37 protein-coding genes (1 of these 37 running past the window's edge) are annotated in these 47,828 nt (G+C 71.7%); 12 read left to right on the forward strand and 25 right to left on the reverse strand.

What is annotated here, in order from left to right; translation table 11 throughout:
- Positions 1-23, forward strand: partial view of an FAD-dependent oxidoreductase gene (locus NE235_RS31140; protein WP_252809268.1) — the 3' end only. The gene continues 1,666 nt to the left of window position 1, outside the view; the window shows 23 of its 1,689 coding nt (coding positions 1,667-1,689); its start codon lies off the left edge, out of view; its stop codon occupies positions 21-23.
- Between the two features lie 104 nt (positions 24-127).
- Here the strand turns inward: NE235_RS31140 and NE235_RS31145 are convergent, their stop codons facing one another.
- Complete coding sequence (locus NE235_RS31145; RefSeq protein WP_252809269.1) at positions 128-3,685, reverse strand: choice-of-anchor D domain-containing protein; 3,558 nt, start codon at positions 3,683-3,685, stop codon at positions 128-130.
- A gap of 377 nt (positions 3,686-4,062) precedes the next feature.
- Between NE235_RS31145 and NE235_RS31150 the strand changes: the two genes are divergently transcribed.
- Positions 4,063-5,073 (forward strand): LacI family DNA-binding transcriptional regulator, encoded by a 1,011-nt coding sequence (locus NE235_RS31150; protein ID WP_252809270.1) that lies wholly within the window; start codon positions 4,063-4,065, stop codon positions 5,071-5,073.
- Between the two features lie 10 nt (positions 5,074-5,083).
- Here the strand turns inward: NE235_RS31150 and NE235_RS31155 are convergent, their stop codons facing one another.
- Positions 5,084-6,448 (reverse strand): beta-1,3-glucanase family protein, encoded by a 1,365-nt coding sequence (locus tag NE235_RS31155; RefSeq protein ID WP_252809272.1) that lies wholly within the window; start codon positions 6,446-6,448, stop codon positions 5,084-5,086.
- Positions 6,449-6,836: 388 nt separating this feature from the next.
- Here NE235_RS31155 and opcA point away from each other — a divergent pair, with 388 nt between their 5' ends.
- Positions 6,837-7,757, forward strand: coding sequence for a glucose-6-phosphate dehydrogenase assembly protein OpcA (opcA, locus tag NE235_RS31160; protein WP_252809274.1), 921 nt, complete (start codon positions 6,837-6,839; stop codon positions 7,755-7,757).
- A gap of 93 nt (positions 7,758-7,850) precedes the next feature.
- Here the strand turns inward: opcA and NE235_RS31165 are convergent, their stop codons facing one another.
- Both NE235_RS31165 and NE235_RS31170 read right to left on the reverse strand, forming a co-directional pair.
- Positions 7,851-9,686, reverse strand: coding sequence for an arabinofuranosidase catalytic domain-containing protein (locus tag NE235_RS31165; protein WP_252809276.1), 1,836 nt, complete (start codon positions 9,684-9,686; stop codon positions 7,851-7,853).
- Positions 9,687-10,001: 315 nt separating this feature from the next.
- A complete protein-coding gene (locus NE235_RS31170; protein WP_252809278.1) occupies positions 10,002-10,781 on the reverse strand; it encodes a type 1 glutamine amidotransferase in 780 nt (259 codons plus the stop codon).
- Between the two features lie 106 nt (positions 10,782-10,887).
- Between NE235_RS31170 and NE235_RS31175 the strand changes: the two genes are divergently transcribed.
- Both NE235_RS31175 and NE235_RS31180 read left to right on the forward strand, forming a co-directional pair.
- Positions 10,888-11,688 (forward strand): methyltransferase domain-containing protein, encoded by an 801-nt coding sequence (locus NE235_RS31175; protein ID WP_252809280.1) that lies wholly within the window; start codon positions 10,888-10,890, stop codon positions 11,686-11,688.
- 48 nt (positions 11,689-11,736) lie between these two features.
- A complete protein-coding gene (locus tag NE235_RS31180; protein ID WP_252809282.1) occupies positions 11,737-12,039 on the forward strand; it encodes a DUF1905 domain-containing protein in 303 nt (100 codons plus the stop codon).
- A 222-nt stretch (positions 12,040-12,261) separates the two neighbouring features.
- Here NE235_RS31180 and NE235_RS31185 read toward each other — a convergent pair whose 3' ends face one another.
- The 10 genes from NE235_RS31185 to NE235_RS31230 form a co-directional block, all read right to left on the reverse strand.
- Positions 12,262-13,242 (reverse strand): NAD(P)-dependent alcohol dehydrogenase, encoded by a 981-nt coding sequence (locus tag NE235_RS31185; RefSeq protein WP_252809284.1) that lies wholly within the window; start codon positions 13,240-13,242, stop codon positions 12,262-12,264.
- Positions 13,243-13,416: 174 nt separating this feature from the next.
- Positions 13,417-14,133, reverse strand: a complete 717-nt coding sequence (locus tag NE235_RS31190; protein ID WP_252809286.1) for a TetR/AcrR family transcriptional regulator C-terminal domain-containing protein — start codon at positions 14,131-14,133, stop codon at positions 13,417-13,419.
- A gap of 276 nt (positions 14,134-14,409) precedes the next feature.
- Positions 14,410-15,396 (reverse strand): alpha/beta fold hydrolase, encoded by a 987-nt coding sequence (locus tag NE235_RS31195; protein ID WP_252809288.1) that lies wholly within the window; start codon positions 15,394-15,396, stop codon positions 14,410-14,412.
- A 143-nt stretch (positions 15,397-15,539) separates the two neighbouring features.
- Positions 15,540-16,577: a 2-hydroxyacid dehydrogenase gene (locus NE235_RS31200; RefSeq protein ID WP_252809290.1), complete on the reverse strand. Its 1,038-nt coding sequence runs from the start codon at positions 16,575-16,577 to the stop codon at positions 15,540-15,542.
- Between the two features lie 35 nt (positions 16,578-16,612).
- The gene (locus tag NE235_RS31205) at positions 16,613-17,245 is read right to left on the reverse strand and encodes a histidine phosphatase family protein (RefSeq protein WP_252809292.1); all 633 of its coding nucleotides are present in this window, start codon (positions 17,243-17,245) and stop codon (positions 16,613-16,615) included.
- Entirely contained in the window at positions 17,242-18,744 is a 1,503-nt protein-coding gene (locus NE235_RS31210; protein ID WP_252809294.1) for an FGGY-family carbohydrate kinase, read from the reverse strand. Before NE235_RS31210 ends, NE235_RS31205 begins: the two co-directional genes overlap by 4 nt.
- A complete protein-coding gene (locus NE235_RS31215) occupies positions 18,741-20,231 on the reverse strand; it encodes an FGGY-family carbohydrate kinase (RefSeq protein ID WP_252809296.1) in 1,491 nt (496 codons plus the stop codon). Before NE235_RS31215 ends, NE235_RS31210 begins: the two co-directional genes overlap by 4 nt.
- Positions 20,232-20,261: 30 nt before the next feature.
- Complete coding sequence (locus NE235_RS31220) at positions 20,262-21,497, reverse strand: sugar ABC transporter permease (protein WP_252809298.1); 1,236 nt, start codon at positions 21,495-21,497, stop codon at positions 20,262-20,264.
- Positions 21,490-22,311, reverse strand: a complete 822-nt coding sequence (locus NE235_RS31225) for an ATP-binding cassette domain-containing protein (protein ID WP_252809300.1) — start codon at positions 22,309-22,311, stop codon at positions 21,490-21,492. The genes NE235_RS31220 and NE235_RS31225 overlap by 8 nt, the downstream gene beginning before the upstream one ends.
- The gene (locus NE235_RS31230) at positions 22,199-23,455 is read right to left on the reverse strand and encodes an ABC transporter substrate-binding protein (RefSeq protein ID WP_252809302.1); all 1,257 of its coding nucleotides are present in this window, start codon (positions 23,453-23,455) and stop codon (positions 22,199-22,201) included. Before NE235_RS31230 ends, NE235_RS31225 begins: the two co-directional genes overlap by 113 nt.
- A 278-nt stretch (positions 23,456-23,733) precedes the next feature.
- Between NE235_RS31230 and NE235_RS31235 the strand changes: the two genes are divergently transcribed.
- A complete protein-coding gene (locus tag NE235_RS31235; protein ID WP_252809304.1) occupies positions 23,734-24,552 on the forward strand; it encodes a DeoR/GlpR family DNA-binding transcription regulator in 819 nt (272 codons plus the stop codon).
- A gap of 120 nt (positions 24,553-24,672) precedes the next feature.
- Entirely contained in the window at positions 24,673-24,918 is a 246-nt protein-coding gene (locus NE235_RS31240) for a hypothetical protein (protein ID WP_252809306.1), read from the forward strand.
- Between the two features lie 17 nt (positions 24,919-24,935).
- On the opposite strand, the gene NE235_RS31245 is transcribed toward NE235_RS31240, so the two are convergent.
- The gene (locus tag NE235_RS31245; protein ID WP_252809308.1) at positions 24,936-25,529 is read right to left on the reverse strand and encodes a hypothetical protein; all 594 of its coding nucleotides are present in this window, start codon (positions 25,527-25,529) and stop codon (positions 24,936-24,938) included.
- 124 nt (positions 25,530-25,653) lie between these two features.
- Here NE235_RS31245 and NE235_RS31250 point away from each other — a divergent pair, with 124 nt between their 5' ends.
- Positions 25,654-26,001 carry a DUF3054 domain-containing protein gene (locus NE235_RS31250; protein WP_252809310.1) on the forward strand — a complete coding sequence of 116 codons (348 nt, stop codon included), beginning with the start codon at positions 25,654-25,656 and terminating at the stop codon, positions 25,999-26,001.
- Positions 26,002-26,085: 84 nt separating this feature from the next.
- Here the strand turns inward: NE235_RS31250 and NE235_RS31255 are convergent, their stop codons facing one another.
- A complete protein-coding gene (locus NE235_RS31255) occupies positions 26,086-26,706 on the reverse strand; it encodes an L-threonylcarbamoyladenylate synthase (protein ID WP_252809312.1) in 621 nt (206 codons plus the stop codon).
- A gap of 82 nt (positions 26,707-26,788) precedes the next feature.
- Here NE235_RS31255 and NE235_RS31260 point away from each other — a divergent pair, with 82 nt between their 5' ends.
- On the forward strand, positions 26,789-28,075 hold the full coding sequence (locus tag NE235_RS31260; RefSeq protein WP_252809314.1) for a hydroxyacid-oxoacid transhydrogenase: 1,287 nt from the start codon (positions 26,789-26,791) through the stop codon (positions 28,073-28,075).
- A gap of 141 nt (positions 28,076-28,216) precedes the next feature.
- Here the strand turns inward: NE235_RS31260 and NE235_RS31265 are convergent, their stop codons facing one another.
- From NE235_RS31265 to NE235_RS31290, 6 genes are all read right to left on the reverse strand, one after another.
- Entirely contained in the window at positions 28,217-30,445 is a 2,229-nt protein-coding gene (locus tag NE235_RS31265; RefSeq protein WP_252809316.1) for an ArnT family glycosyltransferase, read from the reverse strand.
- A 92-nt stretch (positions 30,446-30,537) separates the two neighbouring features.
- The gene (locus tag NE235_RS31270) at positions 30,538-31,539 is read right to left on the reverse strand and encodes an asparaginase domain-containing protein (RefSeq protein ID WP_252809318.1); all 1,002 of its coding nucleotides are present in this window, start codon (positions 31,537-31,539) and stop codon (positions 30,538-30,540) included.
- Entirely contained in the window at positions 31,536-32,450 is a 915-nt protein-coding gene (locus tag NE235_RS31275; RefSeq protein WP_252809320.1) for a TauD/TfdA family dioxygenase, read from the reverse strand. Before NE235_RS31275 ends, NE235_RS31270 begins: the two co-directional genes overlap by 4 nt.
- A gap of 12 nt (positions 32,451-32,462) precedes the next feature.
- Positions 32,463-33,404: a TauD/TfdA family dioxygenase gene (locus NE235_RS31280; RefSeq protein ID WP_252809322.1), complete on the reverse strand. Its 942-nt coding sequence runs from the start codon at positions 33,402-33,404 to the stop codon at positions 32,463-32,465.
- Between the two features lie 77 nt (positions 33,405-33,481).
- Positions 33,482-35,902, reverse strand: a complete 2,421-nt coding sequence (locus NE235_RS31285; protein ID WP_252809324.1) for an FtsX-like permease family protein — start codon at positions 35,900-35,902, stop codon at positions 33,482-33,484.
- Entirely contained in the window at positions 35,896-36,627 is a 732-nt protein-coding gene (locus NE235_RS31290; RefSeq protein WP_252809327.1) for an ABC transporter ATP-binding protein, read from the reverse strand. Before NE235_RS31290 ends, NE235_RS31285 begins: the two co-directional genes overlap by 7 nt.
- Positions 36,628-36,764: 137 nt before the next feature.
- Between NE235_RS31290 and NE235_RS31295 the strand changes: the two genes are divergently transcribed.
- The 3 genes from NE235_RS31295 (at position 36,765) to NE235_RS31305 (ending at position 40,721) form a co-directional block, all read left to right on the forward strand.
- A complete protein-coding gene (locus tag NE235_RS31295) occupies positions 36,765-38,045 on the forward strand; it encodes a sensor histidine kinase (protein WP_252809329.1) in 1,281 nt (426 codons plus the stop codon).
- Complete coding sequence (locus NE235_RS31300; RefSeq protein WP_252809331.1) at positions 38,018-38,674, forward strand: response regulator transcription factor; 657 nt, start codon at positions 38,018-38,020, stop codon at positions 38,672-38,674. Before NE235_RS31295 ends, NE235_RS31300 begins: the two co-directional genes overlap by 28 nt.
- Before the next feature lie 235 nt (positions 38,675-38,909).
- Positions 38,910-40,721, forward strand: coding sequence for an AfsR/SARP family transcriptional regulator (locus NE235_RS31305; RefSeq protein ID WP_252809333.1), 1,812 nt, complete (start codon positions 38,910-38,912; stop codon positions 40,719-40,721).
- Between the two features lie 28 nt (positions 40,722-40,749).
- Here the strand turns inward: NE235_RS31305 and NE235_RS31310 are convergent, their stop codons facing one another.
- Genes NE235_RS31310 through NE235_RS31320 form a run of 3 tightly spaced genes read right to left on the reverse strand, consistent with a single transcriptional unit; the run spans position 40,750 to position 47,796 of the window.
- A complete protein-coding gene (locus tag NE235_RS31310) occupies positions 40,750-42,000 on the reverse strand; it encodes an MFS transporter (RefSeq protein WP_252809335.1) in 1,251 nt (416 codons plus the stop codon).
- On the reverse strand, positions 41,997-42,917 hold the full coding sequence (locus tag NE235_RS31315) for an ornithine carbamoyltransferase (protein WP_252809337.1): 921 nt from the start codon (positions 42,915-42,917) through the stop codon (positions 41,997-41,999). Before NE235_RS31315 ends, NE235_RS31310 begins: the two co-directional genes overlap by 4 nt.
- 10 nt (positions 42,918-42,927) lie before the next feature.
- Positions 42,928-47,796 (reverse strand): non-ribosomal peptide synthetase, encoded by a 4,869-nt coding sequence (locus tag NE235_RS31320; protein WP_252809339.1) that lies wholly within the window; start codon positions 47,794-47,796, stop codon positions 42,928-42,930.
- Positions 47,797-47,828: the final 32 nt, after the last annotated feature.

Consider the following 47,828-nt stretch of genomic DNA (forward strand, 5'->3'; position numbering starts at 1 on the left):
TGATCGAACCGGTCCGTCCCTGAGAGGAACGGGCGGTACGGTCAACGACACCTCTCTGCGCCAAGCCGCTGCTCGCGGAGAGGTGCCGTCGACCGGGTCCGAGCACTCGATGGACCGGCTCGTCGGGTCAGCCGTTCCAGACCTGGAGACCGGAGATCTGCCCGGCCGGCCAGCCGGTGTTCGCGGTGATGGTGACCCGGAAGTACCGCTGGGTGGTCGCGGTGATCGGGATGGTCACCGTGTTGCCGCTCGCGGGATCGAAGGTGTAGGCGGCGGACGACTTCAGGATGGTGAAGTCGCTCCCGTTCGTACTGCCGAGGACGGACAGCGTCTGGGTGCGCGCGCCCCAGGACGCCGGGAGCTGCAGGACGATCCGGCTCGCGCTCTGCGCGGAGCCGAGGTCGACCTGGACCCACTGCGGGAAGGCGTTGTTCGCGCTCTCCCAGTAGGTGTTCCGGTCGTTGTCGGTGACGTTGGCCGACGGGTAGACGTCGGTGTGGCTGGACTCGCCGGTCGGTTTGCCGGCGGCCAGGTCGACGGGCGTGCCGCCCGTGCCCGTGCCGGTCAGCGCGACGGTGGCCGGGCCGCCCGCCGCGTCGCTGTTGACGGTCAGCGTTCCGGTACGGGTGCCGGACGCCGTCGGCCGGAAGCTCACGGCCGCGGTGCAGGACGCGCCGGCCTGCAGCGAGCTGCCGCAGGTGTTCGTCATCGAGTAGTCGCCGGTGGCCACGATGGACGACAGGGTGGCCGCCGCGGAGCCGGTGTTGCTGATCGTCACGGTCTTCGCCGCGCTGGTCGTGCCGATCGCCTGGCCGCCGAAGCTCAGCGACGCCGGACTGGCGCTGAGGGCCGCGGAGCCCCCGCCGGACGAACCCCCGCTCGGGTAGACCTCGAACTCGGAGGCCTGCGCGGCGTTCCAGCCGGAGTTGGCGGTGACGTCGACGCGGACGTACCGCGCACCGGTGGCCGGCACCGGGATGTTCACCACGTTCGCCGGTGAGGTGAACGTGTACGTCGCCGAGCCGACGGCGGTGCCGAAGGTCGAGCCGTTCGTGCTGGTCCGCACCGACAGGGTCTGCGTGCGGGTGCCCCAGGCGGAGGATGGCGGCAGCCGCAGCGTCACCTTCCCGATGCTGTACACGGCGCCGAGGTCGACCTGCAGCCACTGCGGCCACGAGCCGTTCGCGCTCTCCCAGTAGGTGTTCGCGTCGCCGTCCGTCGCGGTGGAGGCGGTCTGCGTGCCGTTCACCTCACTGCTCGCCGTTGCGGTCCGGCCGCGGGCGAGGTTGGTGTCGGTGCCGATGCCACCGCCGGTCAGGGCGATCGTCGTCGGGCTGTTGTTGGCGTTGCTGGTGATCGTGACGCTGCCCGTGCGGGTGCCGGACGCGGACGGAGTGAACTTCACCGTCACGGTGCAGGACGCGCCGACCGCCAGGGTCGCGCAGGTGTTGGTCTGGCCGAAGTCGCCGCTCGCGCTGACGCCGGACACGGTGGCCGGCGTCGTGCCCGTGTTGGTGACCGTGACCGTCTGCGCCGCCGACGGCTGACCGACGAGCGTGCCGGGGAAGCTCAGGCTCGCCGGGTTCGGGCTGAGGATCGGTCCGGGCGCGACGCCCGTGCCGGACAGCGGGACGGTGTCGGTGATCCCGGACGCCGTGACGCTCAGGTTCCCGGTGCGCGAGCCGGTCGCGGTCGGGCTGAACCTCACGCTGACCGTGCACGACGCGCCGGCGGCGATCGAACCGCCGCAGGTGTTGGTCTGGGCGAAGTCGCCGCTCGCGGTGATCGAGCCGACCGGGGCGGCGGCGGTGCCGCTGTTGGAGACGGTCACGGTCTGCGCGGCACTCGTCGAGCCGGTCGCCACACTGCCGAAGCCGAGGGCGGTCGGGCTGACCGAGATCAGCGAGCCGTTGTCCGGCAGGTACGGCGGGAAGGTGGGATTCGTGATGTTCTGGCAGGCCGTCGAGCCGAAGACGCCGGAGTTGCCGCCGCCATCGGTCAGCGTGAACCCGACGCCGCAGGTGTAGACGGGGGCGGGTGCCTGCGTTCCGGTGGCGGTGCTGTTGGTGATCTTCGCCGAGCCGCCGACCTGTTCCTGCACGACCCAGGTGCCGGTGTTCTGGATCCGCGCGTTGTCGATGGAGACGTTGGTGATGCTGGACCCCGAGACGAACTGGATCGCCTCGAACGGGCTCTGCTGGATCAGGATGTCGTCGACGTTGACCTGGCCGCTCATCGCCGCGTCCCGCGCGTCGAACCAGAGCGCGCCGACGCCGAAGTTCCAGTTCGGGTCGAGGCTGCCCGAGCGGATGATCGTGCTGCGCAGCACGTCGGTACGGCCCAGCGGCGTCGAGTTGAAGCGCTGCGCGACGTGGATTCCGCCGCCCTGGGTGAGACCGGCGTCGACGACCCGGTTGTCGGCGACGGTGTTGTCGTGGCCGCCGTAGATGGCGATGCCGTTTGCGAGGATCGGGTACTGCACGGTGTCGTGGTCGAAGGAGTCGTTCGCGTCGGCGTTGGTCTCCGACCAGGTCGCCAGGCCGTCGTCCCCGAGGTTGCGCAGGTCGCTGTTCGTGACCTTCGAGGCGGTGACGCCGTTGTGGAAGTTGATGCCGTCCGCCGTCGTGTTCCGGATCCGCATGCCGCTGAAGACGAGACCCGTCATGGGCCCGTCCATCCAGGCGCCGACCTTCTCGTGCTCGATCCAGATACGGTCGACGGTGGAGTTGCTGAGCGCGCCGCCGATGCCGTTGACCTGGGCTCCGTCATTGCGCTCCTGGACGTCGCCGAAGATGGCGAAGTCCGCGAGGTGGACGTTCGAGCCGCCGTTCGGCGCCCAGCCGCCGTAGAAGCCGGGGGCCGCGCCCACGATCGTGGAGCGCCACATCCCGGCGCCCTTGATCGTGACGTTGTTCAGGACCAGGTGACCCGGGATCTTGAAGGTGCCCTCGGGGATCCAGACGGTGCCGCCGGCGCCGGCCGCGGAGATCGCCGCGTTGAACGCCGCGGTGGAGTCCGCGTTGCCGCTCGGGTCGGCGCCCTTGCCGGTCACCGATACCGAGCCGGACGGCTGCGTCAGGGCGCCCGCGACGTTCTCGAAGTCGGCGAAGTCGATCGTGTAGGAGGAGGCGGTGTCCCCCGCGTCGACCTGCAGCCGGAACTTCGTGCCCGCCGGGTAGGTCGCCGAGAGGAGACGGTGGGCCTCGTCGTAGAAGTGGTGCGGGTTGCTCCCCGGAGTGTTCGTGAACGGGTAGCCGCCGTAGTACCAGCTGTACGCGTTGGTCAGCGTGAAGTCGCTCTGCTTGGAACCGTTGACGTAGAAGGACAGCGGGGCCGTGTAGACCGAGCCGTTCGAGCTGTCCGGGATGCTGTAGCGGAACACGATCGAGTTCGTGGCGACCGGGGTGGTGAACTCGACGTACCTGCCGCTGCCCTGCAGGGTCACGGCCTTGCGGTAGGAGGCCTCGGCGGGCAGCGTGTTGTAGGCGGCGCTGGGGCCGATGACCGTGCCGTTGGTCGTGGCGTTCTCCGCCTGGACCTCGACGTACGGCAGTGTCGCGCCGACACCGCCGCTCGTGGCCGCGCCGGCGGGCCCGGCCGGCAGCAGGACGAGACCGGCGGCGACGAGCAGGCAGCTGAGGAGAGCGCCGAGGCGGGTTCGGCGTCTCGCGTGCTGATCGGACATGTACTGCTCACTCTCGGTGAGGCCCCGGGAGGTCACGATCCCCGAGATCGCCGCGTACGCACGCGGGTGCGGGAGCCGGTGCGAAGGCCGCCCCGGGTACGTCGGCGGGCGGGGCGAGCCGGATCGAGGACCGTGACGGGGGGCGGGGCGGGGCGGGGGTTGAGCGCGTTGAGGGGACGGTAACTCTCACGACCGGCAGACGCAATATCTCAACAGATCTTCGCATCTTTCCATCAGAAGAGTGAAAAATCTGGAGATGCTCGCGCGGATGGACCGTGGGTTGACGGCCGTCACCGGGGGTCACGACGATGACCACGTCGCGTGTGCCGGCGCCGGCGGCCGGCCGCACGCCGCGTCCGCAGAGAGGGGATCTCCGTATGGGGCGGCCAGGGGGCGAGCGGCCGACGCTCGAGAGCGTCGCGGCCCGGGCGGGTGTGTCACGGGCGACGGTGTCCCGCGTGGTCAACGGCCTGTCCGTCACGCGGGCGAGCGAGGAGTCGGTGCGACGGGCCATCGAGGAGCTGGGCTACGTTCCCAACCACGCGGCGCGGACCCTCGTCACCCGGCGCACGGATCTGTTCGCGCTCGTGGTGCCCGAGCCGACGACGCGCGTCTTCTCCGCCGACCGGTTCTTCGCCGGTCTCGTGCAGGGGGTCGGCCAGGAGCTGGAGGCCGCCGACAAACAGCTGGTGCTCATGCTGGCCGGATCGGCCGCGAGCCACGACCGGATCGAACGCTCGGTGGCCGCCCGCCACGTCGACGGCGTGATGCTCTCCTCCCTGCACGGCGCCGATCCGCTGCCGGAGGTGCTGACCCGGATCGGCATCCCGGTCGTGTGCAACGAACGCCCGCTCGGTCCCGTGTCCGTCCCGCACGTCGGCGTCGACAACCTCGGCGGCGCGGTCACCGCCGTACGCCGCCTGCTCGGCTCGGGGCGGCGCCGGATCGCCACGATCGCCGGCCCGCCGGACATGGTCGCGGGGATCGACCGGCTGGCCGGCTACCGGGAGGCCCTGCGCGAGGAGGGGCGGCGGCCCGTCATCGAGGTCGGCGACTTCACGTCCGGCTCCGGCGCCGAGGCGATGTGGCGGCTGCTGGCGGCCGAACCGGAGCTCGACGCGGTCTTCGCCGCGTCGGATCTGATGGCCGACGGCGCCCTCCGGACGTTGCGGCGGGCGGGCCGGCGGGTGCCGGACGACGTCGCGGTGATCGGCTTCGACGACATCGACCTCGCGCGGGACACCGACCCCCCGTTGACGACCGTCCGGCAGCCGATCACCGAGATCGGCCGCCGGATGGCGCGCCAGTTGCTGAAGCTGGTGGACGGGGCGGAGATCGAGCCGGTCGTCACCCTGCCCACCGAGCTGGTCGTCCGGGAGTCGGCCTAGGCCACGGGGCTCACCAGCCGACGGCGACGAGCAGGTACTGCGGGTCGCCGTGGGAGATGAACGAGGACTGGCCGGCGTAGTCGTCGTAGGGGAAGCCGTAGGCCAGGTGGCCGATGGCGTGGTCGTGCCAGAACTTGGCGTAGTAGTTGGCGGGAGCCGCCTTGTAGTACTGGGACGGGTCGGACCACTGCGACTGGGGCAGCTGCGCGACGTGGCGGTTCAGCGCCGCGCACATGCCGGCGTCGTTGGCCAGTGAGCCCGCGCAGCCGGTGATGTTCGAGGTGCTCTCGTTCACGCCGACCGACTGGGCGTAGCTCGTGAAGTAGTTCGCGTACTGGCCGCCGGCCCGGAACGCGCCGTCACTGCCCGGCGCGGGGATGTAGTAGGGGGCCTGGACCGTGGCCAGGTGCTTGAACTCGGTCGGCACCTCGTTCTGGAACCGCTGGAAGGTCGCCGCCCGGTCCTCGGCGAACGTCGCCTGGTCCTCGCCCACCTGCGTGTCGTACCCGTCCTTGGCGTGCAGGCGCAGCGCCAGCTTGAGGCCGAACCCGTCGACGCGCGTGGTGTTGCCGTTGAACACCGACGGGCCGATGGTGAACTCGATGAAGTCGCGGTACTGGCTGGTCGGCGAGCCGAGGTAGAAGTACATCCGGCCGGCCGAGTTGGCGGGCATGTCGATGTACGGCTGCTCGGCGATCGAGTGCGTCTGGCCGTTCCAGCTCCAGTAGACCTGGCTGTCGGGGTACTTGCCGTTGGTCCGGTTCAAGACCTTGAACATCAGGACGTTCCTGGCGGCGGGGATGCCGCTCGTGTCGCCCCAGAAGGAGTCCGGCGGCGTGGTCGTGCCGCCGGTGCCGTAGACGGCGAACTCCCACAGCGAGTAGCCGTACTGGGTACCGCGGGCCGTGCCGTACATCCGGATGTAGCGTCCGGTGCCGCTGACGCTCAGCGTCTGGGTGCCGCCGGTGCCGGTCGTGGTGCCGTAGATGGTGGTCCAGCCGCCGGCGGGGTCGTCGGACACCTGGATCTGGAACGCCTTCCCGTAGGCCGCCTCCCAGGTGAGCGTCACCTGGCAGATCTGCTGCGACGATCCGAGGTCGATCTGCAGCCACTGCGGGTCGCCGAAGGCGCTGGACCAGCGCGTGCCGGTGTTGCCGTCCACGGCGGCCGAGGCGGGGGTGCCGGAGTTCTCGGTGGACGAGGCGGTCGCCGGGCGGTTCAGCGCCACGTTGCCGCCACCACAGGCGGCCGCCGTGGCGGGCCGCTGGGTGGCCGCGAGGAGCCAGCCGGCGAGGAGCGCCAGCGCGGCGCACACGGTGACCAGGACGCGCGGCGGCGTGTGGCGGCGCGCCGCCGAGCGGGGGGTGGGGTGCATACGGCTCCCTTTCGTGCGGAGGGAGATGAGACGCGGGACCGGCGGGGGCGGGCCCGGACGGTACCGCGTCAGGGCGGGGATGATGGCCCGCCGGACGCCGTCGGATACCGGCGGGAAACTTTACTGAGAGCGCTCTCAGAGAGAAGGTGGCCCCGTTTCCCACGCCAGTCAAGAGAGTCAAGATGTAACATTTCGGTAACAGCGACGAGCCTCGAGCGTCCGGCTCGCCGGACATACGCGCTGGCCAGGGGATTTGTTGCCCGCCCCACCATTGGACCCATGAAATTTCGGCGAAATCCCCCGCACCGGGGCGTGATCGCCGAAGCCACCGGGCCCTCGGACGGCCGGCACGAGAGCAGGACCGCCGCGATGGGAGGCGACTCCTCCGATGATCATCGAGCTTGCGAACACCGAGACCCGCAAGATCCAGGCCGCGCTCACCACCACCCGGCACCGGATGGGCGGCGCGGCCACCGGGAAGGTCCTGACCCTGATCATCGTGACGACCGAGGCGGCCCAGTACGACGCGGTCCGCGCGTCGACCCAGGCGGCCCGGGAGCACCCGTCCCGCATCCTCGGCGTCATCCCGCGCGCCGTCGAGGAGGAGGCCCGGCTCGACGCCGAGGTACGCCTGGGCGAGACCGGCCCGGGCGAGACGGTGCTGCTGCGGTTGTACGGCGAGGTCGCCCAGCACGCCGGCGCGGTGGTCCTGCCCCTGCTCGTCCCGGACACGCCGGTCGTCATCTGGTGGCCGGGCGCGCCACCGGAACGCCCGAGCGGCGACCCGCTCGGCGCCATGGCGCAGCGCCGGGTCACCGACGCGGCGGCCGGCACGGACCCGCTCGGCACGCTCAAGAGGCTCGCAACGGGGTACTCCCCCGGCGACACCGACCTCACCTGGACGCGCATCACACCGTGGCGGTCACTGCTGGCCTCCATCCTCGACCGGCCGCCCGACACCGACATCACCGCCGCGGAGGTCGAGGCCGAGGCCGACGATCCGAGCGCGGAACTGCTCGGCGGCTGGCTCTCGGCACGCCTGTCCGTGCCCTGCGAGGTCTGCTCCGGCTACGGGCCCGACATCACCGCCGTCCGGCTGTTCACCAAATCCGGTCAGATCGCGGTGACCCGCCCGGACGGCAGGGTCGCGACCCTGTCCCGGCCCGACCAGCCGGACCGCCAGGTCGCCCTGCACCGGCGCCCGACCGCCGAACTGATCGCCGAAGAACTCCGCCACCTCGACCCCGACCAGGCCTATCAGGAGGCGGTGACCCGGTACGCGAAAGAGAAGGGCGGCCCGGTCGCGTGACGTCCTGAGGACCCGCCGTCTTCCGCGGCGGCGTGAACCGGTGGACGCGCGGCGAGGCCCGCCGGATCGGCGGGCCCCGCTCTCGGGGTCGTCCTAACTCAGCGCGAACCTCTGCGCCGCGGAACCGTTGCAGTCATAGATCTGCAGCCGCGTGCCGTTCGCGGTCGCCCCGCTCGGCGAGTCCAGGCAACGCCCGGACTGCGGATTGCGCAGCGAACCGTCGGCCTGCTGCTGCCACACCTGCGCACCGCCACCGTTACAGTCCCACAACTGCACCTGGGTACCGTTCGCGGTGCCGTTGCCCGTGACGTCCAGGCAGCGCCCGAGGGTGCGGAGGGCGCCGCCGGCCAGGTGCACCCAGTGCTGGTCGACGGCGTACGACTGGCAGTCCCAGAGGTTGATCGCCGTGCCGTTCACGCCGGTGTCGTCGCCGAGGACGTCGGCGCACTTGCCGCCCGGTCCGACGATCGCGCCGCCGCCGTTCACCGTGAACTTCTGCGCCGCGGAACCGTTGCAGTCATAGATCTGCAGCCGCGTGCCGTTCGCGGTCGCCCCGCTCGGCGAGTCCAGGCAACGCCCGGACTGCGGATTGCGCAGCGAACCGTCGGCCTGCTGCTGCCACACCTGCGCACCGCCACCGTTACAGTCCCACAACTGCACCTGGGCGCCGTTCGCGGTGCCGTTGCCGGTGACGTCGAGGCAGCGCCCGAGGGTGCGCACCGAGTTGTCGGCGAAGTGCTCCCAGTGCTGGTCCTCGGCGTACGACTGGCAGTCCCAGAGAACGACGCCGGCGCCGTTCACCCCGGTGTCGTCACCAATGACGTCGGCGCACTTGCCGCCCGGGCCGACGATCGTGCCCTGCGGGCCGTTCGGGACGTTCGTCTGGCCCGAGTAGCCGACCGAGACGATGTTCGCCTGCACCGCGTTGTCGGCGGCGTCGGTCGGATAGCCGGAGGTCATCACTCCTTCGAAGAAGGTGCCCATGTTCCAGTTGCTGTTGTCGCCGCCCGTGCCCAGGATGATCGAACCCTCCTGATGCATCGGGATGTAGCCGCCGCGGTTCGGCAGCGCGCCGTTCCACCAGGTCGTCAGGCCGCCGGACTGCGCGTTGCCGCCCTTGAGGGCGTACGTCGTCTGCCCGTTGTTCTTCAGCAGCGCCGTGACGTAGGTGCTGTTGTTGCCGAGGTTCGCGGTGTTGGAGCCGTTGGCGCCCTGGAACATCCCGTTCTCCAGGTCCGCCTCCACCCACGGGCCCGAGCCCGTACAGGGCGCGAAGTAGCACGTCGTCGCGATGCTGACGGCGTCCATGTGGCCGTTGCCGGTGTCGGCCGGGACCGCTTCGGCGTTGCCGTAGTCGAAGCAGCACGCGGACCCGACGTGCGTGCCGCTGGCCACCATGTACATCCCCTCGGGCTGCCCGTTCTGCGCGACGCCGGACCCGACGGCGTGCCGGTAGCCGTGCTGCGGGGAGATCCAGACGCCGTACACCTTGTGGCCGCCGGCCGTGACCGCGATCTCGCTCGCGTCCGCGGGATAGTCGGCGCCGGTCCCGGCGGTGCCCGCCGGGGACGGCGTCAGATCGTTGTGGCGCGACGTCTGGTCGTAGATCTTCGTGATGGCGCACGTCGTTCCGTTGCAGAACGCGTCGTGGTCGGCCGCGTTCGCGTACCCGCCCGCCGACAGCACGCCCACGTCGTGCGTGGCGTGGTCGGAGGCGCGGGTCAGATGGTACAGCGGGCCCGAGTACCCGCCGGACAGGGCGCGCACGGTGCTGTGCGCGGCGACGCAGGGGGTGCCGGCGGCACCGTAGATGTCACAGGGCAGGGAGGTGGCGGCCTGCGCCGTACCGGTCAGGCCGAGGACGAGAACGATGATCGCTCCGATGGACCACAGGACGCGCCGACCGAGGGCGGGGGGATGTCTGCGCATAGCGACGGCTCCAGAAGGCGAAGGAGAGCGACTCGTCTGCGGTGCCGGCGCGGCAGACTTGATGGCGGAGACATCTAGATGTTGACGTGACAGTAAGCAGTCTGGTCGATCGCGTCAATACATTGGCGGACATGTTGGGATTGGGCCCATATCATGGTTGGTTCTGTTGAGTTTCCCGGGAGCTCTCGGATCAGCTCGCCATATCGACGGCAAAGGAGATCAGAACGTCGTTCCCCAGAGACGCCTCAACCCTGCAATGCAGCCCCATATCCATGATTCGACCATCGCGCGGATGCCCTGCGCGATAACGATCGATCACACGCTGCTGGGCTCGTCAGAGAGCAGATCGTGATGGGCGTCCACGACGCCGCCCGAGGACTCGCCGGCGGTCCGGCGGACGACGTCGGCGAAGTTGGCCGCGAGGCGTTTCGCGTGCCGCGCCGACTGCGGCTCGGCCCTCTCGGCCTCGGCGCGGAGTGCTCGCAGGTCGAGTCCGGCGTCGGCCAGGGCGGCCTCATCCCAGCGATCGAGGCGGTCGGCGCCCGCCTCCGGATGGAACTGCACGCCCCAGGCGCGCTCCCCCACCCGGAACGCCTGCACCGGGCAGTCTTCACTATCGGCGAGCCGTACGGCACCCGGCGGGAGCTCGGTGATCTGGTCCCGGTGGTTCTGGATGAAGCGCAGCTCACGCGGCAGCCCGGCGAACAGCGGATCGGTTCCGGCCGCACGGCGGAGCGAGACCGGGCAGGACCCGCGCTCCGGGCGGCCGTGGTCGCCGCGCACCGTGCCGCCGGCGACGGCGGCGAGTACCTGGGCGCCCAGGCAGATGCCCAGCAGCGGAACGCCGCCGGCGACCGCGCGCCGGGTCAGCTCGCGCTCGGTCGGGAGCCACGGGGCGCGCCGGTCGTCGTCGGGCAGGAAGCCGCCGCCGAGCAGGACGACCGCGTCGAATCCCTTCGAGGTCGCGGGGGTCGCGGCGCCGGAAACCACCTCGACCCGGAGGCCCATCCCCTCCCACCAGGGAAGCAGCCGCCCGATTCCGCTGCCCTCCGAGTTCTGGACGGCGAGCACGCGAGGGGATCCACGGAAGGTCACTGGCGTACTCCCTGGACGTCGCATTCCCGGTCCGACCGCTGCGACCGGCAGGAACACCCTGTCACAGCTACCGGGCTTTCCGGTCAGAGTCGGGCATCATCGGCTCATGGCACACGATGAGGGCTATCTTCTGGACAACCGGCAGGCCGAGGCCGGCGTACGCTTCGACGCCCTGTCGGAGCTGTTCGACCCGTCGACGTTCCGCCATATCGAGGAGCTCGGCATCCGCGAAGGATGGCGCTGTTGGGAGGTCGGCGTGGGCGGGGCCTCAGTGCCCCGATGGCTCGCCGGCCGGGTGGGCGCGACCGGTCGTGTGCTGGCCACCGACATCGACGTCTCCTGGGCCCGGCAGGCGGCTAGTCCGGTCGTCGAGGTACGCCACCACGATATGGCCCGCGACGAGCCGCCGGCCGAGACCTTCGACCTCGTGCACGCCCGCCTGGTCCTGGTGCACCTGACCGACCGCGACAGGGCCCTGCAGTCGATGATCAGCGTGTTGCGGCCCGGCGGCATCCTGCTCATCGAGGACGCCGATCCCGCGCTGCTCCCGCTCATCTGCCCCGACGAGCGCGGTCCCGAGCAGCGGCTGGCCAACAAGCTGCGATCCGCTTTCCGGTCGCTGCTCGCGGAGCGGGGCGGCGATCTCGCTTACGGGCGTAAGCTGCCGCGGTTGCTCCGCGAGGCCGGCCTGATCGAGGTGAGGGCCGACGCGTTCTTCCCCATCACCTCCCCCGCCTGCGACCTACTGGAGACCGCGACCGTCAACCAGGTCCGCGACAGCCTCATCGCCCACGGGTACGCGACCGCCCAGGAGATCGACGAACATCTCGACAACGTCTCCGCAGGCCGTCTCGACCTCGCGACCGCACCGATGATCTCCGCCTGGGGGCGGCGCCCGGCGGCATGAGCGGAGCCGTGGCCGGGGATTGTCGGACCTCGGCGTCATGATGGGCTCGTGGTGGTCGTCTTCGATGCCGAGTTGTGGATCTGGGATGCCCGGCGGGCGGACACATGGACCTTCGTGAGCCTGCCCATCGAGGCGTCCGAGGACATCCGCGACCTGGCCGGCGGAGCCCGGCGCGGCTTCGGTTCGCTGCGGGTGCGGGTCACGGTCGGCGGGAGCACCTGGAAGACCTCGATCTTCCCGGACAGCGCGCGTGGCGGCTACGTGCTCCCCATCAAACGCGCCGTCCGCACGGCGGAGGCCCTCGACCCGGGTGACACCGCGACCGTGACCGTCGAGCTCATCGACTTGTGACCGCACGCACTCGGCGGCATGAGGGTGAGCTGATCCGGGGGTGCTCTTATGCAGCGAGCCACCGGCGATCGGCGTCGGTCATCTCATCGCCGGGCCGGATGAACGCGCGTCCGGTGGACGCCACCGGCAGCGCGCCTCCAGCCGGTCGACGGGCAGGACGCGATGCCGGCGCACGGCCGTACGGCCCGGGGTGAACGCCAGGGACGCGGATCCGGCAGGCGATCAGACAGTGATGGCGACCTTGCCTCGGGCGTGGCCGCGTTCGATGTAGCGCAGCGCCTCGGGGATCTCGGCGAACGGGTAGGTCCGGTCGATGACGGGTGCGAGCTGTTCCCTCTCCACGAGCTCCGCCAGGAACCGGAGGTCGGTGGAGTTGGGCTTCCATCTGACGGTGGCGATGCGGTGGCCGACGAAGGGAGAGGCCAGGGCCCCGCGGAGCACCTGCGCCGCCGGGCCGAGGAGTCCGCCGCGAGCCGAGGCGATGCCACCCACGATCACGAGTGTGCCACGGGAGGTCAGGGGGCGCCGCAGCTCCGCCAGCGACCGGTCGCCCACGATGTCCATGAGCAGGTCATATCGCCCCCGCCGTTCGGTGAAGTCCTCGCGGGTGTAGTCCACGACGTCGTCCGCGCCCAGGGAACGTACGAGTTCGATGTTGCGGGTGCTGCATACGCCGGTGACCTCGGCTCCTAACGTCTTGGCGAGCTGGACGGCGAAGGTGCCGACGCCGCCGGAGGCCCCGTTGATGAGGACTCGCTGCCCGGCGGAGATCTTGCCTGCGTCCCGCAGCCCTTGCAGCGCGGTGTGCGCGGCCATCGACACCGACGCCGCCTGTTCGAAGGTGAGGCGGGCGGGCTTGACGGCCAGCCTGTGGTGCGGGACGGCGGCGGTCTCGGCGAACGAGCCCAGCCGGACCTCCCCGAAGACCTCGTCGCCGGGATGCAGTCCGGTCACCTCCTCGCCCACCCGCTCGACGACGCCGGCGAGGTCGGCGCCGAGGATCAGGCCCGGTCTCGGCCGCCGCAGGCCGATGCTCAGCCGTGCCAGCTTGGGGTCGGCCCGCACATGACGCCAGTCGTAGGGGTTGACCGACGCCGCCCGCACCCGCACGAGCACTTCGTCCCTGGCGATGCCGGGTTCGTCGACCTCCTTGAGAGTCAGTACGTCGGGCGGGCCGTAACGGTCCCAGCTCCAGGCTTTCATGACGTCGTCCTTCCGGTGGGTGTTCGCACCCGTTGTCGTCGTACGGCGTAAGGCCATCGTACGACGTAAGGTATTCGTACGACGTAAGAGAGTCAAGGGTCACAGCGGAGAGGGACTCAGCCGGTAACCGAAGGTGATGACGCGTCCGGCGCACTCAGTCTCGTCCGAAAGAGGTCACGAACCGGCGGCGCGGCGCCGTTCCAGCCCTTCAAGGATCAGGTCGAGCGCGAACTCGAACTCGAACTGGTCGTCGCAGAAGCCCAGGGTGCCCGCCGGGTCTTCGTGGACGCCGTCCGCCAGCATCCCGACGATGTTCGGGAAACGGTCGGCCATCTGCTCCATCATCACGGCGGCCGCGGCATCCGCGCTCTGGGCGCCGTCGGGCTGGAACAACTCCTGACTGAACCCGAGGGCGCGGCTGCCCAGGACGTGCAGTGCGCGGTGGGCCAGGTCGAACGAGAACCCGCCCGCCCGGAGAATGGCCACGATCTGGTCGATGTAAGCGATGACAACAGGGCTCGTCGTGGTGCGGGTCTGGAGGACCTGCGGGGCCCAGCGGTGGCGGAGGAAGACCTCCCGGGCGGTGAGGATCCGCGCCCGCAACGCCGCCTGCCAGTCCTCTTGCGGGGACGGAGCCTCGACCTTGCCCACCGCCACGATGATCTCCTCGAGGATCACCTCGACGACGCCGTCGAAGACGGCCTCCTTATTGGCGACGTGGTGGTACAGCGACATCGCCTCGGCCCCGACCTCCTGAGCGAGCCGGCGCATGGTGAGCGAGTCGAGACCGTCCCGATCGATGAGCCCCACAGCGGCACGCAGCACCCGCCTCCGGCTCAGCGGAATCCGGGGCTGCTCGGTCAGCTCGTCGGCGTCCGTCCGTGGGGTCATGGATCTTCCTCCCGACGCACTCTACCCGTACACGGTAAGTCTGCCCGGTCCAAGCCAGGCGCCGGCCATCAGCACACGCTCGAGGTGTGGGCGACGGCCCGAGCCGCGGTCGACCGGACGGGCCGCCGGCCACTGTCGTGCCCGGGAGGACACGTTCAGCGCGCCCGGTGTCCCGCTGCGCGAGCACGCCCACCTGCTGCCCCGTCTGGAGCGGTGGGTCCTGTTCCCCCGCCCGTAGCACGCCCCGGCGACTCCGCCGGCGGAGACCGGGCCGGGTCAGGCGGGCAGGGAGGCGAGCCAGCCGGTGAGGATCTCGTTGACGTCGTCGCGGCGCTCCTGCTGGATCCAGTGGCCGCAGCCGTCGAGGATGTGCGAGGAGATCAGGCCCGGCAGGGTCGCGGGGTAGGCCTCGATGGCGTCGGCCATCCAGGTGGTGGAGGCGTCCAGCGCGCCGCCGACGAACAGGGACGGCTGGGTGATGGGGGCGCCGTCGAAGCCGGCGAGGTCCTCCCAGTCCCGGTCCATGTTCCGGTACCGGTTGAGAGCCCCGCTCAGGCCGGTCCGCTCGAACTCCGCGGCGTAGACGTCCAGGTCGTCCTCGCTCAGCCAGACGGGCAGCCGGCCGGCGGGGAACCGGTCACGCAGCGTCCCGCCCGGGGACACGAAGTGGGGGTCCGGGGCGCCGGCGGGCGGCATGGTGTCGGCGGACAGGGCGGCGTAGAAGCCGGCGAGCCACCCTCGGACGTCCGGTTCGATCTCGGCCTCGGCCCGGCCGGGCGCCTGGAAGTAGCCGACGTAGAACTCCTCCTCTCCGCCCATGCGCGCGAAGACCTCGCTCGGCCGTGGCCCGCCTCGCGGGGCGTAGGGCACGCTGAGCAACCCGACGGCGCGGAAGACGTCCGGCCGTACGAGGGCGGAGTTCGCGGCGATCGTCGCGCCCCAGTCGTGGCCCACGATCGCCGCCGTCCGCTCGCCGAGAGCGTGTACGACGGCGACGTTGTCCTCGATCAGCTCCAGCATCCGGTACGCGGCCACGTCCCCGGGCTTGGAGGAGCGGCCGTAACCACGCACGTCGACGGCGACGGCCCGGTAGCCGGCCGCGGCCAGCGCCGGCAACTGGTGCCGCCAGGAGTACCAGGTCTCGGGGAACCCGTGGACCAGCAGCACCAGCGGTCCCGACCCCTGCTCCACCAGGTGAATGCGCCCGGCGGGAGAAAAGATCACACGATGGGTGACATCCGTGACCAGAGCGGGCTGCGACATCCGTCCTCCAGGGGTTCCGATCCTCGCGCGCCGAGCGCACGGCACCGGCCGCCATCAGGCCGGCGCCTCTCTCATCGATCTTCCGATGGACGACGAGACCGCCGTGAATCGGTTTGCCGTTCCGGCAAACCGCCTCGGGGCGGTCAGGGCTTGGCGACGTTCACCAGGGGCTCGCCGCGCAGATGGCGGGCGACGTCTTCGGCGAGGATGCGGGCGGCGTTCGCGGCGGTCTGGCGGCTGGCGCCGGCCAGGTGGGGGGTCAGCACGATGCCCGGCGTGGTCAGCAGCCGCGACTCGGCCGGGATCGGCTCCTCGGGGAAGACGTCGAACGCGGCGCCGAACAGGTGACCGCCCTCGATGGCGTCGCAGACGGCCTCGTAGTCCAGGAGGGCGCCGCGGGCGCAGTTGACGATGATGGCGCCCGGCCGCATCGCGGCGAGCTGTGGCGCGCCGATCATCCCCTTCGTCTCCGGGGTGACGCGGGCGTGCAGCGTGACGACGTCCGCGCGGGACAGCAGGTCGTCCAGGGAGACGAGCTCGCCGACGGCGGTCTCGGTCAGGTACGGGTCGTGGATGAGCACCCGCGCGCCGAGGGCGGCGAGCATCTGGGCGACCCGGTGGCCGACCGCGCCGCCGCCGACGAGGCCCACCGTGCTGCCGGCCAGCTCGATGCCGACCTCGTCGTACCGGTAGTAGTCGCTGCGCCAGCGGTCGGCGGTCAGCTCGGCGTGGGTCTGCGGGATGCGGCGCGCGGCGGCGAGGATCATGCCGAGGGTGTGCTCGGCGGTGGCGCCGGCGTTGCGGCCGGGCGCGTAGCAGACGGTCACGCCGTGCTCGGCCGCGGCCTCGAGATTGGCGTTGACCGGCCCGCCGCGGCCGATGCCGATCAGCTTGAGGCGCGGGCACGCCTCGATGACGCGGCGGGTCAGCGGCGCCATCTGGGTGAGGCAGATCTCCGCGTCGCCCAGCGCCTCGATCATCTGGTCCTCGGTGCCGGAGGCCTCGTCGACCTCGGCGACCCGGCCGAACGGCACGAGCGGCCAGTCCAGGGTGATCTCGGCGAACTCCAGGTCCGCACCCGGGGCCTGGGCCCGTACGGCGTCGATGAGAAGCCGGTTGAGGACGAAGTGGTCTCCGGCCGCGAGCAGGCGGGTGGTCATGTGGCCGGAGGGGTGACTCATGGGTGTTGCGCTTTCGATTCCCTCGCTCCGCTCGGTCATGTGGTCTCCTGGACGGCGTTGATGCTCTCGATGGGGGTGTTGAACTCCAGCAGTGCGGCCTCCTCGCGGGTGAGGCGGATCTCGGTCAGCGCGCAGTTGCGCACCGACGGGAAGATTCGCCGGTAGTCGCGGAGGGGCGCCCCGATCAGCTCGCACAGCGCGAGCCGGATCGCGGTGGTGTGCGCGACGACGAGGACCCGGTCGCCGGGGTACCGTTCGACGAGGTCGTACAGGCAGCCGGTGAACCGGCGGACCGCCTCGGTGGGGTCCTCGCCGCCGGGCAGGTGGTCGGCGACGGGGTCCTCGCGGAAGGCTTGCAGCGCCTCGGGGAACTGCTCGTGCATCTCGGCGCGGGTCAGTCCCTCCGCGTGCCCGAAGTCGAGTTCGCGCAGCCGCTCGTCGACGTTCAGGGGCACGCCGATGGCCTCGGCGCAGGCGGTCGCGGTCAGCTGGGCGCGCGTGAGGTTGGAGGTCCAGACGGCGGCGAGCCCGGCCGTTCCGGCCCAGGTGGCGAGCTGCTGGGCCTGTTCGAGGCCGCGGGCGGTGAGGGCGATGTCACTGACCCCCGCGTAGCGGTTCTCCGCGTGCCACTCGGTCTCTCCGTGGCGGACGAGGACGAGTCGGGTCATCGTGACGTTCCTTCCTGAGTCGGCGCCGCCCGGTCGGACGCCGCGCGGGCGCGTGCGTGCGCGGCCGTGGCGGCGGGCAGCCAGCCGCGCCGTTCCAGCTCGCCCACCAGGCGCAGGTACCCATCGTCGAACCGGTCGGCACGCGGGCCCGGGTCGATCGTTCCGCGGATCGCGACCATCTCGGCGGCGACCTCGGCGACGCGGCGGCCGGGCGAGGCGGCCAGGACGGCGGCGCCGAGCGCGGGTTCGGGGTCGGCCGGAAGGATCACCGGCCGGCCGAGGACGTCGGCGCGGAGCCGGCACCAGTACGGGCTGCGCGCCGCGCCGCCGGTGAGGGTGATGTCGCCGCCGGTGGGCGCGCCGAGCAGGTCGAGGTGGTCGAAGCAGAGGCGTTCGAGGTAGGCGACGCCCTGCAGGACCGCGGCGTAGTCGTCGGCCTCGTCACCGGTGCTGCCGAGCAGGAAGCCACGGGCGTCCGGCGCCGCGAACGGGAACCGCTCCCCCTCGGAGACCAGCGGGTACGCGAGGGCGCGCGCGGGCTCGTGCTGCTCCGCCAGCCGGTCGAGCGCGCGCAGGTCGCGGCCGGCGAAGTCGCGGGCGAGCACGCCGGCGCCGGTGCTCGACGCGCCGCCGGGCAGCCATTCGCCGTCCGGCGCCCGATGGGAGTACACCGCGCCGTACGGGTCGTGGACGAGTTCTTCGGTGACACCCTTCAGCACGAGCGTGGTTCCGAGCACGGAGTTCCAGGAGCCGACGGTCAGCCGCCCGGCGCCGAGCTGCGCGGCGCAGCCGTCGGTCATCCCGGCGATGATCGGAGTGCCCTGGGGGATGCCGGTGGCCTCGGCCGCGGCCGCGCACACGGTGCCGATCGGGGTTCCCGGGCGTACGAGGTCCGGCAGCGTGCCGGGCGGTACTCCGAGCGCGTCCATGACGTCCGCGGGCCAGGTCTCCTCGATCAGGTGCGCGCCGGTCTTCAGCGCGTTGCTCAGGTCGGCGGGGACGGCGTGGCCGGCCAGCCGCCGGTTGACGAAGTCGACCTGGTGGGCGAGGCGGGCCGGTCCGTCGTGCCGGTCCAGCAGCCACAGCAGCTTCGGGAGCGCCCACGCGGGCTGCATCCGCCGGTACCCCAGCTCCGCCCACACGGCGGCGCCGGCCTCGCCGGCCCGGCGGGCCTCCTCGGTGGCGCGGGTGTCGTCGTACATGAGGCCGGGCGTCAGCGGCGTGCCGTCGTCGCCGGTCAGCAGGATCGTCCCGGACGTGCCGTCGACGGCGACGGCACGCACGGCGCCGGGCGGTACGTCGCGCAGCGCCCGCCCGCAGGCCGCCGCGGTGGCCCGCCACCAGTCCTCGGGGTCCTGCTCGTGGCGGCCGGCCTCGCGTCGCCCGGTCAGCGGTTCGGCGCCGGCGCCGGCGATCCGGCCGGTGGCCGTGACGGCGACGGCTCGTACGCTCTGGGTGCCCAGGTCGACGCCGAGCCAGACCTCGTCGTGGCCGCTCACTCCGCTTCCTCGCGCAGGGTCGCCAGCGTCGGCCAGGCCGCCGCCGTCGCGCCGCGCGCCTCCAGGAACGCCTCGTACGTACGGGCGTAGCGCTCGGCGTTGCCGGGGTCCGGGGTGAAGACCTCGCCGGGCCGTACGTAGGCGTCGGCGGCCTCGCGTTCGCCGGCGGCCCGGCCGGTGGCCACGGCGCCGACGATGAACGCGCCGCGCGCGCCCGCCTCCGCGTCCGTGGTGCGGACGACGGGGACGCCGATCACGTCGGCGAGCATCCGCAGCCAGGCGGCGCTGGCCGACCCGCCGCCGCTGACCCGCAGTTCCACCGGGCGTTCCCCGGAGGCGGTCAGGCAGTCCCGGATCACCAGGCACAGTCCTTCGAGGACGGCGCGGGCCAGGTGCTCCCGGTCGTGGTCGACGCACAGCCCGAGGAAGGTCCCCCGGGCACGCGGGTCCAGGAACGGCGCCCGCTCCCCCGCCGGCGACAGATACGGCAGGAAGAGCAGCCCGTCCGCGCCCGGCGCGCACCGCTCGGCCAGCACCGACAGCGCGGCCGGGTCGCCGCCGAGGCCCAGCATGCGGCACGCCCAGTCGATGACCTGCCCGCCCGCGAGTGTCGGGAAGGCCCGCAGGTAGCGCCGGTCGAGCGCCACGGTGAGGCCGGACGGGTTCGTGTCGAGCAGCGGCTCGTCCAGCACGATCTCGGTGCACAGCGTGGTGCCGAGGATCGTGCACGCCTGACCGGCCTCGACCGCGCCGACGCCGATCGCGGTGGACGCCACGTCGTACGGGGCGAGGACCACGGGCGTGCCCTCGGGCAGGCCGAGTTCGCGCGCGGCGGACGCGGTGAGCGGCGCGACGCGCCGGCCGTCGCCGCGCAGTTCGGGCAGCAGCGGCCGGGCCCACTCCATCCCGTACAGGGCGAGGAGCTCGTCGGAGTAGGCCCGCTCGCGGATGTCCATGAACGGCGCCGAGCCGTCCGACAGGTCCGCGACCGGCTCGCCGGTGAGCCGGAGGAAGATCCAGCCACCGCAGGTGAGCGTGGCGGCCGAGCGGGCGAGCCGGTCCGGGTCGTGCTCGCGCAGCCAGGTGAGGATGGCGTTCGGCAGGCCGGCGAAGGTCAGCGATCCGTTGCGGCGGAACGCCTCCTCCAGGACGCCGCCGCGCGCCCAGCGCTCGACGATCGATCCGGCCCTGCCGTCGTTCCACAGGATCGCCGGGCCGGTCGGCTCCCCCGCCGCGTCGACGAGCCAGGACCCGTCGCCCTGCGCGGTCAGCGCCAGGTGGCTCACCGGGGTGCCGAGGCGTTCGATCACCCGGCGCACGCCGCGTACGACGGCCTGCCAGACCTCGGCCGGGTCCTGCTCGGCGTGGCCGGGGGCCGGGTTCCGTACGGTGGTGTTCTGGCGTTCGACCGCCAGCTCGGCGCCGTCGTCGCCGTAGCCGACCGCCTTGATCATCGTGGTGCCCGCGTCGACGCAGACGACCGCCATGGCCACTCCCTTCTTCGAACGGTCAGGTCCTCACGCGCGGCCGTGGGAGGCCCGCGAGCGCCGGGCCGCCGCGTCCAGCGCCACCGCGAGCAGCAGCACCGCCCCGGTGACCATGTAGCGGAAGGAGGAGTTGAGGTTCAACAGGGTGAGGCCGCTGGAGATGGACTGGATGACCACGATGCCGAGCAGTGCGGCGAACGCGTTACCGCGCCCGCCGAACAGGCTCGTGCCGCCGATCACGGCGGCGGCGATGGCGTTGAGGTTGACGTCGCCGCCACCGGTGCTCTGGTTCGCCGCGGCGAGACGGGCCGCGGCCAGGACGCCGCCGACGGCCGCGAGCGAGGTGCACAGGACGAACACCGAGGTGTAGACCGCCTTGACGTTGATGCCGGCCCGGCGGGCCGCCTCGACGTTGCCGCCCACCGCGTAGATCGACTTGCCGAACCGCGTGCGCGCCAGCAGGTAGTGGGTGGCGAGCACCAGGGCGAGGAACAGCACGAACATCCAGCCCACGCCCCGGGCACGGCCGAGGTACCAGACCGCGAGGCCGAGGCCGGCCAGGAGCACGGCGCTGCGCAGGACCAGCCCGCGCAGCGACGCCGCGGGCAGCCCGGCGGCGCGCCGGTCCCGGGCCCGCAGGTACCCGGCGGCGAACAGCCAGCCCGCCGCGACGACGGCGAGGGTGTACGACAGCCAGGAGGGCAGGAAGTCGAGCTGGGCGAAGGTCACCAGGCCGGAGTCGTACGGCAGGTTGATCGACCCCTTGCTGCCGAGGACCCACAGCTGCACGCCGAGGAAGCCGAGCAGACCGGCGAGGGTGATGACGAAGCTGGGCACGCCGAGCCGGTTGAACACCAGGGCGTACAGCAGGCCGATGATCGCGGCGGCCGCCACCGAGGCCGGCACGGCCAGCCAGGGCGACAGTCCCTGGTCGACGAACAGGATGGCGGTAAGGGCCGCCGACAGGCCGCTCAGCGAGCCGACCGACAGGTCGATCTGCCCGACCAGCAGCATCAGCCCGACGCCGAGGGCGATGACGCCGACCGGCGCGCACTCCAGGGTGAGGTTGACCAGGTTGACGCTGGACAGGAAGACCGGGTTGAGGATCTGCATCACGGTCCAGATCACGACCAGGCCCGCCACGACCGGGACGACGCCGAGGTCGCCGCCGCGGAACCGCGTGACGAGCGCCCGGAGCCCGGCGGGCTCCTCCGGCTCGTACTGTTCCTGCTCGGCGAGCGGCGGCGCGGTGCTCAGGTCACTCATTGCCGGTCCCTTCCTGCGCGCCCGCCGCCACCGCGCGGCGCGCACGCCTCTTGCGCCGGGTGACCGCGTTGTCGGCGGCCCCGGTGATCGCGGTGACGATCTGCTCGGTGGTGGCCTCGACCGCGTCGAAGACCCCGTTGTTTCGGCCGAGGCGCAGCACGGCCACCGTGTCGGCGACCGACAGCACGTCGTCCATGTTGTGGCTGATCATGATCACTCCGTGGCCGCCTTCGCGCAGCCGGTCGATCAGGTTGAGGACCTCGGCGGTCTGGGCGACGCCGAGCGCCGCCGTCGGCTCGTCGAGAATGACGATCTTCGGGTCGCCGAGCAGCGACCGCGCGATCGCCACGGTCTGCCGCTGGCCGCCCGACAGCGCGGCGACGGGGACCGACAGCTTCGGGATCTTCGCGGAGAGACGCCGGAGCAGCTCGCGCGAGCGGACCTCCATGGCGACGTCGTCCAGGCGCATCCCGCGCAGCTCCCGGCCGAGGAAGAGGTTCTCGATCACGTTGAGGTTCTCGCAGAGCGCCAGGTCCTGGAAGACGGTGGCGATGCCGAGCTGCTGCGCCGCGGCGGGGCTGGGGATGGTCACCGGACGCCCGTCGAACGTGATGGTTCCCGCGTCGGGCTGGTGGACCCCCGACAGCACCTTGACCAGGGTGGACTTCCCGGCGCCGTTGTCGCCGACGACGGCGACGACCTCACCGGCCGAGACGTCCAGGTCGACGTCGGTGAGGGCGGCGACGGCGCCGAAGGTCTTGCTGATGCCCCGTAGCGACAGCAGTGGGCTCGGTTGGGAGGGCGATGGGGACATGCTCATCCTTCGTCGATACGGCCGAAGCCGCCGGCGCCCGGTCCGGTGGGCCGGGGCCGGCGGACCGTCTCTTGATGCCGAGCTTGGCGCAGGCCGCCGCGTACGTCGGGGTGCAGACGTCGGAGACCTTGAGGGCGCCGCCGGGACCGAGGAGGACCTTGGCGATGTTCTCCTGGGTGACCACGGTCGGGGTGAACAGCTGGGACGGCGTGTTGAACAGCGTGGTCTGGGCCGCCGGCGGCTTGCCCTGCATGAACTTGTACGCCACGTCGGCCGCCGCCTCCGCCACGATCTTGATCGGCTTGGAGATCGTGTTGTACTGGTCGCCGGCGATGATCCGCTGCGCCGCGGCGAGCTCGGCGTCGTTGCCGGTCACCGGGGGCACGGGGTCACCGGCCGCCTTGAACGCCGCGATCGCGCCGCCGCCGGTGCCGTCGTTGGCCGCGACGACGCCGGCGATCTGCCCGTTGAACTTGCTGATCTGGCCGCTCACCCAGTCCTGCGCCTTGGCCGGCTCCCAGCCGGGCGTGTCGTACTCGGCGAGCAGCTTGAGCCCGCTGCCGTCGACGGCGCTGTGGATGCCCTTCTTGATCAGACCGGCCGCGGCGTCCGTCGGCGAACCGTTGACCTCGAGAATCCCGCCCTTGGCCTTGGTCTGCTTGAGATGGTCGACCAGGGACTGGGCGATCGACGCCCCGATCTTCTCGTTGTCGAACGACACGTAGTAGTCGGCCTTGATGGCCGGGATGGGCCGGTCGTAGGCGATCACCGCGACCTTCTGCGCCTGCGCGGTTCGTACGATCGAGGCGGCCGCCGCGGAGTCGACCGGGTCGATGACGATGGCCTTGACGCCCTGGGCCAGGACCGAGCCGGCCTGTTGCTGCTGCTTCGAGGCGTCGGCGCCGGCGTTCTGGTACAGCACGGTGCACCCGGGGCACAGCTGCTTCATCTTGGCCTTGAACAGCGGCGCGTCGTACATCTCGTACCGGGTCGAGGCGATGTCCGGCATGAGGAAGGCGACCTTGGCGTTCTTTGCGTCGCCGGAGCCGCCGGCGCCACCGGAGCCGTTCTGCGAGCAGGCCGCGGCGGCCGTGAGCGCGGTGAGGGCGGCCGTCGCCGCGGCGGCCGTTCTGAGACGAAGCATGGTCACGTTCTCCTCCGATGGTTCGGGGGGCGAGGAGGCACGGCGGCCAGCGGGAACCGCCTGTCGAGGTGACGAACGAAACACCGGAGACGCCGAACATGTCAAGTGTTGCGAGCTTCTTAACACCAGATTGTGTTATCGAATGTTACGAACACGCGCGGTCTGGCGCCGTCACGTCCTGCCGCGCCCGCGTCTTCCGGCGTCCCACGCGAGTGCGGGGTGTATGTTACGTTCCACACCGAACATCACATCCGGGTGCACGGGGGGAAGGAACGCAGGTGGCAGAGGACGCGACGGCACCGGCCGCCGGCGACGCCGCAGGCGCGCGAGAGCGCCGGGAGAAGATTCGTCAGCGCGTCGTGGACGAAGGGTTCGTGCACGTCAAGAGCCTCGCCGAGGCGTTCGACGTGAGCGTGATGACCGTCCACCGCGACCTGGACGTGCTGCAGAGCAACGGCTGGCTGCGCAAGGTACGCGGCGGCGCAACGGCACAGCCGTCCGCGATCTACCACGGCGACGTACGGCACCGCCTGCAGGCGATGGCGGAGGCCAAACGCCAGCTCGCCCAGGCCGCGAGCGGCCTCGTCTCCCCGGGCGCATCCATCATGATCGATGAGAGCACCACGGGCCTGGCCGTCGCCGAGCTGCTGCCGTCACTGGGACCGCTCACCGTGATCACCAACTTCCTGGCGGCGGTGAACCTCCTCGCGGGCAAGCCCGGCATCGACCTCATCGCGCTCGGCGGCGCGTACTACCCGGCCTACGACGCCTTCCTCGGCCTGCGCACCAGCGAGACCATCCGGTCGCTGCACGCGGACGTGCTGTTCATGTCCACAACGGCCATCACGAACGGCCACTGTTACCACCAGTCGCAGGAGACGGTCGCGGTGAAGCGGGCGCTGATGGACTCCGCGGACCGCCGCATCCTGCTCGTCGACCACAGCAAGTTCACCAAGAACGGCCTGCACCAGCTCGCCGCGCTGACCGCCTTCGACCTCGTCATCGTCGACTCCGGGACCCCACAGGACCAGATGGCGGCACTGCGCACGCGCGGCGTCCCCCTGCACGTCGCCGGCTCCGGCGAACCGCTGCCGTGAAGCCGGGCCCCCGACTCCGATCGGCGCGCATCTCCCGACGCCGCAGGACAATCCGGGCGTCCGCGTAGCGGCGAGATGACACTGCACGGCCTGACTTGCTTAACTAAGGCCGATCTTGTCATGACCGTCGTACCCCCGAAGTCGGCGGCGAGGTCATCGGAGGTGGCGATGCGGGCCGGACGGTGGATGCTCGTCGTCTGGCTGGTCATCGGAGGACTCGCCGCCGGGCAGCGGCACTACTACGCCCACTTCAACGGGAGCTGCTCCAGCTTCGCCACGATCGGCCTCACGATGATCTCCGGTCCGCTCAACTACATCGGCCTCAACCCGACCGCGTACTGCAAGGTCCCCCAGCCCAGCAAGTGACGCCCGCGAGGCCGGCCTCAGCGCGGGTGCCGGCGGGGAGGCGCCGGGGAGCGACGGAGCCGCAGCCTCCGCAGGAGCCGTACGACCGCCTCGGCGCGCCGCTGGCGGCGGTACTCGACCCGCCCGGCGACCCAGAGGAAGAAGGCGGCCAGCGGAAGCTCGCCGACCAGCGCCAGGATCAGCGCGAGCGTCAACTCGCCCCGGCTGTCGGCGGTCACCACGTCGAACCACGCGTCCACCAGCAGCAGGGTGCCGGTGATCGCCGCGCTCAGCTCGATGTGCTCCCGGCCCTTCTGCGCGAGCCAGCCCGTGCGCAGGAGCATCGCGCACAGCCCGAGGTCGAAGCCGATCCATGAGGCGTTGTAGTGCGCCGCCTGGTGACTGGTTGGCAGGACGAAGCTCAGGCCGGTGATCCACGGCAGCATGGCGACACCCGCCGCGATGATCAACCAGCCGACCCAGCGCGGCACCACCCGGGTCGGCCGGAGCTCACGGGTGAGCGTTCCCTCGAGTTCCTCGGTGCGCCGGGTCTCGGGAGGCTCGACGGCCCGGGCCGTCTCGGAGGCGTGAGCCGCGGGGAGGTCTTCGTCGAACGGGGGATCTTGGGCCATGCCTCCATGATCCGACGTCTGGGACGCGCGTGACATAGGGAATGGCCCGCACGTCGCCGGAGCGCCGAGGCCGCCGACCGGCCCGGGCGAGGACCATGACGCGGCGATCGATACGCTGAGGCGCATGCGTTCGGTGGTCGCGGCGGTCTTCGATCTGTGCTGTGTGATGGCGTTCGTGGTGATCGGACGGGCCGGGCACAGCGAGGGCGAGACCGTCACCGGGATCGCGCAGACGGCCTGGCCGTTCCTGACGGGTCTGCTGATCGGCTGGGCGGTGACGCGCGCCTGGCGGCGCCCCGCCGCCCTCGCGGGCACCGGCGTCGGCGTCTGGCTGGTGACCGTCGCCGCCGGCATGATCCTGCGCGTCATCGCCGGTCAGGGAACCGCGGTCACCTTCATCCTGATCTCGCTCCTCTTCCTCGGGCTGTTCATGCTCGGGTGGCGCGCCGTGGCCCGCCGACGCATGGCGTGAATCCCGTCGCGGGACGCCGGAGACGTGCCGCGCGACGGGGTACGGGCCGGGTCCCCGGACCTTGGTCCCGGCCCGGGAGACGCGTCATTCGAAGAGGGACGGGTCTCCGGCGCCCACCCGGAGGATCTCGGGCTCCGCCTGGGAGAAATCGATCACCGTCGTCGGCACGGCGCCGCACTCCCCCGAGTCGACGACGGCGTCCACCATGTGATCGAGTCTTTCCTTGATCTCCCAGCCCTGGGTCATGGCCTCGTTCTCCCCGGGCAGGAGAAGGGTGCTCGACAGCAGCGGTTCACCGAGTTCGGTCAGCAGCGCCTGGGCCACGGTGTGGTCGGGGATCCGGACGCCGACGGTCTTCTTCTTCGGATGCAGCAGCCGCCGCGGCACCTCCTTCGTCGCGGGCAGGATGAAGGTGTAGCGGCCGGGCGTCGCCGCCTTGATCGACCGGAACAGCGCGTTGCTGATCTGGACGAACTGGCCGAGCTGCGCGAAGTCCCGGCAGACGAGAGTGAAGTGGTGACTGCTGTCGAGGTGCCGGATCTCCCTGATCCGGTCGATACCGTCCTTGTTGCCCAGACGGCACCCGAGCGCGAAGCACGAATCCGTCGGATAGACGATCAACCCGTCCGCGCGGAGCAGGTCCACCACCTGCCGGAGCGCCCGAGGTTGCGGATTGTCCGGATGCACATCAAAGTACCTGGCCACCGACCACAGCTTAGGAGCCCGCGCACGCGAGCCGCCAACGGACTTCCGGTCGGCTTCTAATCTGACCGGAAGGAGGCGAACCATGGCACCCATCCCCAGCAGCCCCGAAACGGTGTTCACCTACGGCGCGCCACAGCTCAAGTTCGGCTCGGGCGCGTCCGCCGAGATCGGGTACGACCTGGCCCAGTACGGCGCGCGCCGCGTTCTGATCGTCACCGATCCGGGCGTCGCGGCGACCGGCGCGCCGCAGCGGATCGCGGACCAGATGAAGCCGTACGGGGTCGAGGCGGAGGTGTTCGACGGCGTGCGCGTCGAACCCACCGACGCCGGTCTCCGCGAGGCCGTCGAGCGGGCACGCGACTCCGGCCCCTGGGACGCGTACGTCGCGGTCGGCGGCGGATCGAGCATCGACACCGCGAAGGCCATCAACCTGCTGACGACCAACGACGGCGAACTGGCGGACTATCTCAATCCGCCCGTCGGCGCCGGGCGGGCTCCGGCCAGGCCGCTGCTGCCCCTGATCGCCGTCCCCACGACGACCGGTACCGGTGCCGAGAGCACGACGGTCTGCGTGCTCGACGTGCTCGCGTTGAAGGTCAAGACCGGTATCAGCCATCCCCGGCTACGGCCCGCCCTCGCGGTGGTCGACCCGGATCTGACGAGGACCCAGCCGGCGGGCGTCACCGCGTCGGCGGGCATGGACATCGTCTGTCACGCCCTGGAGAGCTACACGGCCAAGCCGTACACCTCCTTCGAGCGGAAGTCCCCCGAGCAGCGGGTGCCGTACTGCGGCGCCAACCCGGTCGCAGACATGTGGTCCGAACGCGCGCTGAGCCTGATCGCCCGGTCGTTCCGGGCCGCCGTACGCGACGGTGACGACACCGAGGCCCGTGCCGACATGGCGCTGGCCGCCACGTTCGCCGGTCTCGGGTTCGGCAACGCGGGCGTCCACATCCCGCACGCCGGCGCCTATCCGATCGCCGGCCGGGTCAGGGAGTTCCGCCCGGCCGGTTATCGGGCGGAGGAGCCGCTGGTCCCGCACGGCATGGCGGTGGCGCTGACGGCACCGGAGGCGTTCCGGTTCACCTTCGAGGCCTGCCCGGACCGGCACATACGCGCGGCCGAGCTGCTCGCCCCGGGCATGGAACCGCCCCGCGACGCGGCCGAACATCTGCCACGGGCGTTGCTGAGCCTCATGCGGGACATCCGGATGCCCGACGGGATCGGCGAGGTCGGTTACACCGGCGCCGACGTGCCCGCCCTCGTCGACGGCGCCGTCAAACAGCGCCGGCTCCTGGACATGTCACCCCGCCCGGTGACCGAGGAGGACCTCGCGGGGATCTTCACCCGTTCCCTGAGCCTGTGGTGACGCCCGCGGGGCCGCCGACGCGATGAAGGGCCATCCGCCCGGCGGCGTCGCACCGGGCATCGGCTCGATGACCGACCGGAGCGACGGTCGCCGGTCCGGGCATCCGATCGATCACGACACCGCGCCGAACCCCCCGGTGGATCAGCCGCAGCGGTACAGCAGCTGCTCGGGAGTACGGCCGATCATGTCCGCGAGCAGGCCGACCAGCTGGGTCTGCGGGTCGGCGCCCTTCGCGGTCACCGTGGCGCCCGGGTCCGCGGCCCCGTAGGCGGAGGCCGGGACCGGCACGCACGTCCGGCGCACCCAGTCCGCGATCGCCGCGACCGGAGTCCCGTTGGCGCCGATCCCCGGGCCGCCCGCCTGGCCGGAGAGGACCACGAAGTGCACGTCCCCGTCGCTCACCATCCGCTGGAACCGTCGCAGGGAGGGGAACGGCGTGTTCCCGGTGAATCCCCCCATCGGGAGCGCTGGGGCGCCCGCGCGGACGATGGCCGGCGCCGCCATCCTCCAGTCGACGCTCGCGAACAGGTACCGTGCTCCGTCCCGGTGCCGCCGCAGGTACTCCAGCATGCTCCGCTGCTGGTCGGTGAACTTGCTGGAGCCACCGCCGAAGGCGAACCCGAACATGGCGCTGAGCTGGTTCGGCCCCTGGGAACCGGACGGGCCGCCGCCGGAGGGGGAACCGCCCTGACCGCGGGAGGGACTCGTGGCGCCCATGCCGAAGACCGCGCCCAGTTCGGCCCGGATCCCGGCGGATCCGGTGGCGGCCTGAACGGGCCCGATCGCCCCCTCGGAATTGACCTTGGCTCCGGGTTCGAGGACCGATGAGACCCACGCGACGGGGCCCAGCAGAAGTGTCAGGACCACCACGGCGGCCGCGATCGCCGCGGGTCGCCGCGTGGACGAGGAGGACCGGCGGAGCAGGGCCAGGACCGCCAGCGCTCCGGCGCCGAGCACGATCAGGCTGGGCCCCAGCCAGGATCGGAACGAGGGGAACCGCCAGGCGATCCACGCCGCCCAGGCTACGCTCAAGGCGATCGACGCGGGAAGCGCCGCCGCCCGCCGTCCTCCCTCACGGAACGCCGTCCAGAAGGCCACGGTGCCCGCACCCGACAGCGCGGCCAGGCTCACCGCGACGACCCCCAGGTAGTACATGTGGCCGTCGAGGCTGCCCAGGCTGAAGAGCAGGAAGAACGTCAGGAACCAGGTGCCCCACAGCAGGTGGCCGGCGCGCAGCCGATCGGTGCGCGGCGTGCCACGGCGCCACGCGACGCCCAGCACGAGCGCGAGCAGCCCCATGGGGTACAGCCAGCCGGTCTGGGAGGCGATGGCGGAACCGACCATCTTGCCGTGATCATTGCGGTTTCGTTCGTGCAAGGCGCGGAACAGGACCTTCTCGGCCGCCGCCGCGGTGCCCGGCCGCATGCCGGCGCCGGTTCCCGGAGGCAGCTGGGACGGGTCGCTCGGCAGCTTCGGATGCTGCGGCACGCCGCCCAGGTGGGAGCCGCCGAAGCGGTCGAGGAAGTTGTAGCCGACGATCATGCCGACCGCCGAGTTGTTCGTGGTGCCGTCGACGTACGGCCGGTGGGCGGCCGGGGTGAGCGTCACCAGGACGGCCCAGCTCGCGGAGACCGCCACCGTCACGACCCCGGCCAGGGCCAGGTGCCGCAGGCGTCGGCGCAACACCGGCGGTGCGGCGATCAGATAGGTCAGGCCGAAGGCGGGCAGGACGGCCCAGGCCTCCAGCATCTTGGCCTGGAACGCCACGCCGACCCAGAACCCGGACCACAGCAGGGGCCGCAGCCGGCCGCTCAGCACGGCTCGCTGGCAGGCCTCGGCGGCCAGCAGGAGAAGGAGGGTCAGCGCGGCGTCCTCGGCGGGTGCCCCGAAGACGCCCACCGTCACCGGCGTCAGGGTGAAGGCCCCTGCCGCCAGCAGCCCGGCCGGGACCCCTGCCCACACCCTCACCAGGCGGTAGAGGACCAGGACGCACAGCACTCCCTCGATCACCTGGGGCAGTTGCAGGACCCAGGGGTGGAAGCCGAACAGCTTCGCCAGGACCGCCTGCGGCCACAGGAACCCCGGTATCTTGTCGAGGGTCACCGAGTGGCCGGGATCTGCCGCGCCGAACAGGAATCCCTGCCAGCTGCTCGTCATCCCCCGGACCACGCCCGCGAGGTAGGCGTTGTAGCCGGTCTGCGGAAGCCGCCCGGCGAACAGGACGAAGGCGACGAACGCGATTCCCAGCAGCGCCGGGCGCGCGTAGCGTGGCTGGTCGCCGGGTGAACGCCATGGCAGTCTCCGACGTGCCGGAGGGGTCTCGGTGGAGTCCGCCGCTTCGGCGGTCCGCTCGGTCGGGCTGTGTACCATGCCGCCACCTGTTCGACGATTCCGGCTATGTGGATCGGCTGCGACCGTTCCAGCGGGCCCTATACAAGTTCCATATTCGGCGTCCGGCTCCGCTACGAGGACGGGAACTGCGGCGTGCCGTACTCCGCGAACCAGCCGGCGATCCTCCCGCGGTCCGTGGTCCGGGCGAGGGAGAGGACGAGCAGCAGCCGTGCCTTGTGCGGGTGCAGGTCGCCGGCGCCGATGACGGTGTCCCACGCCGCCGGATGGACGGCTCCGGATCCCCCGTTCCCCGCCGCGACGAACACCGTGTCCCCGCGCAGCAGTTCCACGGCGGCGGCCTTCTGCGCACGGGACGGCGTGCCGGCGAGGACGATGCCGTGTACTCCCGCCGCGGCGACGGCGGTGAGCGCCTCCGCGCCGGCCGCCGTGTACCCCGGGACGATCTCGACGCGCGGCAGCCGGCCGGCGTCGACGCGGGCCAGGTCGAAGGGGGTGGCCCAGCGCGGCCCGCCCCGATGCTGGATCCGCGCCGGCGCCCGGTGCAGCCGGATCCGCGCGGCGTCCACCGTGCCGAGCCGCCCGAACTCCGGTGACTGGAACGCGTGCAGCCGCGTGGTGTCGGTCTTCACCGTGTCACGTGCGGCCAGGATCGTGTCGTTCAGCAGGACCACCGTGCCGAAGTCCGCGGTCCGCCCGCTCGCCGCCAGCACGATGGCGTTGTACAGATTCGGCGGCCCGTCGGAGCCGATGACCGTCCAGGGCCGCATGGCCCCGGTGACCACGACCGGTTTGGGGCTGCGCACCGTCAGGTCGAGCCAGTACGCCGCCTCGGCCAGTTCGTTGGTCCCGCAGGTCACCACCGCCGCGTCGGCGTCCGCGAGCCGGGCGTCGACGAGACGCGACAGCTCGTACAGGCCCCGGAGGGTCCGGTGCGCGGCGCCGGACTCGGCCGTCGCCACGTCGGCGATCCCGTCCACCTCCGGGCGCAGCGAGCCGACCAGTTCGGTGACGGGCAGCGCGCCGGAGCGGTAGGCGTCGAACGCCACCCGGCTCTCCGAGACCCCGGCGATGGTGCCGCGGGCGCCGACGACGACCACCCGCGGCAGTGTCATGTCGGCTCCGCCATCGCGACGGCGATCCGCCGCGGGCCCTCGTACGGCTCGCGGCCGTGCGCGGCCAGCATGTTGTCGACCACCAGTACGTCGTCCCGCTCCCAGTCGAACCGTACGGACGCCGCGCGGTAGCGGTCGCGCAGGTGCTCCAGCACCTCGTCGGGGATCCGCCCGCCGTCGCCGTAGTAGGTGTTGGCCGGCAGGCCCTCCTCGCCGTACATGGCGAGCAGTCCCTCCCGCACGTCGGGGTCGAGGGTGCTGACGTGGAAGAACGTCACGTGGTTGAACCAGACGGCCTCCCCGGTGACCGGGTGGACGTGGACGGCGTCACGCACGGCCGTCGTACGGAGCCCGTCCCCGGGCAGCCAGTCGACGGCGATCCCGCGTTGCGCGCAGTAGGCGGCGACGGTGTCGCGGTCCGCCGAGCCGAACACCTGCTGCCAGGGCAGGCCGGCGCCGCCGTGGAAGTTGCGGACCACCATCCACCGGCGGCGTTCGAACTCCGCCCGCACGGACGGATCGATCGACCGGTGGATCTCCCGGACGTCCGCCAGGGGCGTCGCCCCCAGCCGCGTCGGCGGCTCGACGCAGTGGAAGTACAGGGTGCGCGGCCAGGTCGCCTGGTAGGAGTTCTCGTTGTGCAGGAAGATCTCCTCTTGCCGCGGGTAGTCGGTCGAGGTGTAGACGTTCCCCTTGATCGCGGTGCGCGGCGAGGAGCGTTCGGTGTAGGACAGCGGCGTTGATCCGGACAGTGACCGGACCACCTCCTCCAGGCCGTCCGTGCCCCCCACCTCGAAACCCCGCAGCAGGACGCCGCCGTGCTCGGTGAGCGCGCGCCGGATGCGTTCCCGGTGCTCTGCGGCGAACTTCCGCAGGTCGGCGTCCCCGTCGAACCGCAGGGGTAGCGGCATGACCCGCTCTCCTCAATCCGACATCGCGACCAGCACCCGCCGGTCGCCGGAGTAGGGCCGTCGTCCGTGCCCGACCAGCACGTTGTCGATGAGCAGCAGGTCGCCCGCGGTCCAGTCCACGTCCACCGCCTCGGCCAGGCCCCTGTCCCGCACCTGGATGACGTACTCGGCGGGGATCGGCGTCCCATCCGCGAACGTCACCGACTGCGGGAGCTCCTCCTCGGGCAGGATCTGGGCGAGCGCGGCGGCGGTCTCGTCACCGAGCGTCGCCTGATGCCACTGGTCCGACTGGTTGAACCACACCTCGGTACCGGTGACCGGGTGCCGGGTCGTCGCGGAACGGACCTGGCTCACCCGGAGCGAGCCGTCCGAACGCCACTCCCACGTCGCCTTCGTACCGTCGAGGTAGGCCTCCACGTCCTCGCGCCGGTCCGTTTCGAAGGTGTCCTGCCAGCTCTTGCCGAGTCCGTAGCCGTCGTGGAGGTTCTGCGTGTAGCGGACGCCCTGCTCGAACGCCGCGCGGACCTCGGGGTCCAGGGCGTTCAGCCACCGGGAACCGTCGACCACCGGCGTCGCGCCGCCGCTCGCCGGGGCACGCTCGCAGAAGAAGAGCAGCCGGGCCGGCCAGCGATGCGAGTAGGACAGCTCGTTGTGCATCGAGATGGTGAACTCGGCCGGGTACTCGGTGGACGTGTAGATGTTGTCCCCGACCTTGCTGCGCGGCGAGTTGCCGTGCACATAGGCGAGCCGGTCCGGGAGAACCCGCTCCATGACGGCCTCCAGGTCCCCGGCGGACAGGTTGAATCCGCGAAAGACCAGTGCCTTCTCCTCCGTCAGCAACTCCCGGAGCCGGTCGGCGTCATCGAGATACTCGATGAGACCGGTCGGCTTTGGCTCGACCCCGATGCTGTTCGGCGTCATCTCCAGCGGCATCCAGTTCTGACCGTCGTACACGGCACCCTCCGAGGACCATGGACTGACGGCACTGTGACCGGGCTCTCTATAGAGTTTCAATATCGCGGGCGGCGCGGTCACTCGCGCGGCCCGACGACGTCGATGGCCCGCGCGCGGGAGCCGATCCACGCCGGTACCAGAGCGGAGACCAGTGCGATCAGCGCGCACGCCAGGGTGATGCCGATGACGGGAGACCACGGCATCGTGATCAGCGCCTCTCCGGAGAGCCTGCGCAGCGCGGCCCACTGACCGGCGAGGGTGAGCACCGCGACGCCGAGGGCCAGCACCGCGCCGACCATGACGGCCAGCACCGATTCGCCGGCGACGACGCCGAGGACCTGGCGTGGCGTGGCACCCGACAGCCTCAGCAGCGCCTGGTCGCGGGCCCGGTCCATGGTGACCATGGCCAGCGTGTTCGCGATCGCGATGCCGCAGTAGACCAGCGCGATGCCCAGGACGACCAGCATCCCCAGGCGGGTGTTCCGCCCGTGCCCGCGGTTCGCCGCCTCGACCCAGGCCCGGGCGGTGACGACGTCGGCGCCGAGTCCCCGCGTCGCCGCGCGCAGCGCGGTGGTCACGGCGGCCCGGTCCGCGCCGGGCCGCAGCCGCACGTCCAGGCGCTGCGGACCGGTGTTCCCGGCGTACCGGCCGGTCAGGAAGGCGCCGGTGCCGTCGATCCCGGACCGCAGGACGGCCGCGATCCGCAGCCGGGCCGTGGCGCCGCCGGCGAGCCGGACGGTCACGCGGTCGCCGAGCCGGGCCTCCAGGTCCTGGTCCACGACCATCGAGTCGTCCCGCAGGTCCGCGAGGGAGCCGCTGACGACCTCATAGTGGCTCATCCGCGTCAGTTCGGCCGGGTCGACCGCCTGGGCGGGAACGCTCCGCGAAGCGCCGCCGTCCCGCCGTACGGACACGGTGATCGGCGCGGAGGCGGCGACGTCCACCCCGCCGACCGCCCGCACCCGGTCGGCGACGACGCGGCTGAGCTGGTCGCCACCCGTGGGCAGGACCAGGTAGTCCGCGCCGACCCGGTGGCGGAGTTCGGCGGTCTTGTCCGCGTCGACGGTGGCGGTGGCCCCCAGCAGCGACGCGGCCATCCCCACCGTGACCAGGACCGGCGCGGCCGTCGCCGCGGTCGAGCGCACGGCCGTCAGCGCGCCGGCCCGCACGACCATGCCACAGGCCCCTCTCATGCGGCCGAGGGGCCAGGTCAGCAGGCGCGCGAACGGGGGGACGACGAGAGGAGCGAGGAGGGCCACGCCCGCGATGAGCAGCATGATGGTGGGCGTGTACCCCTTGCGGTTGCCGGCCGCCGCGGGGTCCGACACCACCTGGTCGATCATGGTGGCCAGCCCCGCCCCGAGGGCCGCCAGGCCGAAGACCCACCGGCCGCCCGTCATCACGTTCCGGTCGACGACCGCCTCCCGCAGGGCCTCCAGGGCGTGCACCCTGCCGGCCCTGCGGGAGGCGGCCCACACGCCGAACAGCGCGACGAGCATGCCGGTGCCGAAGGCGATGACGAGCGGCCAGCGGGACGTGGTGACCGCGAACCCCGCGGGGGCGAGTCCATGGGAGACCAGCCAGTGCGCCAGCAGCCGCGCGCCGGGCGGCGCGAGCACGCATCCGGCGACGGAGGCGATGAGGCCGATCAGCAGCGCCTCGCCGAGCAGCATCCGGCGGACCTGGCGGGGGGTCGCGCCGACCATGCGCAGCAGCGCCAGTTCCCGTCGCCTGCGTGCGACCGCGAACGCGAAGGTCGAGGCGACGATGAAGATGGCGACGAAGCCGGCCACGCCCGCGGCGATGCCCAGCAGGATCTGGGTGTCGCCGAGCGTGTCGCGCGCGCCGTCGGCGCCGGCCTCGGCCCGCCCCCGGTCGGCGCCGTCGAGCACCTCCGCCCGGTCACCGACGGCGGCGCGGACCGCGGCCGGTGATCCGTCCACGGCCAGGGCGTCCACCCGGGGCGACAGCGCGGCCGCCTCCGCGTCGGTGAAGAAGACGGCATGGTCGGAGCCGGCGGGTGTGGTCACGCCGGCGACCAGGTAGGAGCGTTCACGCGTGGCGGTCAGTACGGTCACCCGCGCACCGGGCCGGACGCCACCGTCCCCGACGACGATCTCCCCGGCGGTGCGCGGCGCGTGTCCCGCCACCAGCCGGTGGCCGCCGATTCCCGCCATCGACCATGGGCGGCCCGTCCGGCTCGGACCGCCGCCGGGCAGGTAGACGTAGAAGTCCCGGTCCGGGATGACGCGGGCGACGGCGGAGACGTCGGAGATGAGCCGCGCGGAGACGCCGTCCTGCCGGTCGGCGGCCCGGGGGCGTACGACGACCGGCGCGTGCGCGTACCGCTGCACGGTCCTGGCGACCGGGGCGTGGAAGGTCGCGGCGAGCACGAGGTTCATCGCCCCGCTCATCGCGACGCCGAGCGTGAGGGCGATCAGCGTCCCGGCGAACGCCGGCCACCGGGACCTGAGCGTGTGCAGGGCGACGCTCAGCATGATGTCTCCAGACGGGTCATGCGCGCCGCCACCACGTCCGGGGTCGGTGCGGCGAGCGTGTCGGCGACCGCTCCGTCCGCGAGGAAGACGACGGCGTCGGCGTACGAGGCGGCCAGCGGGTCGTGGGTGACCATCACGATCGTCTGGCCCCGGTGCTCGACCAGGCCACGGAGCATCGTCAGCACGTTGCGGGAGGTGGTGGTGTCGAGCGCGCCGGTCGGCTCGTCGGCGAAGATGACGGCGGGGCGGGTGACCAGGGCCCGGGCGATCGCCACCCGCTGCTGCTGGCCGCCGGACATCTCCCCCGGCCGATGATGCGCCCGGTCGGCCAGTCCGACCTCGGCGAGCGCGTCCTGGATCTCCGCACGGCCGGGCCTGCGCCCGGCCAGCCGCAGCGGCAGTCCGACGTTCTGCTCCGCGGTCAACGAGGGAAGCAGGTTGAACGCCTGGAAGACGAAGCCGATCCGGTCGCGTCGTAGCCTGGTCAGCGCGGTCTCGCCGAGCCCGGCGAGGTCGACGTCGCCGATGGTGACGGTGCCCGTGGTCGGCCGGTCGAGCCCGGCCGCGCACTGCAGCAGTGTCGACTTGCCCGACCCGGACGGCCCCATCACCGCGGTGAGCGAGGCGGGAGGGAACGCCAGGGTCACGTCGCGAAGGGCGATGACCTCGTTCGGCGGCGACCCGTGGACCTTGCCCACCGAGGACAGGCGAATCGTTTCGTCCATGCCGCCCAGTCAAGCCCGCCGGCGCGGGCGGGCGCATCGCCCCCAGGGATACCTTCGGTGGTAGTGCCAGGCCTACCATGACGCCCCCTGCTCAGAGGATGGGCGGGCCGCCACCGCGGGCCGTAGAGTTCCGGAACGTGCGACCGACGCGATCCTCGACGGCCTGGCAGGCGCTGACACGGCGAGGATTCCTGCTGTCCGCCTGGCCTTGGCGGTCGATCGCCTATCTCGTCACCGGTGTTCCGATCGGCGCGGGGGTCTTCGTGCTCGGCACCGGCCTCTTCGTGATCGGTTCGGCCACCGCGGTCGTACTGGTCGGCATTCCGCTGCTGGCCCTCCTGGGCCTGTCGGGCATCCCGCTGGCCGCCGTGGAGCGGCGGCGGTTACGGCTCGTGGATCCGGAGACACCGGTCCGCGGGGTCCACCGGGAGCGCGTGAATCTGTTCGCCCGATACGGCGAGCAGGCCACCTGGCGGGAACTCTCCTACGCCGTGGTGTTCGGGCTGCTGCTGTGGCCGCTGGACCTGGCCGCCGTGGTGCTGGGCCTGTCCGTTCCGCTGGGAGTGCTCGGAGCGCCGCTGCTGCTGGCGCTGATCGGCAGGCACGGCCAGGTGAAGATCCTGAAATCCTGGACCGTCTCGACGTCCACCGACGCCTGGGCGCTCGTCCCGATCGGGGCGCTGATGCTGGTGGTGGCGCTGTACGGGCTGACCGTGGTCGCCGGGGCACGCGCGGCGATCGCGCGGGTCCTCCTCGTTCCTCGCGAGGACGAGCTCACTGCGCGGCTCGTCGACGTGTCGCGTTCGCGCGCCCGGCTGGTCGACGCCTTCGACGTCGAGCGGCGGCGGATCGAACGCGACCTGCACGACGGCGCGCAGCAGCGGCTCGTCGCGCTCACGCTGACGCTCGGGCTGGCGCGCATGGCCGAGGGCGAGGAGGCCGCCGCCCTCCTCGCCCAGGCGCATGACGAGTCGAAGCGGGCCCTGGACGAACTCCGGGCGCTCGTCCGCGGCGTCCACCCGCAGATCCTGACGGATCGGGGGCTGCCCGCCGCCGTCACCGAACTCGCCGGGCGGTCTCCGCTGCCGGTCGACTTGGACTTCGACCTGCCCGGCCGGTTGCCGGGCCAGATCGAGACGGCGGCCTACTTCGTCGTCAGCGAGGCGCTGTCCAACGTCGCCAAGCACAGCGGCGCCGGGCGCGCCGCCGTGACGGGCCGGGTGGATGCTGGCCGGCTGGTCCTGGAGATCTGGGATGATGGCGTCGGCGGCGCGGATTCGGGCGGGGGCACCGGCCTGACCGGGCTGGCCGACCGGATCTCGGTGGTCGACGGCAGGCTGGCGCTGTCGAGTCCGCCGGGCGGGCCTACCGTGATCCACGTGGAGATACCGTGCACTCGACTCGACCGCTCCGGATAGTCCTGGCCGAGGACGGCGTGCTCTTACAAGCCGGCCTGACCCGGTTGCTGAGCCACGTCGGGCACGAGGTGCCGGCCGCCGTGAGTGACGCCGAGGCGCTGATCACCGCTGTGCGGGAGCACCGTCCCGACCTCGTGATCACCGATGTGCGGATGCCGCCCGGGTTCAGCGACGAAGGGCTGCGCGCGGCCGTCGCGCTCCGTGCCGCCGACCCCGGCCTGCCGGTGCTCGTGCTCAGCCAGTACGTGGAGCAGACCTACGCCGCCGAGCTGATCGACTCGGCCGACGGCCGCGGCGTCGGCTACCTGCTCAAGGACCGGATCGGTGACATCGAGGAGTTCATCGCCGCCATCGACCGGGTCGCCGGCGGCGGTACGGTCGTCGATCCGGAGGTCGTGCGCCGGCTACTGCGGCGGCGCGCCCCGGTGAGCCTGCTGACCGCTCGCGAGCAGGAGGTCCTGGCGCTGATGGCCGAGGGTCGTTCGAACATCGCGATCGCCCGGGCTCTCACGATCACCGAGGCCTCGGTCGCCAAACACATCCGCAGCATCTTTGTCAAGCTTGATCTGCCACCGTCGGACACCGACCACCGCCGGGTCCTGGCCGTCCTGGCGTATCTCCGCGGCTGAGACGACCCCCTATCCATTCCGTGGTCGAATCAACACTTGATATCTGTCCGAATCCGGCCAACCCTGAAACGACCATAGACGCCCAGGGACGAACTTTGCTCAAATCATGCTGACTTGGGGATGACTAGTAGTGAGCATGAAGATTTTCAGGGGAATCCGCTGTTCAGCGACGAACCGGGTGACTGCGCGATCACATACCGTCGCGTAAACTTCAGGCGAAACGGGGAACCAACGCGTGGAATTCCGTATTCTCGGCCCGATCGAAGCCCGCTTGAACGGGAAATCAATCGCCCTCGACGGCACCAAACAACAGACGATGCTCGCAGCTCTATTAATGGCTCGCGGACGGCTTATCTCGGACGACCGGCTGAGTCAGCTGCTCTGGGGGGACAATCCGCCGTCCACTGCCAGCGCGCAGATCTACACCTACGCGTCCCGGCTGCGAAAGTGCCTCGGCGACGAGGTCACCATCGTGCGCCGGTCACCGGGATACACGATGAGCATTGGATCGTCCCGGATCGACCAGGATGACTTCCTCCGGCTGGCCAGGTCCGGTGCCAGGAATCTTCAGAAGGAGCGCTTCTCCGAAGCGGCGAGGGAGCTTCGCGGGGCCCTGTCGCTGTGGCGCGGACCGGCCCTGGCCAACACCACGGAGCACCTCCTGATGGCCGAGTCATCCCGGCTGGAGGAGGCCCGGATGAGCGCGCTGGAGGACCGGATCGAGGCGGACCTCGCGCTCGGCCAGCACCTGCAGCTCGTGTCCGAGCTGCGCGGCCTCGTCGCGGAGTACCCGCTGCGCGAGAAGATCCGGTCGCAGCTGATGATCGTGCTTTACCAGACCGGGCGTCAGGCGGACGCACTCGAGGTGTTCCACGAAGGACGGCGCCTGCTCGCCGAGGAGCTGGGCGTCGATCCCTCCGCCGAGCTGCGCGGCACCTACCAGTCCATTCTCGCGGCCGACCCGGCGCTGGCGGCGCGCGCCGAGCGGCACCGGACGCCGCCCGTGATCACGCTCCCGCGCTCGGCCATGCTGCCACCGAACGTCATCGACTTCACCGGCCGTTCGGAGCATCTGCGCCGCCTGAGCGAGCTGCTCTCGGCCCGGCAGGACGCCGACGTCTGGCCGCCGACGACCTTCCTGATCTCCGGAATGGCGGGGGTGGGGAAGTCCGCGCTGGCGATACGCGCCGCCTACGCCCAGACGGCCTCCTTCCCCGACGGGCGGCTGTACGTCGACCTCGGCGGCACCGATCGCCGGCCGTTAGGACCCGCCGACGCCCTGCTGATCCTGCTCCGGGCGATCGGAGTCGACGATACGGAGATACCACCGGATCTGGACCAGCGGACGCAGTTCTATCGGAGCATGCTCGCCGGTCTGCGCGTACTGATCCTGCTCGACAACGCATCCGATGATCAACAGATCCGCCCGCTTCTCCCCTGGGGAAATGAAAGCCGTGTCATCATAACGAGCCGCCGGAACATCGCGTCACTTGAAGGCGTTCATCTGACCACGCTGGACGTTTTCAATCCGGTCGAGGCAATGGAAATGCTGACCCGGCTGATCGGCCCCCGGCGAGTGGCCACGGAAAAAGACCAGGCGCGAAAATTGGTGGAGCTCTGCGGCTACCTGCCGGTTGCCATTCGTGCCGCCGGGACACGCTTGATCACGAAGCCGCACTGGTCACTGTCGCAGCTCGTCGCTCGGATGAGCGATCCGGTTCGCCGACTCGACGAACTCAGGCTCGGTCATCTGGATGTGCGCGCCCGCATCAAACGTAGCTTCATGGAACTGCCGGAACGGGAACGCCACGCCCTGTGTTCGCTCAGTCTCATCGAATCACCGGATTTCTCGGCGCACACCGCGGGCGAGGTCCTGGGGCTGCCGTACGAAGAGGCCGAAGAACTCGTCGAGAGGCACGTCGACGCCCGGCTGCTGACCGCCAACTTCGTCGATGAGGCCGGCCACCCCCTCTACCGGATCCATGAGCTGGTCCGGATGTTCGCCCTGGAGGCCGGGGACGACGCGAAGGTCGATGTCCGTCCCTGACCTGGGAACGCCCGGTCCGGGTGATCGATCACCCGGACCGGGCGTTCAGCCGTTCGGCGCGCACCGCGGGGCTCAGGACGGCGAGCGCGGCGACCCCTGCCATGAGGCCGCCCAGGCCGAGGACGGTGGCTGTCACGCCCTGCGCGTCGAGGAGGTAACCGACCAGGAGAACGCCCAGCGACGTGGCGCCCGATCCCAGGAGGTCCATGACACTGTTGACCCGTCCCTGCATCGCGTCCGGCGTGGACCGCACCTGGTAGACGCCGCCGGCCACGTTGAACACCCCTCCGACGAACGACACGGCCGCGAAGAGGACACCGAGGGCGAGCGGCTGGCGAAGGACCGCCACGAGAGGGGTCAGTGCCGCCCAGGCGATGTTGCCGCCGATGACGATGGCCGGCACGCTCACGCGCCGGAGCCACCAGTTGCCGCTCAGCGCGCCCAGCATCCCGCCGGCGCCTCGCGCCGCGACGACCAGCGCCACCGCCGTCTCGGACCCGCCCCGCCGATGCATGATCACCAACATGGCCAGGCCCAGCCCGTTGAGCACGAGGTTGCTCCCGGCGATCAGCCCCATCACGGTCCGCAGGAACCGTTGCCGCCACACCCAGATCAGCGCCTCCCGCATCGCGGGCAGTACCGCCCGCCGCGCCGCGGGGCGCCCGGCCTGAAAGTCCTTCCTGATGAAGAGGAGCCCGAGCAGCGCGAACACGTGGCTGAACGCGGTGAAGGCCAGCGGTGTCCACCGGGTCAGGCCGAACAGCAGGCTTCCGACGGGCTGGCCGAGCAGTCCCGCGGCGCGGCCACGCGCCTCGTTCCGCGCCAGCGCGGCCGACAACTGACCGGGTGGGACCAGGTTGCGGACGCCGCCGCGCTCGGCGAGCCGGTAGAGGATCGTCAGGCTGCTCTCGGCGAACGCGGCGGCCATGAGGTGGGGCAGCCACAGGTGGCCGAGGGCCACCGCGACGGCGACGCTCGCGAGCGCCATCGCACCGCCCGCGTTGCACGCGATCATCAGCCGCCGCCGGTCCCACCGGTCGACGAGCACCCCGGCGGGAAGCTGGACCAGCAGGCTCGGTAACTGCGCGGCGAAGCCCACCAGCCCGGCGGAACCGGCCGAGCCCGTGCTCCACAGGACCAGGAGCGGGTAGGCGATCGCGCTGACGCGGGTACCGAGCAGCGCCATGCCCGCGCCGCTCCACAGAAGCAGGAAGTCGCGGTTGCGGCGCAGCGGCGGTTCCCGTTCGTGAAGCGGGACGGAGCTTTCGGCGACACTCATCCGAGGCACCACTCGAGCACCGCCATGGCGCTGTGCATCTTGTTCTCCGCCTGGTCGAAGGCGATGCTGCGCGGTCCATCGAGCACGTCGGCGGTGACCTCCTCCCCTCGGTGCGCGGGCAGGTCGTGCATGAACACCGCCTTGGGACCGTCCGCCCACAGCCGGGCGGTCACCTGGAACGGCGCGAACACGGATCGCCAGTCCGGATCGGGTTTGCTGGTGCCCGTGGTCTGCCAGCGAGTGGTGTAGACGACGTCGACGTCGGCCGGGATCGCATCCATGTGGTGGTGTTCGCGCAGCACCGAGCCGTACGACGCCGCCAGTGCCTCGGCGCGCTCGCGGACGCCGGCGGCGAGGCCGTAACCGGGAGGCGTGCGCAGCTCGAGTTCGGTGCCGGCGAACCGCGGCAGCGCCAGCGCCAGGGCGGCGGCCGTGTTGTTGCCCTCCCCCACGTACAGGACCCGCAGGCCCTCGATCCGCCCGAAGTGGCACAGCAGCGTTGTCAGGTCGGTGAGCGCCTGCGTGGGGTGCTCGTCCGCGCTCATCGCGTTGATGACCGCCATCCGGTCCTGCGCGGCCCACTCGCGCATCTCGGCCGGATCGCCGGCCGTCCGCGCGACGAGCGCGTCCAGCATCCGCGAGAGCACGCGGCCGGTGTCCGCACCGGTCTCCCCGGTGTTGAGCTGCAGGTCACCTGGCCCGTACGCGATGATCCGCCCGCCCAGGCGGAGGGTTCCGGCGGAGAACGCGGTACGGGTGCGGGTGGAGGTCCTGGCGAAGTAGACGCCCACGACGGCGCCGGCGAGCGGGGTCGCGCCCGCCGCCCCGCCGCGCGCGAACCGTGCGCCGCGTTCGACGATGGCCCGCAGATCCTCGTCGCCGAGATCGTCGATCGAAATCAGATGGCGGCGGGTCATGGCCGTCTCCTCACTGCTCGCGGTCCTCGTCGGTCTCGACGGGAGCAAGTACGGCCGGCGCCGGCCCGGAGTCCCCGGCCCACGCCGCGGCGAGGCGCCCGCGGCCGAGGGCGCCGTCCTGGCGGCCGAGCACCGCCGTCAGGAACCGCACCACGGCCTTCCCGGAGTCGGCGTTGGTGAGCGCCACGAACCCGGTTCCGCCGCTCAGGCGGCTGATCGCCATGTTCCAGTAGCCGGCCGGCTCGCCGCCGTGGCCGAACTCCAGGTCCTCTCCGGTGTCGTCGACGATCGTGCCCAGCCCGTAGTAGTCACCGGGTTCGGCGGTGACGAGCCGGCGCGCGAGAGGGCGGGGCAGCAGGGCACCGGCCTCCCCGAGCAGCGAACGGCGCACCTCCTGGATGACCCTGGCGACGTCTCCCGCCGTGGTCCACAGCCCCGCCGCGGCCAGGTGCGCGCGGTTCCGCCACCCTCCTGGCAGCACCGTGCCGCGCGCGTCGTGACCGCGGGCGACCGGAAGGCCGGCGCGCAGGGGGAAGGAGGGGTCGAAGCTGCTGCCGGCCATGCCGAGCGGGTCGAGGACCAGCCGCCGGGCCAGGTCCGCGAAGGGCTCGCCCGTGAGGTCCTCCAGGACCTGCTGGAGGACCCAGTAGTGGGTGCTGCTCTTCCGGAACTCCGACCCGGGCGGCAGCTCGCGCCGCACTGGGGGGGTGGTGACCGGCGGGCGGCCGTTGAGGAGGTCGAGCAGGGTCGGCAGCGGCTCGCCGGGGCGGTATCCGACACTGCGGTGCCGGGCCAGGCCGGCCCGGTGGCCGAGCAGCTGCCGCGTGGTGACCACCCCCGGGGCGTCCGGGTCGCCCGCCAGGTGCCAGCGGGTGAGATACCGGTCGATGTCCTCGTCCAGGTCGATCCGGCCGTCCGCCACGAGCCGCAGCGTCGCCAAGGCCGTGACGTGCTTGCTGATCGATCCGGCCTGGAAGAGCGTGTCGGCGGTGACCGGGTCGGCGGCGCCGGCCTCCAGCACACCGAGCCCGTGCAGTTCGGCGACGGCTCCCTCCCGCAGGACGGCCACGCTGACGCCGGGCACGTGATGCTCGGCCATCACGGCGCGCAGTTCGTCCAGCGGCAGGCCGGGGGCGGCCTCGATGAGGGCGGCGACCTCCGCGAGCGGGCCCTCGCCGACGCCGCCGGGGCCGCCTCCGGCGGCGCGGTCCAGGAGCGTCGCCAGGAGGTCGGCGGGCACCTCGACCGTGCGGGCGGGCTCCGGCACGGCCGGGGCGGGCGTGTTCTCCTCGTCGACCGCGGCCGCCAGCTCGGCCAGGGTCTCGTGCTGGTACATGCGCCATACGGAGATGGTCAGCCCGGCCTGCCGGGCGGCGGCCAGCACCTTGATCATCAAGATGGAGTGCCCGCCGAGGTCGAAGAAGCGATCGTGGGCACCGACCTGTTCGACGCCGAGCGCCTCCGACCAGATGCCGGCGAGCAGACGCTCGGTGGGGGTCCTCGGCGGCACGTACGGGTGTTCGGAGCGGAGCGACCCGCGGTCGGGTGCCGGCAGTGCGGTGCGATCGAGTTTGCCGTTGGCGTTGAGCGGGATCGCCTCGATCACGATGAACGCCGACGGCACCATGTACTCCGGCAACCGCGTCCCACAATGCCCGGCCAGCTCCACCGCACCCGGCGGATCACCCGCATCCACCGGCACCACATACCCGACCAGCCGCCGATCCCCCGGCACCGCCTCATGCACCACCACCGCCGCATCCCGCACCCCCGGATGCGAAGCCAGCACCGCCCGCACCTCACCCGGCTCGACCCGATACCCCCGAATCTTCACCTGATCATCCACCCGCCCCACAAACTCCACACACCCATCACCCAACCGCCGCACCAGATCACCCGTCCGATACCACCGCGACCCCCCAGGCCCCGGAACAAACCGATCCGCCGTCAAATCCGGACGACCCACATACCCCCGCGCCACACCCACACCACCAACAAACAACTCCCCCACCACACCCACCGGAACAGGCTCCATCACCCCATCCAGCACAAACATCTCCATATTCGGCAACGGCCACCCAATCGGCACAACCTCCCGACCAACACCCCCACCCACCTCGAACACACACGTCCCCACCGACGCCTCCGTCGGCCCATACTCATTGATGAGCCGGCCGGGTCCGAGGATGTCCAGCGAGCGGCCGGCGACCTCGCCCCGCAGCGGCTCGCCCGCCACCACCAGGACCGCGGCCAGCGCGGCGGCCTGTTCGGTGGTGAGCTGCTCCGCGAGGAGATCCAGGTGGCCCGGTGTGAGCTTGATGAAGGAGAACGGTCCCGCCTCGGCGAGGTGAGGGCCGAGTTCGGTGAGTGGTGCGTCCTGCGGTACGACGTGGACCCGCTGACCGGACAGCAGCGGCGCCCACAGGTTCGGCACCACGAGGTCGAAGGCGACGGACGAGAACAGCGGCGCGCCGCCCGTACCTCGTGACGCCAGTTCGTCCACCGCCCACTGCACGTGGTTGACCAGGCTCCGGTGGGTGACCTCCACTCCCTTCGGCCGGCCCGTCGAACCGGACGTGAAGATCACGTAGGCGGGTGCGTCGGGATCGATCACCTGGTCGTCGGCGGCGACGGTGAGGCTCTCGCGGTCCAGCAGGACGCACGCGCGGTCGATGCGATCGGCGTACGCCGAGGTGGTCAGCACCGTCCGGGCGCCCGCGTCGTCCAGCATGGCGGCGATCCGCTCGGCCGGGTACGAGGGGTCGAGCGGCACGTACGCGGCGCCGGCCTTCCAGACCCCGAGCAGGCAGGCGAGAAGGTCGGGCCCACGGTCCAGCAGGACGCCCACCGTCGGGCCGGCGTCGCGGAGCCGGTGCGCGATCCGGCGGGCCCGGAGGTCGAGCGCGGCGTAGCCGAGCGCCGTGCCGTCGCACTCGACGGCGGTCGCCTCCGGGGTCCGGGCCGCCTGCGCGGCGAAGAGCGCGGGCACGGTGACGCCGTCGGGCCGGGGCACGGTGGTGGCGTTCCAGGCCGCCAGGCGTTCCCGTTCCCCCTCCGGCAGGTAGGTCGCGCGCGCGTCACCGTCCGCGTCGGCGGCCATGGCCTCCAGCACCGCGCGGTACATGCCGACGAGCCGGTCGGCGTCGGCCCGGTTCAGCGTGTGCGTGTCGGTGGTGAGGACCAGATGACCGGCGACCGCCGAGACGGCCAGCGCGAACTCGGTGGCGCCCTCGCCGAGGCTGGACTCGACGTCGACGAGGTCCGTGTCGACCTGGTGGAAGTCCTGGTAGCTGAAGCGCACCTGCACGAGCCGTTCGGTGCCCGCCTCACGCTGGATGACCGGCATCGGGTACCGCCGGTGCGGCCAGAACTCCGCCTCCTGGGCGAACACCCGCTGGACGAGCTCCCGCCAGGTACGGGCGCCGCGGTCGTAGGCGAACGGCAGCGTGTTGAGGTACATGCCGTAGACGCGGTCCGCGCCGAGCACCTCGGGACGGGCGCTGCAGACCAGGCCGGTGAAGAACGACGGCTCGTCGGTGAGCATGCTCAGGACCTTCAGGTGCGCGGCCAGCAGCACGCTCTTCAGCGACACCCGCGCCCGGCTCGCCAGCGCCCGCAGATCCGCCTCCATGGTCTTGAGCGGCACCGCCACGCGGTACTTCTCCGGAGGCGCGTCCGTGTCCCCGCGCCAGCCCGCCGGCAGGGTCAGCCGCGCCCGGCCCTCGGTGACGCCGCGCCAGTAGGCGCGGTCCTCCTCCGAGGACATCGACCGCAGCTCGGCGGCGATGAAATCGGCGTACCGCAGCGTGACCTGCTCCGGCGGCTCGGGCTCCCGTCCCTCGCGCAGCTCGCGGTAGACCTCGAGGAGCTCCATCAGCAGCGACCGGTGGCTCCAGCCCTCGGTGATCGCGTGGCAGACGGTCACCGTCAGCCACCAGGCCGGGCCCCTCTCGACGTGTGCCGTGATCCGCATGAGAGGGGCGGTGCCCGGGTCCAGCGGGTGGGCGCGCTCGGCCGCGGTGAAGTCGCGCAGCGCGCGGTCCGGATCCGCCTCGCCGAGATGACGCACGGTCACGGGTATCCCGGCGGTGGCGTGCACGAGCTGCATCGGCACGGAGTACCCGGTCAGGTCGAAGGAGGTGCGCAGCACCTCGTGCCGCGCACCGACCAGGGCCACGGCGCGCCGGAACGCCTCCGGGGAGAAGGACGCCTCGTCACGGACGCGGAAGGAGGAGACGTTGTGGTAAGCCCTGAGCCCGCTGTCGGCGAGCATCTCGACGACCATGCCGACCTGGACCTGCGACATCGGGTAGGCGTCGACGACGCCGTCCGGCAGCATGGCGCGGTCGGCCTCGTCGATCAGCCCGAAGGGCGGGACGCCCGGTTCGACCTCGGCGCGTCCCGGCCGGCCGGTGAGATGCTCGCACAGCGCGGCGACGGTCCGGTACTCGAACACGTCGCGTACGGCGACGTCGAAGCCGGCCGCCCGCAGCGCTCCGACCAGCGCGACGGCGCGGATCGAGTGACCGCCGAGGTCGAAGAAGCCCTCCTCCACGCCGACCTGGTCCAGGCCGAGCACCTCGGCCCAGATCGACGCCACGCGCTCCTCGGTCGCCGTGCGCGGCATGACCCGGCGGCCCTGTGGCTCCTGCCGGTCGAAGGCCGGCAGCGCGGCGCGGTCGAGCTTGCCGTTGGCGGTCAGGGGGATGCGGTCCACGGCCACGAACACGCCCGGGACCATGTAGTCGGGCAGCCGCAGCCGGCAGTGGTCGGCCAGCTCCTCCCGATCCGGCGCGTCCACCGGGACGTAGTAGGCCACCAGCCCGCCGTCACCCGCGATGACCGCGGCGTCGCGGACCCCCGGATGCGAAGCCAGCACCGCCCGCACCTCACCCGGCTCGACCCGATACC

This window comes from Actinoallomurus spadix, assembly GCF_024055725.1.
GTDB classification, from domain to species: domain Bacteria; phylum Actinomycetota; class Actinomycetes; order Streptosporangiales; family Streptosporangiaceae; genus Actinoallomurus; species Actinoallomurus spadix.

Coding starts and splice junctions, on each gene's coding strand:
- NE235_RS31250 (WP_252809310.1), top strand. CDS start 25,654: ATGCGTTCGGTGGTCGCGGCGGTCTTCGATCTGTGCTGTGTGATGGCG.
- NE235_RS31275 (WP_252809320.1), bottom strand. CDS start 32,450: ATGCCGCTACCCCTGCGGTTCGACGGGGACGCCGACCTGCGGAAGTTC.
- NE235_RS31290 (WP_252809327.1), bottom strand. CDS start 36,627: ATGGACGAAACGATTCGCCTGTCCTCGGTGGGCAAGGTCCACGGGTCG.
- NE235_RS31175 (WP_252809280.1), top strand. CDS start 10,888: ATGGCACACGATGAGGGCTATCTTCTGGACAACCGGCAGGCCGAGGCC.
- NE235_RS31260 (WP_252809314.1), top strand. CDS start 26,789: ATGGCACCCATCCCCAGCAGCCCCGAAACGGTGTTCACCTACGGCGCG.
- NE235_RS31245 (WP_252809308.1), bottom strand. CDS start 25,529: ATGGCCCAAGATCCCCCGTTCGACGAAGACCTCCCCGCGGCTCACGCC.
- NE235_RS31165 (WP_252809276.1), bottom strand. CDS start 9,686: ATGCGCAGACATCCCCCCGCCCTCGGTCGGCGCGTCCTGTGGTCCATC.
- NE235_RS31200 (WP_252809290.1), bottom strand. CDS start 16,577: ATGAGTCACCCCTCCGGCCACATGACCACCCGCCTGCTCGCGGCCGGA.
- NE235_RS31315 (WP_252809337.1), bottom strand. CDS start 42,917: ATGACCCGCCGCCATCTGATTTCGATCGACGATCTCGGCGACGAGGAT.
- NE235_RS31195 (WP_252809288.1), bottom strand. CDS start 15,396: ATGTCGCAGCCCGCTCTGGTCACGGATGTCACCCATCGTGTGATCTTT.
- NE235_RS31225 (WP_252809300.1), bottom strand. CDS start 22,311: ATGTCCCCATCGCCCTCCCAACCGAGCCCACTGCTGTCGCTACGGGGC.
- NE235_RS31230 (WP_252809302.1), bottom strand. CDS start 23,455: ATGCTTCGTCTCAGAACGGCCGCCGCGGCGACGGCCGCCCTCACCGCG.
- NE235_RS31220 (WP_252809298.1), bottom strand. CDS start 21,497: ATGAGTGACCTGAGCACCGCGCCGCCGCTCGCCGAGCAGGAACAGTAC.
- NE235_RS31240 (WP_252809306.1), top strand. CDS start 24,673: ATGACCGTCGTACCCCCGAAGTCGGCGGCGAGGTCATCGGAGGTGGCG.
- NE235_RS31205 (WP_252809292.1), bottom strand. CDS start 17,245: ATGACCCGACTCGTCCTCGTCCGCCACGGAGAGACCGAGTGGCACGCG.
- NE235_RS31265 (WP_252809316.1), bottom strand. CDS start 30,445: ATGGTACACAGCCCGACCGAGCGGACCGCCGAAGCGGCGGACTCCACC.
- NE235_RS31285 (WP_252809324.1), bottom strand. CDS start 35,902: ATGCTGAGCGTCGCCCTGCACACGCTCAGGTCCCGGTGGCCGGCGTTC.
- NE235_RS31185 (WP_252809284.1), bottom strand. CDS start 13,242: ATGAAAGCCTGGAGCTGGGACCGTTACGGCCCGCCCGACGTACTGACT.
- NE235_RS31190 (WP_252809286.1), bottom strand. CDS start 14,133: ATGACCCCACGGACGGACGCCGACGAGCTGACCGAGCAGCCCCGGATT.
- NE235_RS31215 (WP_252809296.1), bottom strand. CDS start 20,231: ATGGCGGTCGTCTGCGTCGACGCGGGCACCACGATGATCAAGGCGGTC.
- NE235_RS31150 (WP_252809270.1), top strand. CDS start 4,063: ATGGGGCGGCCAGGGGGCGAGCGGCCGACGCTCGAGAGCGTCGCGGCC.
- opcA (WP_252809274.1), top strand. CDS start 6,837: ATGATCATCGAGCTTGCGAACACCGAGACCCGCAAGATCCAGGCCGCG.
- NE235_RS31155 (WP_252809272.1), bottom strand. CDS start 6,448: ATGCACCCCACCCCCCGCTCGGCGGCGCGCCGCCACACGCCGCCGCGC.
- NE235_RS31145 (WP_252809269.1), bottom strand. CDS start 3,685: ATGTCCGATCAGCACGCGAGACGCCGAACCCGCCTCGGCGCTCTCCTC.
- NE235_RS31310 (WP_252809335.1), bottom strand. CDS start 42,000: ATGAGTGTCGCCGAAAGCTCCGTCCCGCTTCACGAACGGGAACCGCCG.
- NE235_RS31270 (WP_252809318.1), bottom strand. CDS start 31,539: ATGACACTGCCGCGGGTGGTCGTCGTCGGCGCCCGCGGCACCATCGCC.